The organism is Serratia odorifera (assembly GCF_041448735.1).
GTDB lineage: Bacteria > Pseudomonadota > Gammaproteobacteria > Enterobacterales > Enterobacteriaceae > Serratia_F > Serratia_F odorifera.
The window spans coordinates 573700-630185 of record NZ_JBGMUT010000001.1 but is presented as its reverse complement, the minus strand read 5'-3'; the positions used below and the strand labels follow the sequence as shown (position 1 = coordinate 630185).

At 56.1% G+C, this 56486-nt stretch carries 59 protein-coding genes (2 of these 59 only partly in view); 21 read left to right on the top strand and 38 right to left on the bottom strand.

From position 1 onward, the window contains the following. Positions 1-125: the 3' end of a spermidine/putrescine ABC transporter substrate-binding protein PotD gene (gene potD / locus ACCC84_RS02915; protein ID WP_198772687.1), read on the top strand. Its footprint begins 922 nt before the window's first position; the window shows 125 of its 1047 coding nt (coding positions 923-1047); its start codon lies beyond the left edge, outside the window; its stop codon occupies positions 123-125. A gap of 59 nt (positions 126-184) precedes the next feature. On the opposite strand, the gene ACCC84_RS02910 is transcribed toward potD, so the two are convergent. The 6 genes from ACCC84_RS02910 to lolC form a co-directional block, all read right to left on the bottom strand. Then, positions 185-1411, bottom strand: coding sequence for a cytochrome P450 (locus ACCC84_RS02910; RefSeq protein WP_371901513.1), 1227 nt, complete (start codon positions 1409-1411; stop codon positions 185-187). A 149-nt stretch (positions 1412-1560) separates the two neighbouring features. After that, positions 1561-2397 carry a Sir2 family NAD+-dependent deacetylase gene (gene cobB, locus ACCC84_RS02905; RefSeq protein WP_039992200.1) on the bottom strand — a complete coding sequence of 279 codons (837 nt, stop codon included), beginning with the start codon at positions 2395-2397 and terminating at the stop codon, positions 1561-1563. 9 nt (positions 2398-2406) lie between these two features. After that, on the bottom strand, positions 2407-3327 hold the full coding sequence (nagK, locus tag ACCC84_RS02900; RefSeq protein ID WP_088499666.1) for an N-acetylglucosamine kinase: 921 nt from the start codon (positions 3325-3327) through the stop codon (positions 2407-2409). Positions 3328-3384: 57 nt separating this feature from the next. Further along, complete coding sequence (lolE, locus tag ACCC84_RS02895) at positions 3385-4632, bottom strand: lipoprotein-releasing ABC transporter permease subunit LolE (RefSeq protein ID WP_004964210.1); 1248 nt, start codon at positions 4630-4632, stop codon at positions 3385-3387. Next, complete coding sequence (lolD, locus tag ACCC84_RS02890; RefSeq protein WP_004964212.1) at positions 4632-5336, bottom strand: lipoprotein-releasing ABC transporter ATP-binding protein LolD; 705 nt, start codon at positions 5334-5336, stop codon at positions 4632-4634. Before lolD ends, lolE begins: the two co-directional genes overlap by 1 nt. Then, entirely contained in the window at positions 5329-6531 is a 1203-nt protein-coding gene (gene lolC, locus ACCC84_RS02885) for a lipoprotein-releasing ABC transporter permease subunit LolC (RefSeq protein WP_004964217.1), read from the bottom strand. Before lolC ends, lolD begins: the two co-directional genes overlap by 8 nt. 237 nt (positions 6532-6768) lie before the next feature. Between lolC and mfd the strand changes: the two genes are divergently transcribed. Then, positions 6769-10248: a transcription-repair coupling factor gene (gene mfd / locus ACCC84_RS02880; protein ID WP_371901512.1), complete on the top strand. Its 3480-nt coding sequence runs from the start codon at positions 6769-6771 to the stop codon at positions 10246-10248. 207 nt (positions 10249-10455) lie between these two features. Here mfd and ACCC84_RS02875 read toward each other — a convergent pair whose 3' ends face one another. The 9 genes from ACCC84_RS02875 to ACCC84_RS02835 all read right to left on the bottom strand — a co-directional run bounded on the left by ACCC84_RS02875 (position 10456) and on the right by ACCC84_RS02835 (position 17465). After that, positions 10456-11010, bottom strand: coding sequence for a glycine zipper 2TM domain-containing protein (locus ACCC84_RS02875; RefSeq protein WP_167535636.1), 555 nt, complete (start codon positions 11008-11010; stop codon positions 10456-10458). A 358-nt stretch (positions 11011-11368) separates the two neighbouring features. Then, positions 11369-12673: an NAD(P)/FAD-dependent oxidoreductase gene (locus ACCC84_RS02870; RefSeq protein WP_039992201.1), complete on the bottom strand. Its 1305-nt coding sequence runs from the start codon at positions 12671-12673 to the stop codon at positions 11369-11371. Positions 12674-13004: 331 nt separating this feature from the next. After that, complete coding sequence (ycfP, locus tag ACCC84_RS02865; RefSeq protein ID WP_004964230.1) at positions 13005-13547, bottom strand: alpha/beta hydrolase YcfP; 543 nt, start codon at positions 13545-13547, stop codon at positions 13005-13007. Positions 13548-13614: 67 nt separating this feature from the next. Next, on the bottom strand, positions 13615-14640 hold the full coding sequence (gene nagZ / locus ACCC84_RS02860; RefSeq protein ID WP_371901511.1) for a beta-N-acetylhexosaminidase: 1026 nt from the start codon (positions 14638-14640) through the stop codon (positions 13615-13617). Between the two features lie 32 nt (positions 14641-14672). Beyond that, positions 14673-15542, bottom strand: coding sequence for a phosphotransferase (locus ACCC84_RS02855; protein ID WP_004964234.1), 870 nt, complete (start codon positions 15540-15542; stop codon positions 14673-14675). Continuing rightward, positions 15523-16110, bottom strand: coding sequence for a penicillin-binding protein activator LpoB (gene lpoB / locus ACCC84_RS02850; protein ID WP_088499664.1), 588 nt, complete (start codon positions 16108-16110; stop codon positions 15523-15525). Before lpoB ends, ACCC84_RS02855 begins: the two co-directional genes overlap by 20 nt. A gap of 30 nt (positions 16111-16140) precedes the next feature. Further along, positions 16141-16530, bottom strand: coding sequence for a YcfL family putative periplasmic lipoprotein (locus ACCC84_RS02845; RefSeq protein ID WP_039992202.1), 390 nt, complete (start codon positions 16528-16530; stop codon positions 16141-16143). A gap of 17 nt (positions 16531-16547) precedes the next feature. Beyond that, positions 16548-16898, bottom strand: a complete 351-nt coding sequence (gene hinT, locus ACCC84_RS02840; protein ID WP_004964244.1) for a purine nucleoside phosphoramidase — start codon at positions 16896-16898, stop codon at positions 16548-16550. 183 nt (positions 16899-17081) lie between these two features. Beyond that, positions 17082-17465, bottom strand: a complete 384-nt coding sequence (locus ACCC84_RS02835; protein WP_088499663.1) for a winged helix-turn-helix transcriptional regulator — start codon at positions 17463-17465, stop codon at positions 17082-17084. 102 nt (positions 17466-17567) lie between these two features. Here ACCC84_RS02835 and ACCC84_RS02830 point away from each other — a divergent pair, with 102 nt between their 5' ends. Then, positions 17568-18314, top strand: coding sequence for an SDR family oxidoreductase (locus tag ACCC84_RS02830; RefSeq protein WP_004964248.1), 747 nt, complete (start codon positions 17568-17570; stop codon positions 18312-18314). 67 nt (positions 18315-18381) lie between these two features. Here ACCC84_RS02830 and ptsG read toward each other — a convergent pair whose 3' ends face one another. The 14 genes from ptsG to yceD all read right to left on the bottom strand — a co-directional run bounded on the left by ptsG (position 18382) and on the right by yceD (position 30656). Next, on the bottom strand, positions 18382-19815 hold the full coding sequence (gene ptsG, locus ACCC84_RS02825) for a PTS glucose transporter subunit IIBC (RefSeq protein ID WP_004964251.1): 1434 nt from the start codon (positions 19813-19815) through the stop codon (positions 18382-18384). A gap of 340 nt (positions 19816-20155) precedes the next feature. Further along, positions 20156-20932, bottom strand: coding sequence for a metal-dependent hydrolase (locus ACCC84_RS02820; RefSeq protein ID WP_004964254.1), 777 nt, complete (start codon positions 20930-20932; stop codon positions 20156-20158). 14 nt (positions 20933-20946) lie between these two features. Then, complete coding sequence (gene holB / locus ACCC84_RS02815; protein WP_004964256.1) at positions 20947-21954, bottom strand: DNA polymerase III subunit delta'; 1008 nt, start codon at positions 21952-21954, stop codon at positions 20947-20949. Continuing rightward, positions 21954-22592, bottom strand: coding sequence for a dTMP kinase (gene tmk, locus ACCC84_RS02810; RefSeq protein WP_004964258.1), 639 nt, complete (start codon positions 22590-22592; stop codon positions 21954-21956). Before tmk ends, holB begins: the two co-directional genes overlap by 1 nt. After that, positions 22582-23607: an endolytic transglycosylase MltG gene (gene mltG, locus ACCC84_RS02805; RefSeq protein ID WP_004964261.1), complete on the bottom strand. Its 1026-nt coding sequence runs from the start codon at positions 23605-23607 to the stop codon at positions 22582-22584. Before mltG ends, tmk begins: the two co-directional genes overlap by 11 nt. Positions 23608-23620: 13 nt before the next feature. Next, positions 23621-24418, bottom strand: coding sequence for an aminodeoxychorismate lyase (gene pabC, locus ACCC84_RS02800; RefSeq protein ID WP_004964264.1), 798 nt, complete (start codon positions 24416-24418; stop codon positions 23621-23623). Between the two features lie 121 nt (positions 24419-24539). Next, positions 24540-25781, bottom strand: a complete 1242-nt coding sequence (gene fabF, locus ACCC84_RS02795) for a beta-ketoacyl-ACP synthase II (protein ID WP_039992203.1) — start codon at positions 25779-25781, stop codon at positions 24540-24542. Positions 25782-25862: 81 nt separating this feature from the next. Beyond that, positions 25863-26099, bottom strand: a complete 237-nt coding sequence (acpP, locus tag ACCC84_RS02790; protein ID WP_004964267.1) for an acyl carrier protein — start codon at positions 26097-26099, stop codon at positions 25863-25865. 154 nt (positions 26100-26253) lie between these two features. Continuing rightward, positions 26254-26988, bottom strand: coding sequence for a 3-oxoacyl-ACP reductase FabG (fabG, locus tag ACCC84_RS02785; protein ID WP_004964268.1), 735 nt, complete (start codon positions 26986-26988; stop codon positions 26254-26256). A gap of 11 nt (positions 26989-26999) precedes the next feature. Continuing rightward, the gene (gene fabD / locus ACCC84_RS02780) at positions 27000-27929 is read right to left on the bottom strand and encodes an ACP S-malonyltransferase (protein WP_004964269.1); all 930 of its coding nucleotides are present in this window, start codon (positions 27927-27929) and stop codon (positions 27000-27002) included. 16 nt (positions 27930-27945) lie between these two features. Then, positions 27946-28899 carry a beta-ketoacyl-ACP synthase III gene (locus ACCC84_RS02775; RefSeq protein WP_004964271.1) on the bottom strand — a complete coding sequence of 318 codons (954 nt, stop codon included), beginning with the start codon at positions 28897-28899 and terminating at the stop codon, positions 27946-27948. A 6-nt stretch (positions 28900-28905) separates the two neighbouring features. Next, positions 28906-29940: a phosphate acyltransferase PlsX gene (gene plsX, locus ACCC84_RS02770; protein ID WP_071586682.1), complete on the bottom strand. Its 1035-nt coding sequence runs from the start codon at positions 29938-29940 to the stop codon at positions 28906-28908. A gap of 11 nt (positions 29941-29951) precedes the next feature. After that, complete coding sequence (gene rpmF, locus ACCC84_RS02765) at positions 29952-30119, bottom strand: 50S ribosomal protein L32 (protein WP_004927778.1); 168 nt, start codon at positions 30117-30119, stop codon at positions 29952-29954. A 12-nt stretch (positions 30120-30131) separates the two neighbouring features. After that, entirely contained in the window at positions 30132-30656 is a 525-nt protein-coding gene (gene yceD / locus ACCC84_RS02760) for a 23S rRNA accumulation protein YceD (RefSeq protein WP_004964276.1), read from the bottom strand. 141 nt (positions 30657-30797) lie between these two features. On the opposite strand from yceD, the gene ACCC84_RS02755 reads away from it, so the two are divergent. Beyond that, positions 30798-31379 carry a Maf family protein gene (locus ACCC84_RS02755; protein ID WP_050763131.1) on the top strand — a complete coding sequence of 194 codons (582 nt, stop codon included), beginning with the start codon at positions 30798-30800 and terminating at the stop codon, positions 31377-31379. 8 nt (positions 31380-31387) lie between these two features. Here ACCC84_RS02755 and rluC read toward each other — a convergent pair whose 3' ends face one another. Then, the gene (gene rluC / locus ACCC84_RS02750; protein WP_004964280.1) at positions 31388-32347 is read right to left on the bottom strand and encodes a 23S rRNA pseudouridine(955/2504/2580) synthase RluC; all 960 of its coding nucleotides are present in this window, start codon (positions 32345-32347) and stop codon (positions 31388-31390) included. A 678-nt stretch (positions 32348-33025) separates the two neighbouring features. On the opposite strand from rluC, the gene rne reads away from it, so the two are divergent. Next, a complete protein-coding gene (gene rne / locus ACCC84_RS02745) occupies positions 33026-36475 on the top strand; it encodes a ribonuclease E (protein ID WP_371901510.1) in 3450 nt (1149 codons plus the stop codon). Between the two features lie 62 nt (positions 36476-36537). Here the strand turns inward: rne and ACCC84_RS02740 are convergent, their stop codons facing one another. Further along, the gene (locus ACCC84_RS02740) at positions 36538-36825 is read right to left on the bottom strand and encodes a putative quinol monooxygenase (RefSeq protein ID WP_039992778.1); all 288 of its coding nucleotides are present in this window, start codon (positions 36823-36825) and stop codon (positions 36538-36540) included. Positions 36826-37048: 223 nt separating this feature from the next. On the opposite strand from ACCC84_RS02740, the gene pyrC reads away from it, so the two are divergent. From pyrC to ACCC84_RS02710, 6 genes are all read left to right on the top strand, one after another. After that, positions 37049-38098, top strand: coding sequence for a dihydroorotase (pyrC, locus tag ACCC84_RS02735; RefSeq protein ID WP_004964286.1), 1050 nt, complete (start codon positions 37049-37051; stop codon positions 38096-38098). Positions 38099-38173: 75 nt separating this feature from the next. Further along, positions 38174-38413 (top strand): DNA damage-inducible protein I, encoded by a 240-nt coding sequence (gene dinI, locus ACCC84_RS02730; RefSeq protein WP_039992209.1) that lies wholly within the window; start codon positions 38174-38176, stop codon positions 38411-38413. Positions 38414-38561: 148 nt separating this feature from the next. Then, entirely contained in the window at positions 38562-38846 is a 285-nt protein-coding gene (locus ACCC84_RS02725; RefSeq protein ID WP_004964291.1) for a hypothetical protein, read from the top strand. Positions 38847-39063: 217 nt separating this feature from the next. Beyond that, positions 39064-39318, top strand: a complete 255-nt coding sequence (gene bssS, locus ACCC84_RS02720; RefSeq protein WP_004964293.1) for a biofilm formation regulator BssS — start codon at positions 39064-39066, stop codon at positions 39316-39318. A gap of 142 nt (positions 39319-39460) precedes the next feature. After that, positions 39461-40582, top strand: coding sequence for an N-methyl-L-tryptophan oxidase (solA, locus tag ACCC84_RS02715; protein ID WP_198772696.1), 1122 nt, complete (start codon positions 39461-39463; stop codon positions 40580-40582). Between the two features lie 209 nt (positions 40583-40791). Beyond that, positions 40792-41415, top strand: a complete 624-nt coding sequence (locus tag ACCC84_RS02710) for a LuxR C-terminal-related transcriptional regulator (RefSeq protein WP_273867682.1) — start codon at positions 40792-40794, stop codon at positions 41413-41415. A 21-nt stretch (positions 41416-41436) separates the two neighbouring features. Here ACCC84_RS02710 and ACCC84_RS02705 read toward each other — a convergent pair whose 3' ends face one another. Continuing rightward, the gene (locus ACCC84_RS02705) at positions 41437-42498 is read right to left on the bottom strand and encodes an AI-2E family transporter (protein WP_039992779.1); all 1062 of its coding nucleotides are present in this window, start codon (positions 42496-42498) and stop codon (positions 41437-41439) included. A gap of 437 nt (positions 42499-42935) precedes the next feature. Between ACCC84_RS02705 and ACCC84_RS02700 the strand changes: the two genes are divergently transcribed. Both ACCC84_RS02700 and ACCC84_RS02695 read left to right on the top strand, forming a co-directional pair. Beyond that, positions 42936-43490, top strand: a complete 555-nt coding sequence (locus tag ACCC84_RS02700) for a cytochrome b (protein WP_004964301.1) — start codon at positions 42936-42938, stop codon at positions 43488-43490. A 24-nt stretch (positions 43491-43514) separates the two neighbouring features. Beyond that, positions 43515-44090 carry a YceI family protein gene (locus ACCC84_RS02695; protein WP_371901509.1) on the top strand — a complete coding sequence of 192 codons (576 nt, stop codon included), beginning with the start codon at positions 43515-43517 and terminating at the stop codon, positions 44088-44090. 53 nt (positions 44091-44143) lie between these two features. Here ACCC84_RS02695 and trhO read toward each other — a convergent pair whose 3' ends face one another. Next, positions 44144-45199: an oxygen-dependent tRNA uridine(34) hydroxylase TrhO gene (trhO, locus tag ACCC84_RS02690; RefSeq protein ID WP_039992216.1), complete on the bottom strand. Its 1056-nt coding sequence runs from the start codon at positions 45197-45199 to the stop codon at positions 44144-44146. 207 nt (positions 45200-45406) lie between these two features. On the opposite strand from trhO, the gene ACCC84_RS02685 reads away from it, so the two are divergent. Beyond that, positions 45407-46504: an NADH:flavin oxidoreductase/NADH oxidase gene (locus tag ACCC84_RS02685; protein WP_004964308.1), complete on the top strand. Its 1098-nt coding sequence runs from the start codon at positions 45407-45409 to the stop codon at positions 46502-46504. Between the two features lie 19 nt (positions 46505-46523). Here ACCC84_RS02685 and ACCC84_RS02680 read toward each other — a convergent pair whose 3' ends face one another. Beyond that, on the bottom strand, positions 46524-46649 hold the full coding sequence (locus ACCC84_RS02680; protein ID WP_371901508.1) for a histidine kinase: 126 nt from the start codon (positions 46647-46649) through the stop codon (positions 46524-46526). A 318-nt stretch (positions 46650-46967) separates the two neighbouring features. On the opposite strand from ACCC84_RS02680, the gene ACCC84_RS02675 reads away from it, so the two are divergent. The 4 genes from ACCC84_RS02675 (at position 46968) to ACCC84_RS02660 (ending at position 51726) form a co-directional block, all read left to right on the top strand. Beyond that, a complete protein-coding gene (locus ACCC84_RS02675; protein WP_039992217.1) occupies positions 46968-47888 on the top strand; it encodes a Kdo(2)-lipid IV(A) acyltransferase in 921 nt (306 codons plus the stop codon). Positions 47889-47989: 101 nt separating this feature from the next. Next, the gene (locus tag ACCC84_RS02670) at positions 47990-48274 is read left to right on the top strand and encodes a YciI family protein (protein WP_004964316.1); all 285 of its coding nucleotides are present in this window, start codon (positions 47990-47992) and stop codon (positions 48272-48274) included. Positions 48275-48464: 190 nt separating this feature from the next. Then, positions 48465-49706, top strand: a complete 1242-nt coding sequence (mdtG, locus tag ACCC84_RS02665; protein ID WP_198772697.1) for a multidrug efflux MFS transporter MdtG — start codon at positions 48465-48467, stop codon at positions 49704-49706. A 469-nt stretch (positions 49707-50175) separates the two neighbouring features. Next, positions 50176-51726: a peptide MFS transporter gene (locus ACCC84_RS02660; RefSeq protein WP_004964323.1), complete on the top strand. Its 1551-nt coding sequence runs from the start codon at positions 50176-50178 to the stop codon at positions 51724-51726. A gap of 46 nt (positions 51727-51772) precedes the next feature. Here ACCC84_RS02660 and ACCC84_RS02655 read toward each other — a convergent pair whose 3' ends face one another. Then, entirely contained in the window at positions 51773-52171 is a 399-nt protein-coding gene (locus tag ACCC84_RS02655; RefSeq protein WP_004964326.1) for a VOC family protein, read from the bottom strand. Between the two features lie 174 nt (positions 52172-52345). Between ACCC84_RS02655 and ACCC84_RS02650 the strand changes: the two genes are divergently transcribed. Further along, on the top strand, positions 52346-53146 hold the full coding sequence (locus ACCC84_RS02650) for an AraC family transcriptional regulator (RefSeq protein ID WP_004964329.1): 801 nt from the start codon (positions 52346-52348) through the stop codon (positions 53144-53146). Here ACCC84_RS02650 and leuA read toward each other — a convergent pair. Further along, entirely contained in the window at positions 53097-54785 is a 1689-nt protein-coding gene (gene leuA / locus ACCC84_RS02645; protein ID WP_371901658.1) for a 2-isopropylmalate synthase, read from the bottom strand. The genes ACCC84_RS02650 and leuA overlap by 50 nt on opposite strands. 210 nt (positions 54786-54995) lie before the next feature. Between leuA and ACCC84_RS02640 the strand changes: the two genes are divergently transcribed. Continuing rightward, positions 54996-55373: a MysB family protein gene (locus ACCC84_RS02640; RefSeq protein WP_004964334.1), complete on the top strand. Its 378-nt coding sequence runs from the start codon at positions 54996-54998 to the stop codon at positions 55371-55373. 84 nt (positions 55374-55457) lie between these two features. Then, the gene (locus ACCC84_RS02635; protein ID WP_004964335.1) at positions 55458-56006 is read left to right on the top strand and encodes a GNAT family N-acetyltransferase; all 549 of its coding nucleotides are present in this window, start codon (positions 55458-55460) and stop codon (positions 56004-56006) included. A 4-nt stretch (positions 56007-56010) separates the two neighbouring features. Here ACCC84_RS02635 and ACCC84_RS02630 read toward each other — a convergent pair whose 3' ends face one another. Beyond that, a complete protein-coding gene (locus ACCC84_RS02630) occupies positions 56011-56256 on the bottom strand; it encodes a YceK/YidQ family lipoprotein (protein WP_004964336.1) in 246 nt (81 codons plus the stop codon). A 150-nt stretch (positions 56257-56406) separates the two neighbouring features. Next, positions 56407-56486, bottom strand: partial view of a glucans biosynthesis glucosyltransferase MdoH gene (mdoH, locus tag ACCC84_RS02625; protein WP_004964338.1) — the 3' end only. It continues 2482 nt past the right edge of the window; 80 of the gene's 2562 nt are visible here — the last part of the coding sequence; its start codon lies off the right edge, out of view; the stop codon is at positions 56407-56409.

Here is a 56486-nt window from a genome sequence, read left to right as displayed (position 1 = left end):
TCGCCAATGACAAGTCACTGTACCCTGACGAGGCGGTGATCAAAAACGGCGAATGGCAAAATGACGTTGGCGACGCCAGCACGTTGTATGAAACCTACTTCCAGAAGCTGAAAGCCGGTCGTTGATCGTCTGGCCGGCATCAGCCAAGCGATGCCGGCCATAACCATCGCACAACACCACCGAGTTATTGCAGCGCCAGCGGCAACGCCCGCAACGATCGCAGGATCAGACTTTCACTTTGCCAGTCGGCGCTGCCGAGCAGCCGTAAGCGTGGAAAACGCTCAAGCAGGCTTCCACACACCGTTTCAGCCTGAAACTGCGCCAACAGCTGCCCGGCGCACAGATGGGCACCAAAGCCAAAGCCTAAATGCCGCTGGCTGTTCGAACGATGCAGTTCAAACTGATGTGCCGTCTGGAACTGCGTTTCGTCGCGATTGGCCGCCCCCAGACAAAGTAACACGTTATCCTGCTCACGCAGGGTGCGACCATGTATCTGCCAAGGTTGCATCACCGTGCGGCGCGCCATTTGCAACGGTGATTCATAACGCAGCGTCTCCTGTACCGCCAGACGAATCAACGACGGATGCTGTCGCAGTTGCTGGGTTACGCCCGGGTTTTGCAGCACGGCCAGCATCAGATTGCCGATCAACGCTTCGGTCGTTTCACTGCCGCCAATCAGTACCGTTACACAGTCGGTGCTGAAATAACGCTGCATTAATGCCCGATGCTCCGCATAGCCTGCTGATAATGCATTAAAAAATAACGAGGGATGCCCCTGTCGGCACTGCTGATAACATTGGCTAAACAGCAAGTCCAATTGCCGTAACGCCGCCATCAATTTCTGCAACCCGGCGGCATCTATAGCGCTGGGGTCAAGCAACAGTCGAATGCTTTCCTTTTGTTGCTCAACCACCTGCTGCTGTTGCGCTGACAGGTTCAACCAGCCCGCAAATACCCGCGGCCATAATGGCCTGGCCAACTGACCGATCAAATCGGCCTGCTCTGCGGCCTGCAGCTCGTTAATCAGGTGATTGATTTCCCTGGCCGCCAGCTGCTTCAGCGTCGCCAGCGGTTCACGGCCGAACAGCGCCATCAGCGGTTTGCGATGCGTTCGATGGTGTTCACCATCCTGAAACAGCAGGATGTCCCGTACCAGCGCCGCCAGTTCCGGGCTCAGCTCAGATTGCAAGCGGGCAAACTGCGCCATTAAATGTCGTGGAATACCGCTGCTGCCGAGTTGCGGACTGCGCAGCGCCGTACTGACGTCCTGATAGCGCGTCAGCACCCAGGTTCTGCCAATGCGCAATAGCGGCTGATGCTGGCGCATACGCTGATAAACTTGATAGATTTGCTGGTTGAACGACGGTGAGGCAGGATTGAAGCGCAGAGTCTTATCATTAGGTATATTCATGAATATGAAACCTCGACATGACAATAATGTGCTCTGCCAGCGACAGAGCTACATTTTAGTAAAGCAAAACTTCACAATCATGCACGAATTTCACAGCAATTATTTGTGACGCCCACCGCTGCGATCGGCGGGCGCAACGTCAGACCCTATCAAGGCCGATCGGCACGTTCGACTTTTCCTACCAGGAATTTATGCACAAACCGCGGCACCACTTCACTAGCTGGGCCGTAATGTTTTTCATCAAACTGGCTTTCCACCTGGCTCGGTTCAAGATTAAGCTCCATGGTATGCGCCCCGCTCAGACGCGCTTCGTGCACGAAGCCTGCCGCCGGATAAACGTGGCCGGAGGTGCCGATGGCGACGAAGAAATCTGCCTTGGCCAGCGCCTGATAGATTTCATCCATGCCCAGCGGCATCTCGCCAAACCACACCACATGTGGCCGCAACGGCGCTGGGAACTGACAACAATGGCAGCGGTCGTCAACGCTGAGATCGCCTGGCCAGGCAAATACCTGACCAGAACTGGTGCAGCGCACCTTCAGCAGCTCTCCGTGCATATGCAGCACCCGCTGGCTGCCAGCCCGTTCATGCAGGTTGTCGATGTTCTGCGTCACCAGCAGGAAGTTATCGCCCAGCCACTCCTCCAGACTGGCCAGGGCGCGGTGCGCCGCGTTGGGCACAATGTCCTCTTGTTGCAGCTGACGGCGACGCTGATTGTAAAACGCCTGCACCAACGCCGGATCGCGCTGATAACCTTCCGGCGTTGCGACGTCTTCCACCTTGTGTTCTTCCCACAGCCCATCAGCCGCACGGAAGGTGCGGATACCGGACTCGGCAGAGATGCCGGCACCGGTCAGCACCACCACAAATGGTTTCTTCAATTCTGCCGCCGCCATGGTATCGCGGTGAAAAATCCGCGAACGGAAGCGTTGATGCAACACATGTTTGCTTTTGCGAAACTGGCATAATCGATGACGCGTGTGCATACCCTCTCCTTATCTAATAACATCCACCACATTGAGGAACGCAGCCCCACGAACGCCGCCGGCATCGCCGTAGCGCGCCTTTTCGATGCGTGGCAACCTGGCCACCCGCAGCAGGCTTTTCGGCAGGCGTTGTGGCAACGCCTGATAGATCGCGTCGAAATTCGACAATCCACCGCCAATCACCAATAAATGCGGATCGATAATGGTCAGTAAATTACCCAGGCAAATCGCCAATACGTCCAGGAAACGCGCAACATGCTCCACAGCCTGCGGCTCGCCTGCCTGATAATGCGCAATGATCTGCGTAGCCGGCAACTGCCGTTGATAAAAGTGGGCATACATCCACTCGAATCCGCGACCCGATATGTAATTCTCGATGCAACCATGATGGCCGCAGCCACAGGCAACGCGAGGTATATCACGCCCCAACACCTCGAGCGCGTCCACCGGCAGGCGAAAATGCCCAAACTCGCCGGCGATGTAATTGCGCCCCGAGACCACCTTACCATCAACGATTAAGCCGCCGCCAACCCCAGTGCCCAGGATCAGCCCCAGCACCACCGGATAACGACGGAACTCATCGTCCCACGCCTCGGACAAGGCAAAGCAGTTGGCGTCGTTGTCGATCCGTACCTCACGGCCAATCAAGGCCGCCAAATCCTGCGGCAGCGGTTTACCCATCGCCGCTGGCACATTGGCGGTAAACAGCGTACCGTCGTCGGCGTTAGGCAAACCCGGAATACCAATGCCCACCGTTCCCTGACCGCCGCAAAACGCATCGGCTTCCAGGGTCAAATCGCGCAGCGTAGTCAGCAGTTGCCGATAATCATCGCGCGGCGTGGTTACCCTTTTTTGCCAAATGCGTTGCAGTTTATCGTCGAACACGCCCAGTTCAATCTTGGTGCCGCCCATGTCGAAACCGTAATACATTTACCTACCTCATGCTAAAAAAATGGGGCTGCATCGCTGCGCCCCAATTTTTATCAATCATTGCCCGCTAAGTACCCGTGCCGGATCGATACGACTGGCACGGCGTGCCGGATACCAGCTGGCGAGCAGGCTGAGTACGATGGCGGTCGCCAAAACGATCAGCACATCCAGCCAGTGCAGCTCCGATGGCAGGAAATCGATGAAATAGATGTCGCCGGACAGGAAAGAATGACCGATCAGCTTTTCTATCCCCTTGATGATATTGGTCAGCTGGTATGAGGCGAAGACCCCCACTACCACACCGCTGACGCTGCCCACCAGCCCGGCCAGCAGCCCATACCAGACGAAAATGGCGCGAATGAAGCCGTCTTTGGCTCCCAGCGTGCGCAGCACCGCAATGTCGCCACTTTTATCCTTCACCGCCATCACCAGCGTGGAGACGATATTGAAGCAGGCCACGCCGATCACCAACACCATTGCCAGGTACATAATGGCGCGAATCATCTGGATATCGCGGTACATATAGCCGTACTTGCCAATCCAGCTTTTGATATACACGTAGGAATTGGTCACCTCGCCGGCGTCACGCACCAGCTTATTGGCGGCAAACACGTCGTTGACCTTGATGGCGATACCAGTGACACTGTCACCCATATCGAGATATTGCTGAGCATCGGCCAACGGCACCATCGCCAGACTGTGATCCAGCTGACCGCTGAGCTGTAAAATGCCGCTAACGTGCAGACGAATACGTTTCGGCTGCAGCAGTTTCATTTGCGGGTCGCTGTTGGGGATCATCACCGTCACAAACGAACCCTGTTTTACCCCCAACGCATCGGCAACGCCTTTACCCAGGATCACTTGCTGCTCGCCGCTGTGGAAGTTGGCCCAGGCGTCGCCCTGAACGTATTTCGGCAATGCGCTGAGTTGGTTTTCCTGCTGCGGATCCACGCCTTTCAGCTGTACCGCGCGCAGTTGGGCACCATTTTCCATCAGGCCGGTAAAGTTGATATACGGCGCCGCCGCCAGAATGCCCGGTACTTTTTCGACCCGTTGCAAAATTTGCGGCCAGCCGTTGAACGGCTGATTGACCGGTTCGATTTCACCGTGTGGCACAACAGCCAGCACGCGGTTTTGCAGTTCGCGTTCAAAGCCGTTCATCGCGCTGAGGCCGACAATCAATACCGCCACGCCGAGCGCAATACCAATGGTGGAAATCACCGAAATCAATGAAACCATGCCGCCGCGCCGCCGGCCGCGGCTAAAGCGTAGCGCCATCAGTAATGACAGAGGCGAAGCGCTCATTACTCGGCCCCCAGCAACGTCAATTGCGCCTGTAAATGTCCGTCACGCATCTCTAATTGACGATTCAGACGCTTTGCCAATTGCAGATCGTGCGTCACGACCAGGAACGCCGTGCCCTGTCGTACGTTCAATTCGCCAAGCAGATCAAAAATGCTGTCGGCAGTGCGCTGATCCAGGTTGCCGGTAGGCTCGTCCGCCAGCACCAGCGACGGGTTGTTGACCAGCGCTCGGGCAATCGCCACCCGTTGGCGCTCTCCGCCGGACAGCTCTGACGGGCGGTGTTTGCTGCGTTTTTCCAGCCCGACCGCTGTCAGCATCTCCAGCGCTTTTTCCTGCGCCTGCGCCGGTTTCATACCGCCGATCAGCAATGGCATCGCGGCGTTTTCCAGCGCGGTGAAATCCGGCAGCAAATGGTGAAACTGATAGATAAAACCCAGCTCGCGGTTACGCAGTTCGGCCTTGGCGGCAGAGCTCATGCCATTCATCGCCTGCCCTTTGAACACCACGCTGCCGGTGGTCGGCGAATCCAGACCGCCCAACAGATGCAGCAAAGTACTTTTACCGGACCCCGAACTGCCGACAATCGCCATCATTTCGCCCGGCTGCATGGCAAAACTGACATTGCGCAGCACGTCGGTATGCAGATTGCCTTCCTGATAGGTCTTGCACAGGTTGTCACACTGCAACAAAAGATGGTTACTCATAACGTAAAGCCTCAGCGGGTTGTACGGCGGCAGCGCGCCATGAAGGATAAAGCGTGGACAACAGCGAAACGGCCATTGCCGCAATGGCAATCATCGTCACCTGCAGCGGATCGACCGCCACCGGCAGCGACGCGCCGTCAATCAAGGCGCCAAGCACCGGCATCAGGTTGTTCAGATTGAGCGCCAGCAACACGCCAAGCAAGGTGCCGAGCAGCGAACCGATAATGCCGGCGCTGGCGCCCTGGGTCATAAATACCGCCATGATCTGCCGACGGGTCAGCCCCTGAGTTTGCAATATCGCCACTTCGCCCTGCTTTTCCATTACCAGCAGGCCGAGGGAAGTAATGATATTGAACGCCGCCACCGCCACGATCAGGCTCAGCAACAGCCCCATCATGTTTTTCTCCATGCGCACCGCCTGGAACAGCTCGCCCTTGCGCTCGCGCCAGTCTTTCCACGTGCTGCCCTGCGGCAGCGTTTGCTGACTGAGGGTGTCCACCGCCAGCGGCTGTTGCAGGAACAGTCGCCAGCCGGTGATATTGCCCGCCGGGTAACGCATCAGTCGTGAGGCATCCTGCTGATTGACCAGCAGTTGATATTCATCGACGTCGCTGTTGGCATGGAAGGTGCCGACAATGGTGAACACGCGCTGGCTCGGGATACGCCCCATTGGCGTAAACTGGCTGGCACTCGGCACCATCAGGCGCAGTTTATCGCCGCGCTTGACGCCCAGTTTCCCCGCCATTACCTCGCCGAGAATAATGTTGTATGCCCCCGGCTGTAGCTGCCGTTGCTTCACGTTGACCAGAAACGGCGTCAGCGGATCGGCTTCGTCGGGATTGACGCCAAGCATCACGCCGACCGCGACGCTGCGCGCGCTTTGCAGCACCACGTCGCCGGTGGTGAGCGGCGCGACGCGGTTAACGCCTTGCAGCCCCTGAACCGCGCTAGCCGGGAGTTGTTGAGGATTGATCGACCCTTGCGGACTGGTGATCAGCGCCTGCGGCATCAGACCCAGAATGTTGTTTTCCAGATCCTTTTCAAAGCCGTTCATCACCGACAATACGGTGACCAGCGCCATCACACCCAGCGTAATGCCGATGGTGGAAAGCCAGGAAACAAACCGACCGAAGCGGTCTGAAGCCCGCCCGCGCATGTAGCGCAGGCCAATGAATAACGCGACAGGTTGATACATGAAATCCGTTTTGTTGCCTTAGCTTAAGCAAAGTAACCATGGATAATAAAGGCTCTACCCTGATTAGGGAACCACCCGGCGCGTTTTATTCGCCGCGCGCGCGCTCAGGCTGAGCATTTAACCGCCATCGCGCCTTTTGCCTATGTCAGTTTGCCACCCGCTGGGCTAGTATAAGAGCAAAGAAAGGCACCTGTGACCACGCCTGACCACTTTCAATTTAAGATCAAAGATACCTGAATGAGCAATTCTGATAATCGTAGCCGTTCCGCGTCCGACTCTTCCCGTTACACCCTGCCCGAGCGTGCGGGCGATCTGCGCCAACTGGGGCAGTTGACCGGCTCGGCCTGTGCGGTCGAATGTGCGGAAATTATCGAGCGCCATAATGGTCCGGTAATGCTGATCGCGCCGGATATGCAAAATGCCCTGCGTCTGCGCGACGAAATTCAGCAGTTCACCGACCAGATGGTCAGTACGCTGTCGGATTGGGAAACGCTGCCGTACGACAGCTTCTCGCCGCATCAGGAAATTATCTCGGCGCGCCTGTCCAGCCTGTATCATCTGCCTACCATGGCGCGCGGCGTGATCATTCTCCCGGTAAATACGCTGATGCAGCGCGTCTGTCCGCATGAGTTTCTGCACGGCCATGCGCTGGTGATGCAAAAAGGCCAGCGCCTGTCGCGCGACAAATTACGCGCGCAGTTGGAACAGGCCGGCTATCGCAGCGTCGATCAGGTAATGGAACACGGGGAATTCGCCACGCGCGGCGCTCTGCTGGATTTATACCCGATGGGCAGCGAAGAACCTTACCGCATTGATTTCTTCGATGACGAAATCGACAGCCTGCGCATCTTCGACGTTGACAGCCAACGCACGCTGAGCGAGGTTGAGGCGATCAATCTGCTGCCGGCTCACGAATTCCCCACCGACAAAAACGCCATCGAACTGTTCCGCAGCCAATGGCGCGAACAGTTCGAGGTGCGCCGCGACGCCGAACACATCTACCAGCAGGTCAGCAAAGGCACCTGGCCGGCCGGCATCGAATATTGGCAGCCGCTGTTCTTCAGCCAGCCACTGCCGTCGTTGTTCAGTTACCTGCCGGACAACACCCTGATCGTCAACACCGGCAATCTGGAAAGCGCCGCCGAGCGTTTCTGGCAGGACGTCAATCAGCGTTATGACAGCCGGCGCGTTGACCCAATGCGCCCGCTGGTGGCGCCGGAAAACCTGTGGCTGCGGGTCGACAGCCTGTTTGCCGAACTGAAGGCCTGGCCGCGCATCGCGCTGAAAACCGAAGCGTTGCCCAAAAAAGCCGGCAATACCAATCTGGGCTATCAGACGTTGCCGGATCTGGCGATTCAAGCGCAGCAAAAGGCGCCGCTGGACAATCTGCGGCGCTTTATCGAAGGCTTCGACGGCAGCGTGATTTTTTCGGTGGAAAGCGAGGGTCGGCGCGAAACGCTGCAAGACCTGCTCGGCCGCATCAAGCTCAACGCCAGCCTGATACAGCGGCTCGAACAGGCTGAACCGGCAGGCCGCTATATGATGGTCGGCGCGTCCGAACGCGGGTTCCTTGATGGCCTGCGCCAGCGGGCGCTGATCTGTGAGAGCGATTTGCTCGGCGAACGCGTCAACCGACGTCGTCAGGACAATCGCCGCACCATCAATACCGATACGCTGATCCGTAACCTGGCAGAACTGCACCCAGGGCAGCCGGTGGTGCATCTGGAACACGGCGTCGGGCGCTACGTCGGCCTGACAACGCTGGAAGCCGGCGGCATCAAGGCCGAATACCTTATTCTCTCCTACGCCGGCGACGACAAGCTGTACGTGCCGGTATCATCGCTACATCTGATCAGTCGCTATGCCGGCGGTGCCGATGAAAGCGCGCCACTGCATAAACTGGGGGGCGATGCCTGGACCCGTGCACGACAGAAAGCGGCGGAAAAAGTGCGCGACGTGGCCGCCGAGCTGCTGGATATTTATGCCCAGCGTGCGGCGAAGAGCGGCTATGCCTTCAAGCATGACCGCGAACAGTATCAGCTGTTCTGCCAAACCTTCCCGTTCGAAACCACCCCGGACCAGGAGCAGGCGATCAATGCCGTATTGAGCGACATGTGCCAGCCGCTGGCCATGGACCGTCTGGTGTGTGGCGACGTGGGTTTCGGCAAGACCGAAGTGGCGATGCGCGCCGCCTTCCTGGCGGTAGAAAACGGCAAACAGGTGGCGGTATTGGTGCCAACCACGCTGCTGGCGCAGCAGCACTTCGATAACTTCCGCGATCGCTTCGCCACCTGGCCAGTCCGCATTGAAATGATGTCGCGTTTCCGCAGCGCCAAAGAGCAGCAGCAGGTGCTGGACGATGCCGCAGACGGTAAGGTCGATATCGTCATCGGCACTCATAAACTGTTGCAGAGCGATTTGCGCTGGAAAGATCTCGGTCTGTTGATCGTTGACGAAGAACACCGCTTTGGCGTGCGCCATAAAGAGCGCATCAAGGCCATGCGTGCCGACGTCGATATCCTGACGCTGACCGCCACGCCAATCCCACGCACCCTGAACATGGCGATGAGCGGCATGCGCGATCTGTCGATCATCGCAACGCCGCCGGCGCGCCGTCTGGCGGTGAAAACCTTCGTGCGCGAATACGATAGCCTGGTGGTACGCGAGGCGATTTTGCGTGAAGTGCTGCGTGGCGGACAGGTTTATTATCTGTACAACGACGTAGAGAACATTGACAAGGCCGCGCAACGACTGGCAGAGCTGGTGCCGGAAGCGCGTATTGCCATTGGCCATGGTCAGATGCGCGAACGCGATCTGGAACGGGTGATGAACGATTTCCACCACCAGCGTTTCAACGTGCTGGTCTGTACTACCATTATTGAAACCGGTATCGATATTCCCAGCGCCAATACCATCATCATCGAGCGTGCCGACCGTTTCGGGCTGGCGCAATTGCATCAGCTTCGTGGCCGCGTTGGCCGCTCGCATCACCAGGCCTACGCCTACCTGCTGACACCGAATCCGAAGGCGATGAGCGCTGACGCACACAAACGACTGGAAGCGATCGCCACCTTGGAGGATCTCGGTGCCGGCTTTGCGCTGGCGACCCACGATCTGGAAATTCGCGGTGCCGGCGAGCTGCTGGGCGAAGACCAGAGTGGCCAGATGACCACTATCGGCTTCTCGTTGTATATGGAACTGCTGGAAAGCGCGGTGGACGCGCTAAAACACGGCCGCGAACCGTCACTGGAAGATTTGACCAGCAGCCAGACCGAAGTGGAACTGCGCATGCCAGCGTTGTTGCCGGATGATTTCATTCCTGACGTAAATACTCGCCTGTCATTCTATAAGCGTGTTGCCAGTGCGAAAAACGAAGGGGAGCTGGAAGAGCTGAAAGTCGAGCTGATCGACCGTTTCGGCAAGTTGCCGGACGCGGCGCGCAATCTGTTGCACAGCGCGGCGTTGCGCCAGCGTGCACAAACCCTGGGTATCAAGCGCATCGAAGGTAACGAGCGCGGTGGATTTATCGAGTTTGGCGACAAAAATCGCGTCGACCCCGGCTATCTGATTGGCCTGTTGCAAAGCAAACCGCAGGTTTACCGTCTGGATGGTCCCGCCAAGCTGAAGTTTATGCTCGACCTGAGCGATCGCAGCAAGCGGTTGACGTTTATCGACGAGTTACTGACGGCGTTCCGCGAGCATACGCTAGCGGCATGATAGCGCACGTTGAGCGTCGTTCTGCCGAGACTATCGGCAGGACGCAGCTTTTTAACGGTGCGGCTCAATCATCACGACTCGCTCAATGGCGCAGCCGTGCGGCGAGCAAAATGGTGGGCAAATAGAAACCCGCGTCAATGTTAATGCCACTCGCTCAACGTATTGAGCGATCAGAACTAACACTGGCCGCGGGTTTAATTCTTGTCGTTACGCCTGGGTCGTGGTTGGCTTGTTCAACACCAGCTGGCCACTTTTATCCAATGGGATTTGCGTACCCGGATCGTGATCCATACGGATCTTGCCCTGCTGGTCACCGATCTTGTAGGTCACATCGTAACCCAGCGTTTTCTGTGATTTGTCATACACCGTTTTACAGCGCTGCTGTGTGCTGGTGGTGGTGTCATTGTTCTGCATCGAGCCCTGGATCTGGTTACCGGCATAGCCGCCGCCCAGCGCACCGACCACGGTGGCAACGTCACGGCCGCGTCCGCCGCCGAACTGATGACCAATCACCCCACCGGCAACCGCCCCCAACACCGAACCGGCAATGCGGTTTTCATCCTGCACCGGCGCACGGTGTGTCACCGTGACGTTGCGGCATTCACGGCGCGGCGTCTTGATGGTTTCCTTGATCGGTGTTGCATTGAGCACCTGTGCGTACTGTGGGGCGGAAGAGAAAACGTTCATACCACCGGCGACGGCAGCAATGCCCAGCGCCGCTGCTACGCCAATTCCTACACCCGCTAACATTGACTTGTTCACAGGAAATCCTCCTGAAAGTGTTACCACGCATTTTGCACCGGGGAATTCTACCAACGTTGCACCGCGCTTATTATTTTGCGCATCGGCGGCACGCGATCTCCCGGTTTACGGCGTGCGCGCTGCGCCGTCTGTAAACACCATAAAGTCTGCACAAGGATTGTTGTTGCTGCAATAAGACGATGTGACCAAAGATGCGGGAAATCATGCAATCCGGCGTTGTTTAGGAAGAATCTTAACTATCCGCACGAAAATAATAACATTTTATCCTGCCAATCCGCTTGTCGTCGTCCCAATCTGACGGCGTAGTTAAAAAAAAACCACGCCATCGCGGCGTGGTTTTTGACTGGCATGAAAACGCTTAGTGCATCTTCAAACGCGGGCGAATCACGCGGTTAATACCGCCCACCAGCATCATCAGACCGGTTTTGACGTAACCGTGCAATGCCACCTGGTGCATACGGTACAGCGAGATATAAACCACGCGGGCAATCCGCCCTTCCACCATCATCGAGCCGCGCATCAGGTTGCCCATCAGGCTGCCGACGGTGCTGAAACGCGAAAGCGATACCAGCGAGCCGTGGTCTTTATACACATACGGCTTCAGCGTTTGGCCGTTGATCAGCGCCAGAATGTTGCTGAAGCAGCGTGAGGCCATCTGGTGCGCCGATTGCGCGCGCGGTGGCACAAAACCACCGCCTTCTTTCGGGCAGGATGCACAGTCGCCGATGGCGAATATGTTCGGGTCGCGGGTGGTTTGCAGCGTCGGCTCAACCATCAGCTGGTTGATACGGTTGGTTTCCAGGCCACCGATGTCCTTCATAAAGTCCGGTGCCTTGATGCCTGCCGCCCAGACCATCAGATCGGCGTCGATGAATTCGCCGCCTTTGGTGTTCAGGCCATGTTCATCGGCGCTGGTCACCATGGTGTTGGTCAACACTCGCACGCCCAGTTTATTCAGTTCCTGATGCGCCGCAGCGGATATACGCGGCGGTAACGCCGGCAAGATGCGCTCACCCGCCTCAACCAGCGTTACGTTCAGCGCGCTGTTGTCCAACCCTTCAAAACCGTAGCTGTGCAGTTGCTTCACCGCGTTATGCAGTTCGGCAGACAGTTCAACCCCGGTGGCACCACCGCCAACGATGGCGATGTTCACCCGCTCTTTGTCGCCCGGCTGCGCCGAGAACTTGAGGAACAGGTTCAGCATTTCATTATGGAAACGTCGTGCCTGATGCGGGTTATCCAGGAAGATGCAGTGATCTTTCACCCCTGGCGTACCGAAGTCGTTCGAGGTGCTGCCCAACGCCATGACCAGAATGTCATAGGTCAGTTCGCGAGCCGGCACCAATTCTTCACCCTGCTCATCGCAGATCTGCGCCAGCTGCAGCGTTTTTGCGTCACGATCGATGTTGGTCAGCGAACCGAGCTGGAAGCTGAAGTGATGATTGCGGGCATGCGCCAGGTAGCTCAGCGCATCCACACCGTCATCCAGAGAGCCGGTTGCCACTTCATGCAGCAGCGGCTTCCACAGGTGGCTGTGGTTGCGGTCTACCAGCGTGATCTCGGCCTTGTTCTTGCGACCAAGTTTGTGGCCCAGGCTGGTAGCCAGTTCCAGGCCGCCGGCGCCGCCACCCACAATGACGATTTTCTTGATTGGCATTGTCAAAATAACCCTCTAAATGTGAACCAATTGTTACCTAAGGGTAAAGAAATAATATCCTTAGAATACATAGGGTTCGCTTAAAATAAACCTGCTGTCTGAGCTCAGAATAGCATGGGAGGTTATTTGGTCATACCAAAATTGATATAGGTCAATTTCTTTTGGTTAAAGGCTGGACGTGCGGGGATTTTGACGATTGTGATTCAAATAGTTAGCACCAGATCACATTTTTGTCTTTAGCATGCGGCTGTCAATTTATTTGCTTTTATAGCAACAACAACCGCCAATTATCGACATCATGACAATAATGGCGGCCATCTGACAGGTTATAAAACTGTTACGCCAACGTCTTGAACGCCTTGATACGTTGCAGATGCGGTGAGATATCTTTGAATTTATGCGTCTGCCGTTCATCCCAGACGATTTCATAATATTTATGCAACAGTGACGCGCTGCGCTGGTTGTCCAACACGTCGTCCTGTCGCGACAACAATACCAGACAGCGATCGCGGTTTTTTTCGCGAAAATCCTCGACGCACTTGGTGGCGATATCGCGATATTCTTCCGGACGATCGATCTTGCCGTGCATGTGCTCTTCCGGGAACAGGTTCGGGTTGATCGCCACTTGGCGGATACCGCACAGGAAACCGATACGCTCGGCCCAGAAGCCCCCCAGGCCAACGCCGCAAATCAGCGCCTGCTGTCCACCAGACTGCTGTAATGCCTTGTCCACCTCTTTCAACAGATGCTGCATGTCATGGCGCGGATGCAAGGTGCTGTAACTGATAAAACGCACGTCCGGATCGATAAACTGCAACTGCAGCACTTTTTCATGATTGCCGGGACTGGTGGAATCAAAACCGTGCAAATAGATAATCATAAGGATCCTCGCAACAAGCCGAGGGCCGCAGCGCAACCCTCATCATTTAACGCCGCAATACGACGCGCTACGGCTTCACCACGCCGCGCTGTTTGTGCTCTTCCCAACGTTCGCTGAGCGCAGTCAACTGCTGATGCGCCAGCTTCCAGCGTGCGGAATCACGCAGTTCCTGGCGGGTAAACCGGCCTTGATGATACAACCGCTGCAATTTCTCTGTTTTGACCGGGGACAGGTTATCCAGCACGCTGACGGCACCGGCCCGGTTGTTGCACACCAGGATCATGTCACAGCCGGCATCCAACGCGGCCTGTCCTCGTTCGGCATAGCTGCCCATGATCGCCGCGCCTTCCATCGATAGATCGTCGGAGAAAATGATACCGTCAAAGCCCAGCTCTTCACGCAGGATCTGCTTGAGCCAGTACGGTGAACCGCTGGCCGGACGTGAATCTGCTTCAGTATAGATGACGTGTGCCGGCATCACCGCGTCCAGCAGTTGGCGGTTGATCAGCTCGCGGAAGATCCACATATCATGCTCGCGGATCTGCGCCAGCGGTCGTGGGTCACGCGGGGTTTCCTTGTGCGAATCGGCGCTGACCGCCCCGTGTCCCGGGAAGTGCTTGCCGGTGGTTTTCATTCCGGCGCCGTGCATCCCCTGGATAAAGCGTTCCGCCATCGCCAATGCCTGTGCCGGTTCGCTGTGGAATGAACGTTCGCCAATCGCCGCGCTGGCATGGCCGATATCCAGCACCGGCGCAAAGCTGATGTCGATATCCTGTGCAATCATTTCTGCCGCCATCAGCCAGCCGGCCTCCTGCGCCAGGCGACCGGCTTCATGCGCCTCATGCAGCGCAGCAAACGACTGCGCCCCCGGCAGGCGGGTAAACCCCTGATGGAAACGCTGAACCCGCCCGCCTTCCTGATCGACCGCCACCACCAGCCGGTGATGCGAGGCGGCGCGAATTTGCCGCACCAGTTCGCCTAACTGTGCCACATCATGGAAATTGCGGGTAAACAGGATCAACCCGCCGACCAGCGGGTGCTGCAAAATTTCACGCTCTTCGGCATCCAGCTCATAGCTGGCGACATCTAACATTACTGGGCCCACGGCCACCTCACTTCATTGATTCATTCGGAACGGGGTAATGATAAACAAAAGCGCTGGCGCAACGCTGCGGCCCAGCGCAAAAACTCACTCTCGCCGCTTTGTTGCCAGCGGACTTCGAACCACATCAGCATCAGATAATCCACCCACGGCAACCAGTGTGATATCTGCGATGTCAGCCGGCGCGCATCGTGGTAACCATACTGCACATACTGTTCAATAAACTGCTGGCACTGCTCGCCGGACCAGGCGTTGAATCTAAACATCGCCGCCAGTTCAAGCGCGACGTCACCGTCGGCGGCGTACTCCCAGTCAATCAAGCGCACGCGCTGCGGCTGGGCAATCATGTTGTCTGGGTGGATATCCATATGCAACGGTGCCAGCTTGAGCGGCTGCGGCGCAGCCGCATGCAGAAAACGTTGCTGTAATCGCAGCCAGGCCGGGGTTATGCGCCGCCGGTCGAGATGTTGCCAATAATGCTGGTACCGACGCGGCAGGTCCAGCCGATAGCCGCTGAGCGGCCGTTGATGCAGACCCGCCGTCAAACGTGCCAGCCCGCCGTTTTGCCGCAGCTGGTCGAATACCGCCTCAGTGACAACGTCACCTTCAAGCCACTCGACGATAATCCAGCGCGCATTCTGGGCAACCACCGTCGGACCAAGCGTAACCGCGCTGCGACGCAATAGCCGCGCCTCTCGCTGACGGCTGACGCCCAGCACCGACTTGTCTGGCGTTTGCTGACGCGCCAGCAGACAGATGCCCTCACCCTCGATGCGCCAGCTTTCCCCCGTCAGCCCCTGTACCGGGCTAAAACGACAACCGGCGGTTTTCACCGCCGGCAGCCTGGTTTGCAACAGTGTTCGCAGTTCGGCGTTAGCGTTTGACGTCGCCATTGCCTGACCAGACAATTTCACCGCTTTGCGCCAACATCAGCTGCATGTCCATTTGCGGTGATTTTACGTCACCGCTGACGTCGCTGTACAAGACATACTGCGCGCCGACGATACGAGCCAGACCGATGGCCTTGCTGCGCGAGCCCAGGCTGTCGTCCGCCGACAGGCCGAGCGTTTGCTTGGCGCTGGCCAGTTGGGTTTCCGGCACCACGCGGAAGGTCTGATTCGAGGCCAACGCCTTATGCAGCGCCGCGGTCGCTTTGCCGGTTTGCAGCGAACCGTTGGTGTTGTTTTTTACGCTATCCAGCAGCAGCACGCTGCCCGGCGTCACGCCATCGGCTTGCAGCATCTGGCTGACCAGCGGTTGTACGCTGCCCAGCCAATTGAAGCTCTGGATTTTCGGCGGCTGCGGCACCGGCTCGGAGACTGGCGGCTCCGGCTGCTGAGGCACTTCAGGCGTCGGGGTTACCGGTTCAATGGTCACCGGCGGTTGTGGTTGTTCCGGCGGGCGTTGCAGACAGCCGGTCAACACCAGCGCAGCCAAAGCCACAAATAGATACTTTTTCATTATTCTCTCCAACGGGGCCAAGCGCATGGCTTATAAAAAGATGTACAGACGCGCACGCCTGGCTTCCAGATTGCCATTAATGGAATAGACCTGGGCATCTGAATTCGGCGCAACGGTAATTTCACGCGGTTTTTCGAACGGCCGGATATCCAGCCCCTGATCGTCATACCAGAAGAAACGGTAATGCACGGTGACCGGGGTCGGCTGGGTGTTGCTGAGCACCGAGGTGGCGATCATCCGCCCCGAGGCGTCGTTGACCACCGGGCGATTGGCCAGAATGCCGGCGGTCAGCACCGGCGAATCCATCACCACCGTTTGACGTTCATTCACCGCAATACCTTCCGGGCTGCTACAGCCCATCAGCAGCGCTGCGGGTAACACCAGCGCCATCAAGCAACGCAGCGGTTTGGTATAGCGCATGGTATCCCTCGCAATAATCAGTAAGACAGCATCGGGCCGAGCGAACAACCGCCAACCAGATGCATATGAATATGATAGACCTCTTGGCCGCCATGGCGATTGCAGTTGATGATCAGCCGATAACCGTCTTCAGCAATGCCCTCCTGGGCGGCAATCTTCGCCGCGACGGTCACCATACGCCCCAATGCGGCTTCATGCTCGCGGGTAACGTCATTCGCCGTCGGGATCAGCACGTTGGGCACAATCAGAATATGCGTAGGCGCTTTCGGCGAGATATCGCGGAAGGCGGTGACCAGTTCGTCCTGATAAACCACATCAGCGGGAATTTCTTTGCGAATAATTTTACTGAAAATAGTTTCTTCGGCCATCTGGAATTCCTTGTTAGCTAAAAAGAAGGTTTACGCAGTATGAGTGACAAATTCTACTGCTTTCAACCTGATTGCGCACTTTCTGCGTCGAGTGGTGCAGAATCAGCCAGCCTCGCTGGTGATAGCGGCGTTTGGATGCCGGTCACGCCTGCGGGTTCGGCAGCGAACGCCCACCGTTGGGCATCAACGGTCAGCGCCGATCAACTGCGGCGCGTGGCGATGCATCCAGTCGGCCAGGCTGTCCAGCGTTGGCCGCAGCGTCTTGCCCAGTTCGGTAATCTGATATTCTACCCGTGGCGGCACTTGCGGATAAATATGCCGCGTTACCAACCCACGTTGTTCAAACTGGCGCAGCTGGCGCGTCAACTCTTTTTGCGCGATCGGTGCCACCGCGCGTTGCAGTTCACCAAATCGCACCGGCGCATCGATAATCATCAGCCGGTATAAGATCGGAATTGCCCACTTTCCCGACAGCAGATTGACAAAATCCACCATTGGACAGGGTTGCCCGGCGCTGGGCAAGCGGGTCAAATTTTTTTCTTGCGGGCATGCCGCGCTGTTGGTCATTTGTTTCCTCCCGCCCCTTTAGTATCCAAATGGTACCTACTATGCAAAGGATACTATAACGCAAATAATCAGGCTATCACCAGCCAAACCAGAGGAAAGAACATGTCACGATTGCAAAACAAATACGCCTTGATTACCGGCGGCACCAGCGGCATTGGGCTGGAAACCGCCCGTCGGTTTATCGCCGAAGGCGCCACGGTAGCGATTACCGGCCGCAGCCGCAGTGGACTGGAAGCGGCAAAACGTCAATTGGGCGAGGTGGTTACGCTACTGAGCGATGCCGGTGACGTGGCACAACAACGCCAACTGGCACAGCAGTTGGCACTGCACTGGCCACGCCTCGACGTGCTGTTTGTCAACGCCGGCGACGTTACTCACCATTCGCTGGAAGAATGGGACGAGGCAGAATATGAGCGCCTGATGAACACAAACCTCAAAGGGCCGTTTTTCCTGATTCAGGCGCTGCTGCCGATGCTGGCCAACCCGGCCTCTGTCATTCTGTGTGGTTCGGTCAGCGCGCATATCGGCCTGCCGCAAAGTAATGCCTACGCCGCCAGCAAGGCCGCTTTGCTTTCATTGGCACGCACGCTGTCGGGTGAACTGCATCCACGCGGTATTCGCGTCAATGGCCTCAGCCCTGGCCCGACGGAAACCCCGGCCTTCGGCAAGCTCGGATTGCAGGACAAGGATCAGGAGACGCTGAAACAGGAAATTCGCGCGCTGGTGCCGATTGGCCGCATGGGCCACGCACTGGAACTGGCGCACGCCGCGGTATTCCTGGCCTCGGACGAATCGGCGTTTATGGTCGGCGCTGAACTGCAAATGGACGGCGGCGTGGGCAATCTGTAGCCAGCGCGGCAGGCCCTGGCAATAAAAAAGGGAGGCTTTCGCCTCCCTCAAAACTCCCCTACCTGAATCAGTTGTTACGGATGTATTCATCCATATCGGTTTTCAGGTTATCGGACTTGGTACCGAAGATCGCCTGGACGCCAGAGCCGGCAACCACTACGCCCGCCGCACCCAGTTTCTTCAGACCAGCCTGGTCCACTTTCGACACGTCGGCCACGCTGACGCGCAGACGGGTGATGCAAGCATCCAGGTTGGTGATGTTTTCTTTACCGCCGAAGGCCTGAACCAGCGCTGCGGACATTTCTGAACCGCCCTGTGCGCTCTGTTCTGCAGCGTTATCTTCACGACCTGGCGTTTTCAGATCCAGTTTGGCGATCAGCACGCGGAAGATGGTGTAGTACACCAGACCGTAGATGATACCAACGATTGGGAACAGCCAGATTTTGCTGCTGTTGCCGCTCAGTACGATAAAGTCGATCAGACCGTGCGAGAAGCTGGTGCCATCACGCATGCCCAACAGAATACAGATTGGGAACGCCAGGCCAGCCAGGATTGCGTGGATCACATACAGGATCGGCGCAACGAACATGAAGGAGAATTCGATCGGTTCGGTGATACCCGTCAGGAACGAGGTCAACGCGGCGGAGATCATGATACCGCCCACTTTCGCGCGGTTCTCTGGTTTGGCCGAGTGCCAGATGGCAATCGCCGCTGCCGGCAGACCGTACATTTTGAACAGGAAGCCACCGGACAGTTTACCCGCGGTCGGATCGCCCGCCATATAGCGTGGGATATCGCCGTGGAACACCTGGCCTGCCGCATTGGTGAATTCACCAATTTGCATCTGGAAAGGTACGTTCCAGATATGGTGCAGACCGAACGGCACCAGAGAACGCTCAACCACGCCGTAGATGCCAAACGCCACTACCGGGTTCTGATAGGCAGCCCACTGTGAGAAAGTCTGGATGGCAGTACCGATAGGTGGCCAGATAAAGGACAGGATCACACCGAGGAAAATCGCCGCCAGGCCGGAAATAATCGGCACGAAACGCTTGCCGGCAAAGAAGCCGAGATATTCCGGCAACTGGATGCGGAAGAAGCGGTTAAACATGTAGGCAGCGATCGAGCCGGAGATAATCCCCCCCAGCACGCCGGTATCCGCCAGGTGTTTGGCTGCGATCTCTTCGGCAGGCAAATGCAATACCAAAGGCGCGACCACCGCCATGGTCTTCACCATGATGCCGTAGGCTACCACGGCGGCCAACGCAGAGACGCCGTCGTTATTGGTGAAGCCGAGCGCCACACCGATAGCGAAAATCAACGGCATATTGGCGAATACCGACCCGCCCGCTTCCGCCATCACGTGAGAGACTACCGCCGGTAGCCAGCTAAAATTGGCGGAACCGACGCCCAGCAGAATACCTGCGATAGGCAGTACGGATACCGGCAGCATTAGCGATTTACCTACTTTTTGCAGGTTTGCAAATGCGTTCTTGAACATAGTTGAGTGTGCTCCTGAGTAATAGTGCTTTGCTACTTCTTCGCGCGAATTTTCGCGTTGCAAGGGGGGGAGAAAATCCCCTGCAATTCAGGGTGTCTGAGCACCCCTTGAATTTTTACGCAGAGTAAAATAAATAGCCTGCGTAATGTTTGATGACAGTCACGTTTCGCCCAATAAGACGCGGCATTTTTCTTAAAAGCGCATTTTTTTGTAAAAAAAGATGAAAAAATGCACATTTCCCGACCTAAAACGGCGATGAACATTACCCGTTTCAGTAATTAATTACGAGCTTAAAAAAAAAGATGCGATCGGTGACTGTCCCCTAAGCCTAGGCCAAGGATCAGAGTTCGAGGTGAAATAAGCGTGAAAAATTGGCGGTGGTGGTCTCTGCCAGCGTCTCAAGGCTTACGCCTTTCAAAACAGCCAGGTATTCAGCCACATCGCGCACATACGCGGGTTGGTTTTCTTTACCACGGTGTGGAACCGGCGCCAGGTAAGGTGAATCCGTTTCCACCAGCATACGATCCAGCGGCACATAACGCGCTGCGTCACGCAGTTGCTCGGCATTGCGGAAAGTGACAATACCGGAGAAGGAGATATAAAATCCGAGATCCAGCAGCGCTTGTGCCGTTGCCCGATCTTCGGTAAAGCAGTGCAGCACGCCGCCGCACTCTTGCGCTTGCTCTTCTCGCAGGATCCGCAGCGTATCTTCACGCGCATCACGCGTATGGACGATCACCGGTTTATTCAGATCGCGGCCAATACGGATGTGTTGACGGAAGGATTCCTGTTGCAGCGCCCAGTTGTCTTTTTGATAAAAATAATCCAGCCCGGTTTCTCCCAGCGCTACCACCTGCTCCGCCGCCGCCAGCTGACGCAGTTCGTCATAATCGTAGCCGTCGTCCAGATTCAGCGGGTGTACCCCACAGGAAAACGCCACATCGGCGCGCGGCCCGATCAGATCGGTCATTGCCCGATACCCCGGCAAGGTGGTGGCCACCGCCAGGAAAAAGCCAACGTCACGCGCTTTGGCCTTTGCCAGTGCGTCGTCCACATTTTGGTGCAGCGTTTGGTAGTCCAGGCTGTCAAGATGGCAATGAGAATCTACTAACAACATAATATTTAACTCTTTTACAGCGAATGAGGGTGAGAATAGCCGGCAGAGGCAAACATCTGCTCCCAGCTAAGTAACTGTTCGGTCAGCAGCAGTTCGCGGTTAACGCCAACCACGCTGAGCAATTGATGTCGACAGTGCAACCATTGTTGAACGATGTGTTGCAATGACGCAGCGCTGAGCCGCGTGGCCAGTTGCTGTACCAACGGCAACCGGTCCTGGTTGAGCACAAAGCCCGCCGCGCCCTGCTGCCACTTCATGGCATCGATCAGAAGACTACACAGCCAGTGTAGACGCTCTGCCACGTTGTCGTGATTCAACACCGGCAACAGTGCCAGCATATCCTGGCCCAGTAGCGCATCATGCAGCACGCCGCACAGCGCGCTGCGTTGTTGCCAACGTTCCGGTTGCAGCAATTGCTCGGCGGCAATAGGCGCGCCGTCGTGCAGTCGCAGCGCCGTCAGGCAATCGGTCGGATTGCCCACCGCCTGCCGATTCAACCATTGCAGGCTGAGCTGTTCGTCGGGACTGTTGAGATGCCAGTAAAAACAGCGGCTGCGCAGCGTGGCCAGCAGGCGCGAAGGCTCTCGGCAACCCAGCAGGAAATAGGTATTGGCTGGCGGTTCTTCCAGGGTTTTCAACAGCGCATTGGCCGCCGCTTCGGTCAGCGCTTCGGCCTGCGCCAGCCAGACAACCTTGGCGCCCCCCTGCTGCGCATGCGAATATAGCGTTTCAATAACCTGGCGAATTGGCTCGATCCCCAGGCTGCTTTTGCCCTTTTCCGGCGCCAGTACATGATAATCCGGGTGATTACCCGCCAGCATCAACCGACAGGAATGACAGGTACCGCAGCTTTTTTCGCCGTTGCGTTGCTGGCAAATCAGCCAGCGGCTAATGCCATAGACCAGCGCGTCATCACCATTGCCGGCCGCCGCATGCAGCAGCAGCGCGTGATGCCCGCGCCCGCCGGCATATTGTGCGATCAGTTGACGGTAGGGCGCATTCAGCCACGGATACCAATTCATCAGGCGTGTTCCTGTTGTTGCAGCCACGCAGCAACGCAACGGCCTATATCACCCGTCACCTGCTCCAGCGGTTGTGCCGCATCAATGGTGATTATCGTTGCATCCGCTGCCGCCAGTTGCTGATAGCGAGCGCGAGTACGTTCAAAGAATGGCAAGGCTTCCTGTTCGATACGATCCAGCGCACCGCGCGCCTGTGCCCGCTGTAGCCCGACCAGCGGCGGTAAATCAAGATAGAGCGTTAAATCGGGGCGAAAATCACCCAATACGGTATCGCGCAACGATGCCATCAGGCGCTGATCCACGCCGCGGCCACCGCCCTGGTAAGCCTGTGATGACAGATCGTGCCGATCGCCGACCACCCAGGCGCCACGTGCCAACGCCGGCTTGATCACCGTTTCCACCAGTTGTACGCGCGCGGCGTACAGCATCAGCACTTCAGCCTTGATGGTCGGCAGCTCACCTTGGTAACCGCGCTTGAACAGATCGCGCAGCTTTTCCGCCAACGGCGTACCGCCCGGTTCGCGGGTGAAAACGATGTCGTTGATACCATGCTGGCGCAATACATCGACCACGGTGTCGCGTGCAGTGGTTTTGCCCGCGCCTTCCAGCCCTTCAATAACCACGAATTTACTGTTCATTCTTTTCCTTCAACGCCTGACGGTAAAGGCGCACCGCCTTATTGTGGCTCGCCAGGTTAGTGGTAAAGGTATGGCCGCCCTTGCCGTCGGCAACAAAATACAGATAAGGGGTTTTAGCCGGGTGCGCGGCGGCCTCCAGCGACGCCTGGCTCGGCATGGCGATCGGCGTTGGCGGCAATCCATTGATCACATAAGTATTATAAGGTGTCGGCGTTTCCAGATCCTTGCGGCTGATATTGCCATTATACCCTGCGCCCATACCATAAATGACCGTCGGATCGGTTTGCAGCCGCATGCCGATACGCATACGGTTGACGAACACCGAGGCGACTTTGGTGCGCTCTTCTGGCACGGCGGTTTCTTTTTCAACGATCGATGCCATGGTCAGCAGCTGTTCTGGTGTTTTATAAGGCAACGACGTATCGCGCCCCTGCCATGCATCTTCCAGAGACTTTACCATGCGCAAATGTGCACGCTTGAGCAAGGCAATATCGGTCATACCGGCGGTATAGGCATAGGTATCGGGATATAAACGCCCTTCAGGCTTAACGTCTGCCGGCAGGCCGAGCGCCTCGGCGATTTGCGCCTCACTCTTGCCGGCTAGCGTGTGTTTCAGATATGGGGATTGCTGCAACACTTGCAGCCAGTCACTCAGACGGGAGCCCTCGATAAAACGGGCGCTGAATTGCGCTTCCTTGCCGCTGGCCAACAGTTCCAGCATCTGGCGCACCGTCATGCCCGGCGTGAAGCGATAAGTACCGGCCTTGAATTCAGCCAGCTCAGGTTCAAGCTTCAACAACCAGGGGAACCATTTTCCGGAACGAATCAATTTGTCACGTACCAGCAGACCTTCCAGCGCCACGCGGCCGGTGCCGGCAGGCAGTTTGAAGATCGCTTCCTGCTGAATCGCCAACGGCGTATCGGCAAAGCGCTCAACCTTCTGGTAACCCCAAAACAGCAGGGCCAACGCCAGAACAATCACTAACGAAACAATCTTCAGTTTTTTTCTCTTCATCAATCAGCCATGGTCAACAGTGTGGGCTTAAAAAATCGTATAACCGGCGCGAGTGATAATGCCACTGATGCGCCATATTAACCGGCAGCAAAGGCATCAGTGCATTGCTCACCAACACCTCGTCGGCATCGGCCAGGGTAGTCAGCGGCTCGCTGACGCAATACAGCGCATATTCGCTGCCCGCCAGCAGCGCCATCACCCGACGGCGCATCAGGCCAGCTACTCCCGCCTGGCCAAGATCCGGCGTGTAAACCGCCTTTCCCTTACGCCAGAACAAATTAGCCGCACAGCATTCCACCAGCAACCCGGCAGTGTCAAGCACCAGCGCCTCGTCGGCGTCAGTCTGGTCAAGATGCGCGCGAATCAGCACCTGCTCCAGACGGTTAAGGTGTTTCAGGCCGGCCAACAGCGGGCTGCGCGCCAATGGCACCGGGCTGAGCGCCAAACGGATCCCCCGTTCACGCAAACGCAGATAATGCTGTGGATAGGCGCTGCGCGACACAATGCGCGTCGCATGACTGCACCCTTGCGGGCTGTAACCACGGCCGCCGCTGCCGCGTGTCAGTATCGCTTTGACCACGCCTAGCGGGATAGATTCTGCCGCGTGACGCATTTCCAGCTCCAGGGCCGGCCAATCGGTATGCGGCAACATCAATCGCTGCGCCGCCTGCTGCATCCGCTCGATATGCCACGGCAACAGGTCGATTTGTCCGTCAACCACCCGCGCGGTAGTGAAACAGCCGTCACCGAACTGCAGCCCGCGATCGCTTGGCGCCAGCGCATCGTGTTGTTGCCCATTAATCCAGTACATCTCTCCCCCTGCGAGTTTCGGCTTTGATGACAGAATAACAGGCACAGCTGCCAGTTGGCCTGGCGTGGCATAAAAAAAGCCCGGTGCAAGACCGGGCTTCCAGAGACAGACCAAACGACGTTTAAACGCGACGGAAAATCAGCGAGCCGTTGGTGCCGCCAAAACCGAAGGAGTTACACAGGGTGTATTCCAAATCGGTTACCTGACGCGCCTCGTGCGGTACAAAGTCCAGCTCGCAACCTTCATCCGGGTTATCCAGGTTGATGGTCGGTGGAACCGCCCGATCGCGCAGCGCCAGCACGGTGAAGATCGATTCAATCGCACCTGCAGCACCCAACAGGTGGCCGGTCATCGATTTGGTCGAGCTGACCATCACCCGTGCCGCATCGGCACCAAACACCGATTTGACCGCTTGCGCTTCCGCTTTGTCACCGGCTGGCGTTGAGGTACCGTGCGCATTGATATAACCAACTTGTGACGTTGTCACACCGGCGTCTTTCAACGCGTGCTCCATTGCCAATGCCGCACCAGCGCCGTTTTCCGGTGGTGAGGTCATGTGGTAGGCATCGCTGCTCATACCAAAGCCGACAACTTCTGCGTAAATTTTTGCACCGCGTTTTTTGGCGTGTTCGTACTCTTCGAGCACCATCATGCCTGCGCCGTCGCCCAGTACGAAACCGTCACGGTCTTTGTCCCATGGACGGCTTGCCGCCTGCGGGTTGTCGTTGCGGGTGGACAGCGCGCGCGCTGCACCGAAACCGCCGACGCCCAATGGGGTACTGGCTTTTTCTGCCCCACCGGCCAGCATAACGTCGGCATCATTGTAAGCAATGATACGCGCGGCATGGCCAATGTTATGCACGCCTGAGGTACAGGCCGTGGCGATCGAAATGCTCGGACCACGCATGCCATACATGATGGTCAGGTGACCGGCAATCATGTTGACGATGGTGGACGGCACAAAGAACGGGCTTATTTTACGCGGGCCGCCGTTGACCAGAGAACTGTGGTTTTCTTCAATCAGACCCAGGCCGCCAATGCCGGAGCCAATAGCGGCGCCAATACGGCCGGCGTTGGCCTCGGTGATATCCAACCCGGCGTCCTGCATGGCCTGCATGCCGGCGGCGATGCCGTACTGAATGAAGAGGTCCATCTTGCGCGCATCTTTGCGAGAGATGAAATCCTCAACGTTAAAATTCTTTACCAAGCCAGCAAAACGCGTTGCATAGGCAGTAGTATCGAAATGTTCGATCAGGCTGATGCCACTCTGACCGGCAAGAAGAGCGTTCCATGTGGACTCTACCGTATTGCCGACAGGAGACAACATGCCCAGTCCGGTCACAACTACTCGACGCTTAGACACGTTTGTCCTCCAAGGAGGGAAAATATGACACTAGAGATAGAAAAAACTTAGGCGGTCGAGTGACCGCCTAGATATGTTCGCTTACTGCTGGTTGTTGTTGATGAAATCAATAGCTGCCTGAACAGTAGTGATTTTCTCAGCTTCTTCGTCTGGAATTTCGGTATCGAATTCTTCTTCCAGCGCCATTACCAGCTCAACAGTGTCAAGAGAATCAGCACCCAGATCTTCAACGAAAGAAGCAGTGTTTACCACTTCCTCCTGTTTAACACCCAGTTGCTCAACAATGATTTTCTTAACGCGTTCTTCGATAGTGCTCATACTCTTAAATTTCCTATCAAAACTCGCTTTCGCGATGGTTTTCGTAGTGTATAAAATGTTGAAAAAGATGCAACTAAATCCCGGCTGGTCAAACCACGATTTTACGCTATTTTGCGGTTTTTACCCCAAATAACGCAAATAGTTTTCGCATTTTTTAAATCATGTACATGCCGCCATTGACATGCAATGTTTCACCGGTGATATAGCCAGCCTCATCAGAGGCTAAAAATGCAACAGCGCTGGCGATTTCTTTAGCATCACCCAGCCGATTGGCTGGAACCGATGTCAAAATGCCTGCACGTTGATCTTCTGTCAACGCCCGTGTCATGTCCGTCTCAATAAAGCCAGGAGCCACGACGTTGACCGTAATGCCACGAGAAGCAACTTCACGTGCCAAAGATTTGCTAAAACCAATCAAGCCGGCTTTAGCCGCCGCGTAGTTAGCCTGCCCTGCGTTGCCCATGGTTCCGACAACGGAACCGATGGTGATGATCCGGCCAAACCGCTTTTTCATCATAGCTCGCATTACCGCTTTTGACAGACGGAATACGGAAGTCAGATTAGTATCAAGAATATCCTGCCACTCATCGTCTTTCATACGCATCAGCAGGTTATCACGCGTAATGCCGGCATTATTCACTAAAATGTCGATTTCGCCAAATTCCGCACGAATCGATGCCAGCACGCTGTCGATTGATTGAGCATCAACAACGTTTAACATAACCCCTTTGCCGTTTGCGCCCAGATAGTCGCTGATGGCTTCCGCGCCCTTTTCACTGGTCGCGGTACCGATAACTTTTGCGCCACGCGCAACAAACGATTCTGCAATAGCCCGGCCAATACCGCGGCTTGCGCCGGTGACCAGAACAATTTTTCCTTCGAAGCTCATTGTTTTCCTCTTTATTGTTCAAGCGCCGCTGACAGGCTGGCTGGGTCGTTAACCGCCGCTGCCGTCAGGGTGTCGACAATGCGTTTGGTCAGGCCGGTGAGCACTTTGCCCGGACCGACCTCCAGCAGCGAGTCGACGCCCTGCGCCGCAATGAATTCTACGCTTTCGGTCCAGCGCACCGGGCTGAACAACTGGCGAACCAGCGCGCTGCGGATCGCTTGCGGATCGGTTTCGCTGCGCACGTCGACGTTGTTGATCACCGGGATCTGCGGTGCGTTGAAGGTGACGTCTTTCAACGCCTCGGCCAGCTTGTCTGCCGCCGGTTTCATTAACGCACAATGCGAAGGTACGCTAACCGGTAACGGCAGCGCACGCTTGGCACCAGCGGCTTTACAGGCAGCACCGGCACGCTCTACCGCGTCCTTGTTGCCGGCAATCACCACCTGGCCGGGTGAGTTGAAATTCACCGGTGCAACCACCTCGCCCTGGGCCGATTCTTCGCACGCCTTGGCGATAGCGTCGTTATCCAGGCCAATAATGGCATACATGGCGCCGGTGCCGACTGGCACCGCTTCCTGCATCAGTTTTCCGCGCAGCTCGACCAGACGGATTGCCGCCTTAAAATCCAGTACGCCCGCACATACCAGCGCGGAATATTCACCAAGGCTATGGCCAGCCATCAACGCCGGCATTTTCCCGCCCTGTTGCTGCCAAACGCGGAAAATGGCGACCGACGCCGCCAGCAACGCAGGCTGCGTCTGCCAGGTTTTATTCAGTTCTTCGGCCGGCCCCTGCTGCACCCGTTGCCACAGGTCGTAACCCAGGGCATCAGACGCCTCGGCGAAGGTCTGTTCAACTACAGGATACTGGGTGGCCAACTCGGCCAGCATGCCAACGGTCTGTGACCCCTGGCCAGGAAATACCATTGCAAATTGCGTCATTTTTTCTTCCTGTTAATCAGAAACGAACCAGCGCCGAGCCCCAGGTAAAGCCGCCGCCAAATGCTTCAAGCAATACCAGTTGACCGCGTTGGATCCGCCCGTCGCGCACCGCTTCATCCAGCGCTGCTGGTACCGAGGCGGCAGAGGTATTACCGTGACGATCGAGCGTCACGACCACCTTGTCCATCCCCATACCCAGTTTTCTTGCCGTCGCGCTGATAATGCGCAGGTTGGCCTGATGCGGCACCAACCAGTCCAGCTCGCTGCGATCCAGATTGTTGGCTGCCAGCGTTTCATCTACGATGTGCGCCAGTTCCGTAACCGCAACCTTAAAGACTTCATTGCCCGCCATGGTGACGTAGGCCGGTTTCTCCTGCTGCTGGCGATCTTTATACGGCAGCGTCAGCAACCCGCCGTAACTGCCATCGGCATGCAGGTGAGTAGACAAAATGCCCGGCTGCTCGGAAGCGCCCAGCAAGACCGCCCCGGCACCATCGCCAAACAGGATGATGGTGCCGCGGTCGTCAGGGTCGAGGGTGCGAGACAGCACGTCGGCGCCGATCACCAGCGCATGCTTCACCGCACCGTTCTTGATGTATTGATCGGCCACGCTCAGCGCATAGGTAAAACCGGCGCAGGCCGCAGCCAAATCGAAGGCCGCACAGTCCTTGACGCCCAGCATTTGCTGAATCTGGCAGGCTGAACTTGGGAAAGCATGGCTCGAGGTCGTGGTCGCAACAATGATCAGACCAAGATCTTCTTTCGCCACGCCGGCCATTTCCAGCGCATGTTTTGCTGCCTCGAAGCCCATGGTCGCAACCGTTTCGTCTGCGGCTGCGATACGGCGTTCACGGATACCGGTACGCGTGACGATCCACTCGTCAGAGGTATCCACCATTTTTTCCAAATCAGCATTGGTGCGCACTTGTACGGGTAAATAACTCCCCGTACCGAGAATCTTTGTATACATGTACGATCAGTCACTCTTGGGTAATACAGCCTCAAGGCGCGCCGCAATCCTGTCAGGGACTTGCCGCTGCACCGCCTGCACAGCCTGTTCGATGGCGACCGCGAACGCGCGTTGGTTCGCCGCGCCGTGGCTCTTGATTACGGTGCCCCGCAATCCTAACAGACATGCACCATTATACTGGTCGGGGTTCAAGTGACCGAAACGCCTGGCCACTCTTTTTTGTAACCAACGGCCCAACAATTTTAACCACCACGCCTGCTTACCACCGTCGCCGGAGGATTTCAGCAAAGATAAAAACAGCCTTATCACACCCTCCATGGTCTTCAGCGTGACGTTGCCAACAAAGCCGTCGCAGACCATGACATCGGTTTTACCGGTGAGCAGATCGTTTCCTTCCAGATAACCAATATAGTTGATTGTCGGAGTTTTTCTTAAAACAGCGGCCGCTTCGCGGATATTATCCAGACCTTTGGTCTCTTCTTCGCCGATGTTCAGCAGCGCCACGCGCGGTTGCGCAATGCCCACCACCTCTTCCGCCATAACGGCGCCCATCACGGCGAACTGCACCAGCATGGTGCTGTCGCACTCCACGTTGGCGCCCAGATCCAGCACCACCGTCTTGCTGCGCTGCTGGTTGGGAATCACCGTCATCAACGCCGGCCGCTCGATGCCGTCCAGCGGCTTGATCAACATCTTGGCCAACCCCATCAGCGCCCCGGTATTGCCCGCACTAACGCATGCCTGCGCCTCGCCCTGCTTAATCAGCTCCAGCGCGATACGCATGGAGGTGCCGCGGCTGGCGCGTATTGCTTGTGAAGGCTTGGCGTCACCGGCAATGACTGACTCGGCGGGCACGACTTGCAGACGCTCCAAAAGAATCGGATCGGCTTTGGCAAGTAAGGGGGAGATGGCGTCGGGATCGCCGACCAGCAGGAGATGAAGCTGTAAATTAGAGGCCAGTGCCTGCAATGAAGCAGGCACTGTGACGCAGGGACCGAAGTCCCCGCCCATTGCATCTAACGCCAGGGTTAGACGAGTCAAGGTACCGCTACTTAGCCGATAACCTTGCGACCGCGGTAGAAACCGTCGGCAGTGATGTGGTGACGACGGTGAGTTTCACCGGATACTTTGTCTACAGACAAAGTAGTCGTGGTCAGCGCATCGTGTGAACGACGCATGCCACGCTTGGAACGGGTTGGTTTGTTCTGTTGTACGGCCATGGACCTTACTCCTCAATTACTTTTCTTTAAACTGGCTAATACGGCAAACGGATTCGGTTTCTCCGCCTCTGCAGGCAGTTTGCCAAATACCATGTCCGCTTCGGACACTTCACAGTGTTCAGATTCATGTACCGGAACGACTGGCAGCGAAAGAATAATTTCATCTTCAATCATTGCCAACAGATCGACTTCGCCAAATTCGTCAACTTCGATCGGTTCGTACGCTTCCGGTAATGCCTCAGCCTGCTCATCATTGACGACCGGGCTAAAACAATATGTTGTGTGAACGTGATGTTCAAACGGGACTCCACAGCGCTGGCACATCAGCGTTACCGCGACGTCCGCTTGCCCTGTAATCACCGCCAGGCGTTGGTTGTCAATATCAAACGACAACGACACCTGAACATCGCCATCCACACTGACCACGGAGTCGGCAACACGTGTAACCTGCTCAGGCGCATAGACACCAACATAGTCCAGGCGTTTCTGAGCGGTACGTACCGCATCAATGGTCAAGGGTAATTTTACCTTTTGCATAGGGCGCGCATATTAACTTTGTAACGACGTAGAGTCAAAGAAAAAGGCCGTAAAACGGCACCTTTCACCAATATTCGCTTCCACAGCGGCCGACAGTTTAAGATGCTGCTACCAAATACGCTACGGTTTACGAAAAAATTTATGCAGAGATTACTGTTAGCCTCGACGTCCCCCTACCGCAAACTGCTGCTGGAGAAGCTGCAACTGCCCTTTATCTGCGCTGCGCCGCAGGTTGATGAAAGCCCGCTGGCCGGCGAAAGCCCCGACGCACTGGTGCTGCGCCTGGCTGCCGCCAAGGCGCAGGCGTTATCGTCGGCCTACCCGGACCATCTGATCATCGGCTCCGATCAGGTATGCGTGCTGGATGGCCGCATTAGCGGCAAGCCACATAGCGAAGACAATGCCCGTGCGCAATTGCGTCAGGCCAGCGGCAAACGCGTCACCTTTTATACCGGCCTGGCGCTGTACAACAGCCGCAGTGGGCATCTGCAGGCGTTATGCGAACCGTTTCACGTCCATTTCCGCCCCCTCACCGAGGCGGAAATCGCCGCTTACGTGCAACGTGAGCAGCCGCTCAATTGCGCCGGCAGCTTTAAAAGCGAAGGATTGGGCATTGCCCTGTTTGACCGATTGGAAGGCCGCGACCCGAACACGCTGGTCGGACTGCCGCTGATCGCACTGCTGGAGATGCTGCGGGCCGAAGGACTCGACCCGCTGGGATAAACCTGATGTTACTTCTGCGCCTGCTTGCGCAGCACTTGCAGGCAATGACGCAGTTCGTCGTCCATCGGCGCTTCGATACGCAGCGTTTCGCCGGTGCCCGGGTGCTCAAAACGCAACGCCGCCGCATGCAGGAATAGCCGCTTGAGGCCGGTGCCGGCCAACTGACGATCGAACTCGCGATCGCCATAGCGATCGTCAAAGGCAATGGGATGCCCGGCATGTAGAGTATGGACGCGGATCTGATGGGTGCGGCCGGTAATCGGGCTGGCCTTCACCAAGGTGGCATGTTCAAACCGCTCTTCCACCTTAAAGCGGGTTTCCGACGGTTTACCTTCGCTGCTGACGCGCACGATGCGCTCACCGCTTTGCAGAATGTTCTTCAGCAACGGCGCCTGCACCGCTTTGCAATGCGATTGCCACTGACCGCGCACCAGCGCCAGGTAATCCTTTTGCATCCCCTTCAGTCGCAGTTGCTCATGCAGCGAACGCAGCGCCGAGCGCTTCTTCGCCACCAGCAATACGCCGGAGGTATCGCGATCCAGCCGATGCACCAGCTCCAGGAAGCGCGCTTCCGGTCGCAGCGCGCGCAACCCTTCGATGACGCCAAAGCTCAAGCCGCTGCCACCGTGCACGGCGGTGCCGGAGGGTTTGTTCAGCAGTAACAGGTGGTCATCTTCGTACAGGATGCAATTGGCCAACGCCGCCACTTTATCCAGTTTGGCGGACACCGGCGCTTCTTCACGCTCGGCTACCCGCACCGGCGGCACGCGAACCACGTCGCCGGCGGCCAGCTTGTATTCGGCCTTGATGCGGCCTTTGTTCACCCGCACCTCGCCCTTGCGCACGATGCGGTAAATCATACTCTTCGGCACGCCTTTCAGGCGGGCAAGGAGAAAATTGTCGATTCGCTGACCCGCTTCATCGTCAGAAATCGTGATCAGTTGTACTGCGGGATTGTTCGTTTTCATGGGGCGAGATTCTAAATACAGCGCGTAAATAGCGCCACCTCTTTTTATGTGCTTAACTGTCACTCTGACGGTGGAATTGATCACGGCGAACAATAAGGCAGCAAGCCGGTTTGATCGTTTGCGATTTCTTCCGCAGTTAAGAAAAAGTCACCTTGCTATAACGGTATCAGCAGTGGAATAATGAGGTCACTTTCCGCCTTGATTCTCGTTAAAACAAGGGAAATTGCGGAATTATAAAGTTTGTCTGGTAGCACAAAAACGCAGCAATGGCGTAAGACGTAATGTGAAATCAAACAATTAGCGGGCTGCGGGTTGCAGCTTGGCCGGTAAAATGGAATCAGATCTGTCGACGTAAATCAGAGACTATTCCCTGACTCAAAAGCGCTGCATTCACAAAGAAACGCAGGCTTACCGAGATAATGCGCCCCTATGCAGGCGACAACCGTGAGGTTGACGGCTTTGCGAGAAGACACGGGGCTTTCGGTTTAACCCGGCCATGAGGTTATACCCTTAATAAATCAGGTTGCATAAAGACGGCAACTGAACGAGTCTCCAGGCGCATCGACACCGGTGCGACGGGGGTGAGAAAGCGCCGTCAATGCAGAAACTGCCTGAAGTATGACGGATATTTTTGCCCGCAGCTCTGTCGATAATGTAAAAAATAACGAGTAAGTTAAGATGAAAAGAATGTTGATTAACGCAACTCAGCAGGAAGAGTTGCGTGTTGCCCTAGTAGATGGACAGCGGCTGTATGATTTGGACATTGAAAGCCCGGGTCATGAACAGAAAAAGGCGAATATTTACAAAGGCAAAATCACCCGCATTGAACCAAGTCTTGAAGCTGCATTCGTAGATTACGGCGCAGAACGACATGGTTTCCTCCCCCTTAAAGAAATCGCCCGCGAATACTTCCCTAGCAATTATTCTTCCCATGGCCGCCCTAACATCAAAGATGTGCTGCGCGAAGGCCAGGAAGTCATCGTACAGGTTGATAAAGAAGAACGTGGCAACAAAGGCGCCGCCTTGACCACCTTCATCAGCCTGGCAGGCAGTTACCTGGTGTTGATGCCGAACAACCCGCGTGCCGGCGGTATTTCTCGCCGTATCGAAGGTGACGACCGCACCGAACTGAAAGAAGCGTTATCCTCGCTGCAATTACCCGACGGCATGGGCCTGATTGTCCGCACCGCGGGCGTCGGCAAATCTGCCGAAGCGCTGCAATGGGATCTGTCATTCCGTCTCAAGCACTGGGATGCCATCAAGAAAGCCGCCGAAGGCCGTCCTGCACCCTTCCTGATCCATCAGGAAAGCAACGTTATCGTGCGTGCATTCCGCGATTATCTGCGCCCGGACATTGGCGAAATCCTGATCGACAACCCGAAAATTCTCGACCTGGCGAAAGAGCACATTGCCGCGCTGGGCCGTCCAGATTTCAGCAGCAAAATCAAACTGTACAGTGGTGAAATTCCGCTGTTCAGCCATTACCAGATCGAATCGCAAATTGAGTCGGCCTTCCAGCGCGAAGTGCGTCTGCCTTCCGGCGGTTCGATTGTTATCGATACCACCGAAGCTCTGACCGCCATTGATATCAACTCCGCGCGTGCAACCCGCGGTGGCGATATTGAAGAAACCGCGTTCAATACCAACCTGGAAGCGGCTGATGAAATCGCTCGCCAGTTGCGCTTGCGTGACCTCGGCGGCCTGATCGTCATCGACTTCATTGACATGACGCCGGTACGCCACCAGCGCGAAGTGGAAAACCGTCTGCGCGATGCCGTCCGTCAGGACCGTGCACGTATCCAGATTGGCCGCATTTCCCGCTTTGGCCTGCTTGAGATGTCCCGTCAACGCCTCAGCCCGTCGCTTGGCGAATCCAGCCATCACGTCTGCCCGCGCTGTAACGGCACCGGTACCGTGCGTGACAACGAGTCGTTGGCACTGTCCATTCTGCGCCTGATCGAAGAAGAAGCGCTGAAGGAAAACACCAAAGAAGTTCACGCTATCGTGCCGGTTCAGGTGGCATCTTACCTGCTGAACGAAAAACGTGAATCCGTCAGCGCCATTGAAAAGCGTCAGGGCGGCGTTAAAGCCATCATCGTGCCAAACGATCAGATGCAAACGCCACATTATTCGGTATTGCGCGTGCGCAAAGGCGAAGAAACCCCAACCCTGAGCTACCTGCTGCCGAAACTGCACGAAGAAGAGATGGCTCAGCCGCTGGAAGATGCGCCAATGGAGCGCAAACGTCCCGAACAACCGGCGCTGGCCTCCTTCTCTCTGGCTGCCGATGCCCCACCGCCGGCGCAAGAAACCGTCGCAGTGGCCAAACCTGCCGCGGTCGCCAAGCAAACGGCGCCAGCTGCTGTCAAACCCGGCCTGCTGGGTCGTCTGTTCAGTGGTCTGAAAGCACTGTTCGCCGCGGATGAACAACCGGCGGTAGAAGAAAAACCGGCTGAAACGCCGAAAGCTGAAAACAGCGAAAACCGTCGTCAGGATCGTCGTGGCCAACGCCGTCAAGGCGCCGGCCGCAAAGATCGCGGCGAACGCGGTGACCGTAACGAACGCGGTGACCGTAACGAGCGTGGTGACCGTAACGAGCGTGGTGACCGTAACGAGCGTGGTGAACGTCCAGAACGTGGCGAACGTAGAGAACGTGGCGAAGGCCGCGATAATCGCGAAGCGCGCGAACCTCGCGAGTCGCGTGACGAGCAGCGCCGTAACCGTCGCAACGCAGCGCAAAACGCGCCGGTTGCCGCCGAAGCTCAGTCGGAAGAAGCCGCCAAGGCGCAGCGCGAAGAACAGCAGCAACGCCGTGAACAGCGTGCCGAACGCCAACGTCGCCGTCAGGAAGAAAAACGTCAGGCTCAGCAGGAAGTGAAGGCGCTGGAAAGCGTTGAAGCGCCTGTGGCAGCAGCAACCGATGAAGATCAGGACGATCGTCATCAGCAGCCGGCGCAGCGCCGTCAACGTCGTCAGTTGACGCAGCGTGTCCGCATTCAGTCCGCAGAAGAAGAACTGCAGAGTGCAGCGGAAGAGCTGTTGGCACCAAAAACCGACGCAGTGAAGCCAACTTCGACAGCGGAAGACAGCGTGAAACTGTTGCCGGAAACCGTCGCAGCGTCGCCTGAAGATGAAGCACAGGGTGAAGCACGCAACGGTGAAAACGGTATGCCGCGTCGTTCACGCCGCTCACCGCGCCATCTGCGCGTCAGCGGTCAGCGTCGTCGCCGTTACCGTGATGAACGTTACCCTACCCAGTCGCCAATGCCTCTGGCAGGCGCTTTCGTGTCGCCTGAAATGGCCTCTGGCAAAGTATGGGTCAGTTACCCTGTCACGCAAGCGATTTCAGCGGTAGAAGAAGCCGAAGCCACTGCCGAAGCGACCAATATTGTTGCTGAAAACGTTATGACCAACGACGCGGTAGCGGCAGCCAGCGTTGCTGCGCCACGGGTGGCTGACGCCAGCGAAGTGGTTCAGGCAACCGCCGAGCAGCCAACCGTTGAAACCGAAACGGCGCCAGCAGCAACGCAGCAGATTACTGCCGAGCCGGCAACGGCCGAACCGGTAATCAATAGCCAACTGGCCGAGGACGTGGCGGAAACCGCTGAGACCCCGGTTAGCCAGGCAGCAACCAGCGCCGAAGATAGCGCCCCGGCCGCAGCGCCAGAGCCTATCGAATCGGTCGACGCTCAGCCTGCGCCAGCGGCTGACGCTGAATTGGCCCCGGCGGTTGAAACCGTAGCGGCGACGCCGGCAGAACACGCGGCGGATGAAACCGTTGCCGACACCGTGGTTGAAGCGCCGGTTGAGCCCGCGCCACAGCCGGTGACCGAACCGGTGGTTGCCCAAGCTGAGATGGTGGTCGATGAAGCGCCAGCGGTTGCTGAACCGGCTGTGGCCGTCGCCACGGCGGCGGTTAAGGAAACGCATGGCGCGACGCTGTACAAGCATATCGCCAGCGCACCGATGACCAAAGCGCCAGCGCCGGCTTATCAGCCGGAAGCGCCGAAGCAAAGCGACTGGCACCGCCCTGCCTTCAACTTCGAAGGTAAAGGCTCTGCCGGCGGGCATGCCGCAGCCACCACGGCAACGGCACCAGCCACCAAGCCGCAGCCGGTTAACGATTAAGTTAATCCAAGCAATAAAAACCCGCCAATCGGCGGGTTTTTTTATCGCTTGTGGCCAATATCTCAGGCAATTTTCGCTAGCCGCTTGATGTCCAGCACCTCGAGTTTGCCATCGATCTGAGCGACAAACTGCGTGAAGTGCGCAGTGGCATTGTGTTTTTCCAGTGCCTCGGCGTTAGCCCAGCGCTCAAAGAAGACAAACGCGCCCGGCTGGTCCAGATCCCGGTGCAGATCGTACTGCAAATTACCCTGCTCCTGGCGGCTGGCCTCGACGATCTGATGCACCGCATCATTTACCGCATCAAAAAATTCAGCCTTGGCTTGCAAGGTAGCAATCACACGAACTTCCATTTCAACCTCCCATTGATACTTAATAACTTGATAGCCAACCATACCGTTGGCAAAACAGTCGGATCCTCATCACTATGCGCCCGTTGGCCGATTGTTTTCAACTTGCGATTAACAAACAGATGCATCGCAATCGCTTTCCGCTTATCCTTACACCCCGGCGTGAATAACATCCCCATTATTCGCTTTTACTTTGACGTATTTCTGACCGCCGGAGTTTTGCAACATGACCGCACAGCCTCAAGCCCTGAAAATTCGCCGCCCTGACGACTGGCATATCCACCTGCGTGACGATGACATGCTGAAAACGGTTCTGCCCTATACCAGTCAAGTATTCGGCCGGGCGATTGTGATGCCGAATCTGGCGCCGCCGATTACCACAATTGAAGCCGCGCAACGCTACCGTGAGCGTATTTTGGCTGCCGTGCCGCAGGGCCATAATTTTACCCCACTGATGACCTGTTACCTGACCGATTCACTGAACGCCGCGGTGCTGGTCGATGGGTTTGCCCAGGGCGTATTCACCGCCGCCAAGCTGTATCCGGCCAACGCCACCACCAACTCCAACCATGGCGTCAGCGACGTGAGAGGCATCTACCCGCTGCTGGAGCAAATGCAGAAGATTGGCATGCCGCTGTTGATTCACGGTGAAGTGACCGATGCTGGCGTCGATATTTTTGACCGTGAGGCACGCTTCATTGACAGCGTCATGGAACCAATTCGCCACAACTTCCCGGAACTGAAAATTGTCTTCGAACATATCACCACCAAAGAAGCCGCTCAGTACGTGCAACAAGGCAATCGTTTTCTTGCTGCGACCATCACCCCGCAACACCTGATGTTCAACCGTAACCATATGCTGGTAGGCGGCATTCGTCCCCACCTGTTCTGTCTGCCGATCCTGAAACGCAACATTCATCAGGAAGCGCTGCGCAATGCCGTAGCCAGCGGCTGTGAGCAATTCTTCCTGGGTACCGATTCCGCGCCGCATGCCAAACACCGGAAAGAGTCGAGCTGCGGCTGTGCCGGCGTGTTCAACGCCCCAAGCGCCATGCCGGCCTATGCCACGGTATTCGATCAACTTGGCGCGCTGCAGCACCTGGAAGCCTTCTGCTCACTGAACGGCCCACGCTTCTATGGTTTGCCGGTCAACGAAGATTTTATCGAACTACAGCGTGTGCCGGTAACCCAGCCGGCAGAGATTGCCCTCGGCAACGAATCCATCGTGCCGTTCCTCGCCGGAGAAAGCGTTAACTGGTCAGTCACCGCCTGCTGATTTTTTTATCGTGCCCTCTTGCTCCCGCAGGTCATTGACTGTATAAATACACAGTAAATGACTTCGGGGGCAATGATGCGTGTTGAAGTAACCATAGATAAAACCAGACCGCTGCCGCCAGGGGCGATTGAAGCCTTGAGCGGTGAATTGGGCAAACGGCTAAATCGACAGTTCCCAGACGCAGTGGTACAGGTGAGATATGCTGGCGCCAACGGGCTTTCGGTGCTCGGGGGCGTCAAAACGGACAAGGATCTGATCGCCGAAATTCTACAGGAAACCTGGGAAAGCGCGGACGATTGGTTCACCGCAGAATAACACTGCAATGCTGTTTTTGCCGGGGGTCGCTCTCCGGCTTTTTTGTCTCTGCGCCACGCCGCAAATCCCGCCAGTCAGCTGGAATAAACCTGATATCTGGTCTGTAATTAACCATGGTATCTGGCGACGTTTGACAGGAGTGTGTTGCATGGCCCCGGACAAAGAAAAACCCGAAGAAGCGATGACCTTCGGTGAACTGTTGGCGTTGATCGCCGATCAAAAACGTCGATTGAGCGTGCTGGAAGTGGCATTCTCCTATCTGGCGTTTGGTCTGGACAGCAAAGCCAACCAGCTGTTGATTCATAGTTTAAAACTCGAATCACAAAATCAGAATCGGGATAGCGAAACGCAAAAACACTTTGCCCACCTGGCGGCCGAATTGGAAAAACACGTCCAGCCGCCGACTACCCTACCGCCACAAGAGGCTCCCTGAGCCTGGTTTCAGCCGGCCTTGGCCGTCAAGTCCCGTTAGGCCGCCCACAGCACTTTCGCCTGTTTTTTGCGCAAATGAGCATTTTTTTTACAAAAAAACGCAGGAAAAGCGACACCCTACAGAGGGTATGCGTATACTGTAAATGCTCCTCATGATGATGAGCCGCATCGATCCTCGTTAGTTACTCATGCTAGTTACTACTCAATAAGGGGTCTTTATGGACAGAAATGATGAAGTAATTCAGACGCACCCGCTTGTTGGTTGGGATATCAGTACTGTCGACGTCTATGACGCCATGATGATACGCCTTCATTACCTGTCTTCACTAGACCAAACGCCCGAAGAAGCCCAAGTAGACAGAACGCTTTGGTTAACCACCGATGTCGCCCGACAACTTATTAACATTCTAGAAGCCGGCATCGCCAAAATCGAATCAACGGATTACCAGGATCTTGATCGTAAAAAACACTAACGCTTCCATCACTCACCTCTAAAGCGCCGGCGCACACTCCTGGCGCTTTTTCTTTGGCTGTTACCGCAACAACGGATGCATTGATAAGACCAACCTTTTATTATGGAGCGATAAGCAACGCGCAACAGTGAGGAAGGGTGACGTGGAATATGACTTGATCGTGGTGGGCAGTGGTTCGGTAGGCGCCGCCGCGGGGTATTACGCAACGCAGGCCGGGTTAAAGGTGTTGATGATCGACAGCGCCATTCCGCCACACAGTAACGGCAGTCATCACGGTGATACGCGGATTATTCGCCATGCCTATGGCGAGGGTGAAAAGTACGTGCCGTTAGTGCTGCGCGCACAGGCGCTGTGGAATGGCCTGGCCTTGACCAGCGGTGAACAACTGTTCCACGCCTGCGGCGTGCTGAATATCGGCCCGCACGATGCCGAATTTATCACCAACGCGCGCCACAGCGCCCACGCTTTCCGCCTCAATAGCCAATTGCTGACCGCCGATGAAATCCAGCAACGCTGGCCAGAATTCAGCGTACCGTCAAACTACGTGGCGGTATTTGAACCTGATGCCGGTTTCTTGCGCGCCGAACTGGCGATAGCCCAATATATCAAACTTGCCAAAGATGCCGGCTGCAGCCAGCTGTTCAACTGTGCGGTAACATCGGTTGCGGCCATGGATGACGGGGTTGAAGTTACCACGCCGGAAGGCCGCTTCCAGGCACGCAAGGTGGTGGTTGCCGCAGGCACCTGGGTGAAGAAATTGCTGCCGCTGTTGCCGGTAACGCCATTGCGTAAAGTCTTCTCCTGGCATCAGGCAGATGGGCGTTATAGCGAAACCAACCGCTTCCCGGCGTTTACCGTGGAAGCGCAGGATGGCTGCCATTATTATGGTTTCCCGGCCGATAACGACGGTTTGAAAGTCGGCAAACATGACGGCGGCCAGCCGATCGACGATCCCGCCCAGCGCACGCCTTTTGGCAGCATTGCCAGCGACGGCAGCGAGGTATTCAACTTCCTGCGCCAGCATTTGGCGGGCGTTGGCGTCTGTCTGCATGGCAAAGCCTGTACCTACGACATGAGTCCCGATGAAGACTTTATTATCGATACCGTGCCCGATTGCGCGAATATGATGGTCATTAGCGGATTGAGTGGTCATGGTTTCAAGTTTGCCAGCGTGTTGGGCGAAATTGCCGCATTGTACGCCCAGGATAAAACCATTCCGTTCGACATATCGCCGTTTGCGCTGCGCCGTTTCAATCACGACTGATTAGGTTTGTCGTCGCCTGCGACCGCTCGGCGCAGGCTGATTCCACTTTCGTTGCTCACCCCTTGCGGCTCGCTATCCGCTCTACGTTCACTTTGCCACGGAAAAAGCTTGCACTGTAGTCTGGATTTCCGAGTTGTAGAGTGCTGGCATTCCCCCTATTTTACAGATGTAATGCCCGATGTTTTTTGCTTTATCACAAGGATGTCACCATGAAACTACTTGTCGTGGACGAATGCGGCTACACCTGCCTGGGAATTGCCGGCTATTTTACCCCCCATGCTTTCAGCAGTATAAAATGCGCTAGCAGCCTGGCATCTGCCCTGCCGCTGCTGACCGGTTTCAAACCCACCCACATCCTGCTGAACCTGACCAGCGTCTGTCGGCATAACCTCGTTGACGCCCAGTTACAGCGATTTATCGACGACAGTCATTACGCCACGCTGTTTATCTACCTGGATACCCCCTATCCCTACAGCGATAATCCAATACGCATCGCCGATAACGCGTTTCTGTTCAGCAAGTCGATCCTGTCCAAGGCGTTACGCATCTTGCGTGACGAACCGGTTATGCCGCAGGAAAATCGGGTCCATTCACTGTTCAGCCCGCAGGAACTGACCGTCATGCGGTTCTGGATGGCGGAAATGCCAAACTACCGCATCGCGCGCAAACTGCAGATCAGCTCACACACCGTTTATGTGCATAAACGCCATATCACTGAAAAGATCAACGTCCGCAACCGGCTGGAATTCTATTCGTTATATAACGTGCTGCGTTATTTTTACCCACCGGCTGCACCGCTCCATGGTGCCTATCTCACGCAACTGGCGGTATAGGCCTACTTTCCTTGCCTGTCGTCACTCGGGCGGCGTAGCCGGCTGCTGGCGTGGTTCCCGGCCATCGCCAAGGATCACCGCCAGTCGGTGGCCGCCATCGCTGGCTTCCAACGCTATACGCGCGATGATAGTCAGCGGCACCGACAGCAGCATTCCGACAGGCCCCATCAGCCAGCCCCAGAATATCAGCGACAGGAAGACAACCAGCGTCGACAGGCCCAACCCGCGCCCCATCACGCGCGGCTCGAGCATATTGCCAATCACCATATTGATCAGTACAAACCCGCCGGCCACCGCCACTGCATCGCCCACACCATTAAATAACAACGCCTGGATTAACGGCGGAATAGCGGCTATCACCGAACCAATATTGGGAATGTAGTTTAATAAAAACGCCAGCAATCCCCAGATAAAGGCAAAACGCACCTCCAGTAGCGCCAGGAATATCCAGACGATCACCCCGGTCGCCAGGCTGATAACCGTTTTAATCACCAGATAATGGGTGACGCCTTGCACCGCGCGCTGGATATTGGCAATGCCCTCATGCGGTTTATCCAACGCCTGTTGCAGTTTGTAAGGCAACAGCGGCACTTCAAACAGCATAAACACCACGGTCATCAACAGCAGGAAGATATTGCTCATCGCGCCGGAAAAGTGGCTCAGCAAGCGCGTCACCAGATTCATCGCGGCGGCGGGATCGATATAATGCGCAATAACCTCAAGGGAAATGGTGATATTGAAACGGTCGGCATAATACTGCAACTGACGCATTTTCTCCGCCATCATGCCGCGATATTGTGGCAACGAGCGGGCAAATTCGTTGAGTGAAGCCCCCAACATACCGATAAACAGCATCAGTAGCACCACCACCGCCGCCACCAGTAGCGCGATACCCAGCGCGCGTGGAATACGCCAGCGTTCGAGCACCACCACCAGCGGGTTAAGCACGATAGCAAAAAAAACCGCCAGCAAGAACGGCACGACAATGTCGGACGCGGCTTTGACGCCAGCCAGGATCACCACAATCATCGCCAGCAATAACGCCATGCGCAGCGTACGATCGGTCAAGATAGTTCGTCCCATTATGGTTTCCTTGATACCCTGAAGGCACATGGCCAGACCGGCCTGTGAAGCCCCCCATGTTAGCAAAATCCGTAGCTGGACAGCAGGATTACCCAGCGCCAATGCTGATGAATCATGGTGTCAAAAACGGTTCACATTTTTTTTTACCGTGCCATGGCAGTTGAAAACGGCTTTTTTGCTCAATTATGTCGATGATATTTACGTAAGATTACAAAAGCGGCGATCGTGAGATTAAAATTATATAATTCAACAAAAAATAATAAACCGACGCGCCAAAGACTAATACTATCAAACGATATCTTTGACCAATTTCGACAGCTTAAAACAAATTATTTGATTGAGATAAATAAGAAGTAACATAGATAAATTAATTATTGATTTTATGTTTTTTAATGTTTAATTATTGCAACCGAACATAGGGAAAGTAAGGAAGTCCGATGCTCTGGAAAAACACCGCTGACCGCTTTGGTCACATTTCGATTTTGCTTCATTGGCTGGTCGCGTTGGCCGTCTATGGCATGTTTGCTCTTGGGCTATGGATGGTCACCCTGGGCTATTATGACGTTTGGTATCACCAGGCGCCGGAAATTCACAAAAGCATCGGCGTGATACTGTTTTGCGTGATGGTGGTGCGGGTGATTTGGCGCTTCGTATCACCGCCGCCCAAGCCGCTGGCCAGCTACGGTCGTTTCACCCGCATCAGCGCAGTGTTGGCGCACCTGGCGCTGTACGTGGTTCTGTTTAGCATCCTGATCAGCGGTTACCTGATATCGACCGCAGACGGACAACCGATCAGCGTATTCGGCTGGTTCGACGTTCCGGCAACGGCAACCGGTATGGCCAGTCAGGCCGATACCGCCGGCACTGTTCATCTTTATCTGGCCTGGGCCGTGGTAGTACTGTCAGTACTGCACGCTCTGGCCGCGCTTAAACATCACTTTGTTGATGGTGATGTCACTTTGAAACGGATGCTGGGTCGCAGCGCCGATTAACCTCGTGGATTTATGGAGATTGCTATGTTGAAAAAGACCGTATTGGGCCTGACCGCCGGCGCACTGTTGCTGAGCGCCGGCTCCGCCTTGGCCGCCGACTATAAGATTGACAAACAGGGGCAGCATGCCTTTATCGAATTCCGCATTCAGCACCTGGGCTATAGCTGGCTGTACGGTAGCTTCAAAGACTTCGACGGTGGCTTCACCTTCGACGAGAAAGATCCTTCCAAGGACAAGGTGAACGTCACCATCAATACCGCCAGCGTTGATACCAATCACGCTGAACGTGACAAGCACTTGCGCAGCGCCGAATTCCTTAACGTCGAGAAAAACAAGCAGGCCACGTTTGTCTCCACCGAGGTGAAGAAAAACGGTGACGGCTATGCGGTGGTGGGCAACCTGACCCTGAACGGCGTGACCAAGCCGGTAACGCTGGACGCCAAACTGTTGGGGCAGGGCAAGGATCCGTGGGGGGGTTACCGCGCCGGCTTTGAAGCCAATGGCAAGATCAAGCTGAAAGACTTCGGCATTACCACCGATCTTGGCCCGGCGTCGCAGGATGTCGAGCTGATCATCTCGGTAGAAGGCGTGCGCGAGTAATACTCAATCGGGGCGGTCATCGCTGCCGCCCCTTTACCCCGCGGCCTGCCGCGTTACTTCTCTTCCGGTGCCGGAATATGCATCGTCGTCTGCAACAAACCTTTTGATTTATTAAAGATTTTGATGCCATTTTCGCGACCGGCGCGGCGTGCGCGCTGCTCTTCGCGCGGCAGTTTCAGCTCTTCGCGACAAATCTCACTGCAACAGCCTTCAAACTTGGCCGCACAGCTCGGGCACTGAATAAACAGCAAATGGCAGCCGTCATTCTTGCAGTTGGTGTGAGTATCACACGGCTCGCCGCACTGGTGACAGTGGGCAATCACGTCATCAGAAATGCGCTCCCCCATCCGCTCGTCGAACACAAAGTTCTTGCCGATAAACTTCAACGGCAGGCCCTGCTCTTTCGCCCGTCGGGCGTATTCGATAATGCCGCCTTCCACGTGATAAACGTTCTTGAAGCCATTGTGGCGCATGTAGGCGCTGGCCTTTTCACAGCGAATACCGCCGGTGCAGTACATGACGATCTTTTTGTCTTTATTGTCCTGCAACATGTCGACGGCCATTGGCAACTGATCGCGGAAGGTGTCGGAAGGCACTTCAATGGCGTTTTCGAAATGGCCCACTTCGTATTCGTAGTGGTTGCGCATATCGACAAACAACGTATCCGGATCGTCGATCATTTCGTTGACCCGATCGGCCTTCAGATATTCACCGACGTCGGCCGGATTGAAGCTGGCATCATCAATGCCGTCAGCCACGATGCGATCGCGCACCTTCAGGCGCAGCACCCAAAACGATTTACCGTCGTCTTCCAGCGCAATATTCAGACGTACCTGATTCAACGCCGGGTGGCTGGCAAATAACGTGGCCTTGAACGCCTCAAAGTTGCTCTGTGGCACGCTGATTTGCGCATTGATGCCCTCTTTCGCCACATAAATGCGGCCGAAGACCTTCAGTTTTTCGAACTGAAGATACAGGCTGTCGCGAAACGCCTTGGGATCGTCGAGCGTGAAGTATTTATAAAAAGAAACTGTGGTGCGCGGCTCGGTTTCGGCCAGCATGCGCGCCTTCAATTCCTCGTTAGAGATTCGGTTATGTAACACTGGCATGGTGTACGTTCCTGTCTTTCGGAGGTGACGGATTAACATGCGCGCCGGCCTAGCGCCCGCGCGCGGCGCACATGATACCCGAAAAAAGCACCTAACACAGCATTAACGGCATGGTGCCGTTCCCGGTCTAAAACTTGACGAGCATCACAAATCCGGATATGCCTGTGCTTAGCACGCGATTCATTAATAACGCACTACGAGGATATTATGAGCCAGCTATTCCAACCGATTACCCTCGGCAAACTGACCTTGCCCAACCGCATCATCATCGCACCGATGTGCCAATATTCCGCCGTACACGGCAGCGCCAGCGAATGGCACACCATGCACCTGGGGCATTTGGCAATGTCCGGCGCCGGACTGTTGATTGTTGAAGCGACCGCAGTGGCGGAGGAAGGGCGGATCTCACCGGACGATCTGGGTCTGTGGGACGACACAACCGAACAGGCACTGGCGGGAGTGATACAGGCGGTGAAAAAGCACGCCACCCTGCCGCTGGGCATCCAGCTTGGCCACGCCGGACGCAAAGCCTCCTGCGCGGTGCCCTGGGCCGGCGGCGCGCAAATCAGCCAGTCCAGCGGTGGTTGGCAAACCATTGCGCCTTCCGAGGTGCCATTCCATCCACATGACGAAGCGCCGCAAGCCATGAGTCTGGAGCGTATCGCCACGCTTAAACGGCAGTTTGTTGCAGCCGCAAAACGTGCCGACCGGCTGGGTTTCGAGTTGATTGAACTGCACGGCGCGCACGGCTACCTGCTGCATCAGTTTTTGTCGCCGCTGGCTAACCAGCGTACCGACCAGTATGGCGGCTCATTGCAAAACCGCATGCGTCTGCTGCTGGAGATTTTCAGTGAAGTCCGCGCGGTATTCCCGGCCAATAAAGCCGTCGGGGTTCGCATTTCCGCCAGTGACTGGGTGGAAGGCGGCTGGGACGAACAACAGTCGGTTATCTTGGCCAAAGAACTGAAGGAACTGGGGTGTGACTATATTCACGTTTCCAGCGGTGGTTTATCTGCGCAGCAGAAAATCCCGGTCGGGCCAGGCTATCAGGTGCCGTTCGCCGCAACCATCAAACGCGAAGTCGGCATGCCCACCATCGCCGTCGGCCTGATTACCGAACCGGAACAGGCAGAAACCATTATCGCCAGCGGGCAAGCCGATATGGTGGCCTTGGCGCGTGGTATACTTTATAACCCACGTTGGCCATGGCATGCGGCAGCCAAGTTGGGTGAGCGGGCCAGTGCGCCGCCACAGTACTGGCGTAGCGAACCACATGCGGTAAAAGGCCTGTTCAAAAACGATTAATCATCAAGGCGGGCGCCGTTCAGCGTCCGCCATGACGTTCGGTAAATCCGGCGCTCACCACGCCCGCCAACAGTACCACGCCAGCCGTCGCCAGCAGCGGGTTCGATTGCCAGTGGGCAGCCAGACTGCCTAACAGTACGCCCATTATTAATAATCCCGCGCTTAACCATGAAAACAACATAATTAACTCCTGAATATTTATGCTGCTATGATACTGGCAGCTAATGTTTCATCGCAGCCCTTTTTATCGCAACGCAACGCGCAACTGGCTATTGGCACGTTAAGATCGCGGCAGGGCAAATGATGATTTAATGCGGTCGGTTTTCCAGTTCTGCCGAAAAACTGTCACAATATATCGCTATAACCGGCAGAAAATGAAATGCGTGCCACAGGTCCCTTGGGCGAATGAACATGCTAATTATCTGTTTTTACTATTAAATGACTGCTTCTAAGCTGAGAACACATGACGCAAGTTCCCTCTTTTAATCGATCTTTATTGCATCCTCGTTACTGGCTGACCTGGTTTGGCATTGGCCTGTTATACCTGCTGGTTTTGCTACCTTATCCGGTAATTTATCAGTTAGGCACCACTTTGGGCCGCTTCTCCATGCGCTTTTTAAAACGTCGGGTAGAAATCGCCGATCGCAATCTGGCGTTATGTTTCCCCGACATGCCGAAAGCGGAACGCGAAGCTTTAGTGGTGAAAAATTTTGAGTCGGTAGGTATGGGGTTGTTTGAAACCGGCATGGCCTGGTTCTGGCCAAACTGGCGTATCGAACGCTGGTTTACCGTTAGCGGGCTGGAGCATATACAAAAAGCGCGCGATAACCAGCAAGGGGTGTTGCTGATCGGATTGCATTTTCTGACGCTGGAGCTGGGTGCTCGTATCTTTGGCATTCACAATCCGGGTATCGGCGTTTATCGTCCGCATGACAATAAACTAATGGATTGGCTACAGACCTGGGGCCGCATGCGCTCCAACAAATCCATGCTGGATCGTAAAGACGTCAAGGGCATGATCCGCGCGCTGAAACAGGGCGATATCATCTGGTACGCGCCAGATCATGACTACGGCCCGCGCAGCAGCGTGTTTGCTCCGCTGTTTGCCGTCGACAAGGCCGCCACCACCACCGGCAGTTATGTGCTGGTGCGCATGGGCAAGCCGGCGATCATTCCATTTACCCCTCGTCGCCTGCCGGATGGCAAAGGCTATGAGCTGATCATGCAACCGGCGGTGGAAAACTTCCCGTTGGACAACGAACTGGACGCTGCGGCCTTTATGAACAAAGTGGTCGAAAAAGAGATCCTGATGGCGCCGGATCAGTATATGTGGCTGCACCGCCGCTTCAAAACCCGCCCGGAAGGCGAACCATCGCTGTATTGATTGCAAACCCGCCACTGGCGGGTTTTTTTATCGCAATCTCTTGATCGTACATCACAACGGTGTGATGTTACCTGCTCACTTTTTGCGTTTTCGGAGCCGTTATGTTCATTGTCAGCCTGACCTACCACCGCCCTATCGAAGAGGTCGACAGCCTGCTCGACGGGCACATCATCTGGTTGAAAAAGTACTTCGCCCAAGGTGATTTCATCGCCGCTGGCCGCAAGAATCCCCGCACCGGCGGCGTGATCCTGGTCAAGAGCATGGCGCGTAGCCAGTTAGACCACATTCTGGCGCAAGATCCCTTCACCGCCGTAGCAGACTATGATGTTACCGAGATGGCGGTCACCACCACCAGCAGCGGTTTTGACGCGTTAAACGGCATATAGTCGCCCCTTCCCGCGTTGCCTACGCGGGAAATCATTGCCGCTGAGAATTTTAAAACTTCTTTTCATTTTGCTGCATATATTGCCATCGCTGATTTGCCGCACACCGCTTTAGAGCGCATACTTACCCCGCTAACTTTCTGCTTTGCCACGGCACCACGGCAAAACCTGACACCTTCTTTCGCGGTATTGTATGGCTCCGGCATCTGCACCCATAAACTGGAAACGCAATCTGTTCGTCACCTGGCTCGGCTGCTTTCTGACTGGCGCCGCGTTCAGCCTGATCATGCCGTTCCTGCCGTTATACGTGGAAACCCTCGGCGTAACCGGCCACCAGGCGTTGAATATGTGGTCAGGACTGGTATTCAGTATCACCTTTTTGTTTTCTGCCATTGCCTCACCGTTCTGGGGCGGCCTCGCCGATCGGCGCGGTCGCAAGCTGATGCTGCTGCGTTCGGCGCTGGGCATGGCCATCGTGATGGTCCTGATGGGCATGGCACAAAATATCTGGCAATTTTTGGCGTTGCGCGCGCTACTGGGGTTATTGGGAGGATTCATCCCAAACGCCAATGCGCTGATCGCCACCCAGGTACCGCGTAACCGCAGCGGCTGGGCGCTGGGCACCCTGTCGACCGGCGGCGTCAGCGGCGCACTGATCGGGCCGCTGATCGGTGGTTTGCTGGCAGACAGCTATGGCTTGCGGCCGGTATTTTACATTACCGCGGCGGTGCTGTTGGTGTGCTTTATCCTGACGCTGTTTTTCGTTAAAGAGCGGTTCACGCCGGTGCAAAAGAAAGACATGCTAGATGCACGGCAAGTTTTTTCCTCACTGAAAAACCCCAGGTTGATTCTGGCGCTGTTCGTGACCACGATGATTATTCAGGTCGCCAGCGGCTCGATAGCACCGATCCTCACGTTGTATGTCCGCGATCTGGCCGGAGATATTGCTAATCTGGCATTTGTCAGCGGCTTGATCGCCTCCGTTCCGGGCGTTGCCGCGCTGCTCAGCGCGCCAAGACTGGGTAAGTTGGGCGACAGAATCGGCCCAGAACGCATTTTGGTGTGCATGCTGATATTTTCGGTACTGTTGCTGATCCCGATGGCGCTGGTACAGACGCCGTGGCAACTCGGCGTGTTGCGCTTTTTGCTGGGGGCTGCGGACGGTGCCCTACTTCCGGCAGTGCAAACCCTGCTGATCTATAACTGCACCAATCAGGTCGCCGGCAGAATTTTCAGCTATAACCAATCCTTTCGAGACGTTGGTAACGTCACCGGTCCCTTGCTCGGTGCGGCAGTTTCCGCCAGTTACGGCTTTAGGGCGGTATTCTGCGTAACCGCCGTCGTGGTGTTGTTCAATGCGGTTTACTCGTGGTGGTGCCTGCAGCGCCGCCGCCCGAAACACCACGAGGACGATAGCTTGCAGCAAGAACCTTAACGCCAATTATCACCGCCGCTGGCGAATTTTCAGCCATAAGCGCCATTTTCCAACTTTTCTCCTGAGCCTACCTGCGACGTCGCCTGCGCCACAAAACAGCAACATAAAGTACATAACAATTTGTTTTATAAAAAATTAATAAAAAAAACCCTCGTATTCAGCTGTCAATAGCATTTCCGCCAAAGCCAACATAAAAACCAAAAAACTAGACGTTTGTCGACTTTTCATCTTATAAATGACTGTCAGGGGCTAGACAAAACCAGCATCAGGTTATCAAATGGTTAAATAATATCACGCCGATGCGCAGCATTTGGCCAAGTGAAGAAATGACCGCCTTGCTTTCCACGGCTATCAGGCACTGCGGCTGGAGTTTTGTCGAGTAATCCACGTTATGCGGATTACTTTCCTTAAAACACATATATCACAAGTATAAGCCGTGTCATCGCGGCACTTTTTATTGGGAATAGTTATGCAATCCTCTAACAATACTGAAAGCCGCACCTTTTTCGGCCATCCCTATCCACTCGGTTCGCTGTTCTTTACCGAAATGTGGGAGCGGTTCTCGTTCTATGGCATTCGTCCGTTACTGATTCTGTTTATGGCCGCCACGGTGTATGACGGCGGTATGGGTCTGGCGCGCGAAAACGCATCGGCGATCGTCGGCATTTTTGCCGGTAGCATGTACCTGGCGGCGCTGCCCGGCGGTTGGCTGGCGGATAACTGGCTCGGCCAGCAAAAAGCGGTGTGGTACGGGTCAATCCTGATTGCCCTTGGTCACCTGTCGATCGCCCTGTCGGCGATCATGGGCAACAACCTGTTCTTTATCGGCCTGATGTTTATCGTACTGGGTTCCGGGCTGTTCAAGACCTGCATTTCGGTGATGGTCGGTACGCTGTACAAGAAAGGCGATGCCCGCCGCGACGGCGGTTTTTCGCTGTTCTACATGGGCATCAATATGGGCTCATTTATTGCGCCGTTGATTTCCGGCTGGCTGATCCGTTCCCATGGTTGGCATTGGGGTTTTGGCATCGGCGGTATCGGTATGCTGGTGGCCCTGGTTATCTTCCGTACCTTCGCGGTACCGGCCATGAAACGCTATGACAGTGAAGTAGGCCTGGACTCGACCTGGAATAGCCCGGTAACCAAGAAAAAAGGCGTTGGCGCCTGGTTGATGGTGATTGCCGTGGCGATTGTCGCCGTCGTCGCGCTGATTGCCTACGGCATTGTGGTGGTGAACCCGGTCGCCGTGGCCAGCGCGCTGGTTTACGTTATCGCCGCCTCGGTAACGCTGTATTTCGTTTATCTGTTCATGTTCGCCGGCCTGAACCGCAAAGAACGCGCTCGGTTACTGGTCTGCTTTATCCTGCTGATCTCGGCGGCCTTCTTCTGGTCGGCGTTTGAACAGAAACCGACCTCGTTCAACCTGTTCGCCAACGATTACACTAACCGTACCATCGGCAGTTTTGAAATCCCGGCGGTCTGGTTCCAGTCTATCAACGCCCTGTTTATCATCCTGCTGGCACCGCTGTTCAGCTGGCTCTGGCCGGCGCTGGCACGCAACAAGGTGCGTCTGAGCAGCATCACCAAATTCGTGATCGGCATTCTGTTTGCCGCTGCGGGCTTCGGCCTGATGATGATGGCCGCACAGCACGTACTGAACAACGACGGTGCCGGCGTTTCCCCCCTGTGGCTGGTGGGCAGCATTCTGATGCTGACGCTGGGTGAGCTGTGTCTGAGCCCGATCGGTCTGGCGACCATGACATTGCTGGCGCCGGAGAGAATGCGTGGCCAAATGATGGGGCTGTGGTTCTGCGCCAGCGCCCTGGGCAACCTGGCTGCCGGCCTGATCGGTGGCCACGTTAAGGCCGATCAGTTGGAGATGCTGCCTAACCTGTTCGCCCGCTGCTCCATCGCCTTGCTGATTTGCGCAGCGGTACTGATTCTGTTGATCGTACCTATTCGCCGTATGCTGGAAAATACCCAAGGCAAAAAACCGCAGACCTTGGCGACCGATAACTGATCGCCAATACACCTCACAACCAGCCGACGCTCCACGCGTCGGCTTTTTATTCCTGCCACGCCCGTTGTTGCAGCACTACGCGATAACCATCAAAATCCTCAAAGGTGACGCCATTGACTTGCCAGTAGGGATTGTACGCGGCGACTTGACGAAAGCCGGCGGCCAGCATCTGCTGACAGCGCTCGCGCCACCGCGTCTCGTCAGGCAGATAGAACACCAGCAAATTGTCCTGCGTCGGCGCTCGCCCCACCCGTACACCGTGATGATGGGTAAACTCAAGGTGATAGGCATGGTGCGGATGGCCGACCATAATGCCGTCAAAACCCTGATGATCGTAAAACTCACCCAGCCGGCGGAATCCCAATCCCTGGCAATACAGGCTGGCGATAGCCTCAAGCTGGTCGGTTGGCCGCGCAATGCGCAGCACGGCATCACGTGTGGTCACATTATTCTCCCATATCGCTCAGTGTCGGCTAGCGTGACGTGACCAGCCATCGCCAGCTAACATAGCCGTTATCCCGAGTCTACCCTTGCCAAGAAATGCGTTTCAGCACTGGCATGAAAATGGGCTGCATGGCATGCTGCCGGATACTCTCCTGCCACCGAACCGGGCGTAACAATGCTTTATCACCATGATTACCTGCCGGAAAATCAATCCATTGTGCCATTCGCCAAGGATTATCAGCACGGTGACATCGAACCCGATCACCACCATAACTGCGCACAGCTGATCCACTGCCTAAGCGGCGTGGTACAGATCAATACCCGACTCGGCAGTTGGGTAGTGCCGCCTGGCCGCGGGGTATGGTTGCCGGCACGGGTCGAACACAACCTGCGCTTTACCGGCAAGGTGGCGGTCAGAACGCTGTTCGTCGATCCGCTGGCTCGCGCCGATCTGCCCGCCCAGTGTCAGGTAGTGCAGATCTCGCCGCTGCTGCGTGAACTGATCGTCAGCGCGTTGGACATTCCCGCAAACTATGCGTCTGGCGGTCGTGAAGAGCGCATTATGGAGTTGATTCTCGATGAGTTGCGCATGATGCCCATGTTGCCGCTGCATCTCCCCGAACCTCGCGACCGGGCCTTGCTGGCACTGTGCCAGCATATTCAAGGCTCGCTGGCGCAACCCTGGACGTTGGAGCAGGCCGCACGGCATATCAACGTCAGCGGCCGTACCCTGGCGCGTCGTTTTCAGCGCGAAACCGGTCTGCGCTACGGCGATTGGCTGCGTCGCGCACGCCTGTTGGCCGCCCTCAACGCGTTGGCCAGCGGGCACTCGGTGCTGTCGGTAGCGCTGGATCTTGGCTATGACAGCCCGAGCGCTTTTAGCGCGATGTTCCGTCGCCAACTGGGCGTCGCGCCCAGCGTTTATTTCAGCCAGCCGCAACCGGTGGTGGCGTCAGATAGCGCCCCGCCACGTTGAACAGCGCCTGTAACGACGCGCGGGCAGAATCGGCATCAATACCGACACCGTATGCCGCATCGCTGCCTGGCGCCGTACAGCGAATATAGGCCACCGCCCGGCTGTGGCTTTGATGCCCCAGCGTGTGCTCATGATAATCGGCAATCGCCAGCTGAATGCCGAACCGCTGGCGTAACGCATCGACGGCACTGGACAACAGGCCATTGCCTACACCGGTAAGCGGCTGAGGTTCACCGTCAACCATCACGCTGGCCTGGAAGCTGTAGGCGTGGTCGCCACGACTTTCGGTCTGATAGCTCACCAGTTGCAAACGCGGTTGCTCTACCAGGCCATACTGATTGCGGAACAGCCGCCACAGCTCGGCGCTGGTCATTTCCTTGCCGCTGCCATCCGTTTGCTGCTGCACCACCTGGCTAAAATCAATCTGCAACCCGCGCGGCAACGACAAACCGTGATTCTGTTCCAGCAACCATGCGGCACCGCTTTTACCCGACTGACTGTTGACCCGGATCACCGCTTCGTAACTGCAACCGACGTCGGCCGGATCGAGCGGCAGGTAAGGCACCTGCCAGCGTCCATCCTGCCTTTCGGCCTGGGCGGCAAAGCCTTTTTTGATCGCGTCCTGATGGGAGCCGGAAAAGGCGGTAAACACCAGTTCACCGGCATAGGGATGGCGCGGATGTACCGGCAGCTGATTGCACTGCTCTACCACTTCCACCACCTGTTGCAGACGGCTGAAGTCCAACCCCGGAGCGATCCCCTGGGTGTACAGATTCAGCGCCAGCGTCACCAGATCGACATTGCCGGTACGTTCGCCGTTGCCAAACAGACAGCCTTCAACGCGATCGGCCCCCGCCAACATCGCCAGCTCCGCGCAGGCTACGCCGGTACCGCGATCGTTATGCGGATGCACGCTGATGGTCACCCGCTCGCGTTGGCTGAAATGACGACAGAACCATTCGATCTGGTCGGCATAGACATTCGGCGTACTGACTTCCACCGTTGTAGGCAGATTGACGATCATCGGCCGTTGCGCGCTCGGCTGCCACACCTCGGCCACCGCTTCACAAATCTCCAGGGCAAACGGCAATTCGGTAAAACAAAAGGTTTCCGGTGAGTATTCAAACGTCCATTCGGTCTCCGGCTGTCGTTCGCAAAGCTGCCGAATACGCCGGGCGCCATTAACCGCCAGCGCGATGGTGGCGGCCTTGTCTTGTCGGAATACGATGTCACGAAACAGCGGCGCGGTGGCGTTATACAGATGCACAATCGCGCGAGGCACGCCTTGCAGCGCCTCAAAGGTGCGGTCGATCAGATCGTCGCGCGACTGGGTCAGAACCTGAATGGTCACGCCGTCCGGGATCTGTCGTTCGTCGATCAAGTAACGAACAAAATCAAAGTCGGTCTGCGACGCCGAGGGAAACGCCACTTCGATTTCACTAAAACCGCATTGCAGCAACAGCTGATAAAACAACTGCTTGCGCTCCCTGTCCATCGGCTCCGCCAACGCCTGATTACCGTCGCGTAAATCACTGGAACACCAGCGTGGCGCTCGTTGCTGCGTGCGCGCCGGCCACTGGCGATCCGGCAGCGCAACCGGTGGAAAGGGATGATATTTGGTTTGTGGATTAGGCAACATCATGGGCTCCTGAGCGTTGAACGATGATGTGCCATTATTCTTCGCCACTGGCACCGTTTCGCCGGCTTAAGCGACAACCCTCGTCGCAAAATGGACAACAAAAAAATTTGCATCCTGCGTGGCTGCGACAACAATTACTTTTGACGTTTGTCACGACGCTTCAGAAGTCCTGAAGTTTACTCATTAACCGCACTGTTACCGGAGACGATCATGAGCCTATATGCCACTTTGGAAGAAGCAATCGATGCAGCGCGCGAAGAGTTTATTGAGTCCGCCGAAGGCGGTAATGATGACGAACCGCCGGTGCCACAACAGTTCAATCTGCAAAAATACGTGATGCTGGACGGTGATATCATGTGGCAGGCTGAATTTTTTGAAGACGAAGGCGAGTCGGTTGAGTGCCTGACGCTGCGCAGCGGCGCGGCGGCTCAGGCGATATTCGACGGCGATTATGACGACGAGGAAATTCATGAAGAATGGTTGGGTGAAAATACCCTGTATGAATGGGAAGAAGGCGATTTCCAACTGAATCCACCGCTCGACACCGAAGAGGGCGAAACGGCCGCCGATGAATGGGATGAGCGTTAATCCCCCTCGGGCGGGCCTGGCTACGGCCCGCCCAACGGTCGAGAGCCGTGCTCTGCTGTCCGACGTTAATTTAAGGATCCGATAATGCTTATTCGCCAGGCGCGTGCCAGCGATTACCCCGCCATTTTGACGCTGCAACGGCTAAACACGCCAGAGAATCTCAGCGGCGCGCAGCTGCAACAAGGTTTTATCGTTTCAACCATGGATGAGGCACAGTTGGCCAGCCTCAACCAAGACCTCGGCATATTGGTGGCGGAGCACGACGGTCAACTGGCCGGCTTTGTCTGCCTGTCCCAGACGGACACACAGCCACGCCCACCGGTGGTCGACGCGCTGGTCGAGACCCTGTCCAGCCTGACGTTCAACGGCCGGCCGCTGGCCGAGCAGCGAGTGTTTTTATACGGCCCGGTATGCCTGGCGACGCAATGGCGAGGAAAAGGCGTGTTAAAACAGCTGTTCGCGGCGGTGAAAACCCACACCCACGAAAGATTTGATCTCGGCGCGCTGTTTATTGACCAGCACAACCCGCATTCGTTGGCTGCGCACGTTGACGGCCTGGGGATGCACGCATTGAGTACCTTTGACTGCCAGGGAAAACGCTATTGGCTATTGGCGTTCGCCACCAACGGCTAAACGATTACTCATACGGCCCGTGTCGCATATCAAACGGCAGCATAAAGGTGTCCACCACCATCGACAACGGCACGTCAATCACCGTTAGATAACGCCACGGCGTATCGCGTAAATCCCACTGCACGCCCGGATAATATTGATTGCCGTGCCCTGCACCCGGCACCGTACGGCTGATGATGCTGCCGCAGCCGGACAAGACGACTGTCCCGAGTGCCAGCAATGCCAGACGGAGATAAAAACGTATCTTCACCCAATAGACCTATCTGCATGGTTGTTTCGGTATAAACAACCTCCGCGCAAATTTTAACATAGTTCTTGCCGAGCCCAAGGTCAGCATTGCGTAAGTACCAACGAAAAAGGGATGCGCCATGCGCATCCCTGGGTAGCAAACGTTCAGCGATTAACGCTGACCGCGTGGGTGTGCCAGATCGTTGTGTGGCAGCCGTTGATAGTGTTCACGCCAGCTTTCGCCCTCCGGCT

Excerpts from the sequence above, each read along its gene's own strand:
- ACCC84_RS02650 (WP_004964329.1), top strand. The coding sequence starts at position 52,346 with ATGCTTTATCACCATGATTACCTGCCGGAAAATCAATCCATTGTGCCA.
- ACCC84_RS02855 (WP_004964234.1), bottom strand. The coding sequence starts at position 15,542 with ATGGCGACGTCAAACGCTAACGCCGAACTGCGAACACTGTTGCAAACC.
- ACCC84_RS02680 (WP_371901508.1), bottom strand. The coding sequence starts at position 46,649 with ATGGGCGTACTGTTAGGCAGTCTGGCTGCCCACTGGCAATCGAACCCG.
- holB (WP_004964256.1), bottom strand. The coding sequence starts at position 21,954 with ATGAATTGGTATCCGTGGCTGAATGCGCCCTACCGTCAACTGATCGCA.
- cobB (WP_039992200.1), bottom strand. The coding sequence starts at position 2,397 with ATGCACACGCGTCATCGATTATGCCAGTTTCGCAAAAGCAAACATGTG.
- lolD (WP_004964212.1), bottom strand. The coding sequence starts at position 5,336 with ATGAGTAACCATCTTTTGTTGCAGTGTGACAACCTGTGCAAGACCTAT.
- ACCC84_RS02675 (WP_039992217.1), top strand. The coding sequence starts at position 46,968 with ATGACGCAAGTTCCCTCTTTTAATCGATCTTTATTGCATCCTCGTTAC.
- dinI (WP_039992209.1), top strand. The coding sequence starts at position 38,174 with ATGCGTGTTGAAGTAACCATAGATAAAACCAGACCGCTGCCGCCAGGG.
- ACCC84_RS02725 (WP_004964291.1), top strand. The coding sequence starts at position 38,562 with ATGGCCCCGGACAAAGAAAAACCCGAAGAAGCGATGACCTTCGGTGAA.
- ACCC84_RS02705 (WP_039992779.1), bottom strand. The coding sequence starts at position 42,498 with ATGGGACGAACTATCTTGACCGATCGTACGCTGCGCATGGCGTTATTG.
- bssS (WP_004964293.1), top strand. The coding sequence starts at position 39,064 with ATGGACAGAAATGATGAAGTAATTCAGACGCACCCGCTTGTTGGTTGG.
- pyrC (WP_004964286.1), top strand. The coding sequence starts at position 37,049 with ATGACCGCACAGCCTCAAGCCCTGAAAATTCGCCGCCCTGACGACTGG.
- pabC (WP_004964264.1), bottom strand. The coding sequence starts at position 24,418 with ATGTACTGGATTAATGGGCAACAACACGATGCGCTGGCGCCAAGCGAT.
- ACCC84_RS02820 (WP_004964254.1), bottom strand. The coding sequence starts at position 20,932 with ATGTTGTTAGTAGATTCTCATTGCCATCTTGACAGCCTGGACTACCAA.
- ACCC84_RS02710 (WP_273867682.1), top strand. The coding sequence starts at position 40,792 with ATGAAACTACTTGTCGTGGACGAATGCGGCTACACCTGCCTGGGAATT.
- ACCC84_RS02670 (WP_004964316.1), top strand. The coding sequence starts at position 47,990 with ATGTTCATTGTCAGCCTGACCTACCACCGCCCTATCGAAGAGGTCGAC.
- ACCC84_RS02910 (WP_371901513.1), bottom strand. The coding sequence starts at position 1,411 with ATGAATATACCTAATGATAAGACTCTGCGCTTCAATCCTGCCTCACCG.
- lolC (WP_004964217.1), bottom strand. The coding sequence starts at position 6,531 with ATGTATCAACCTGTCGCGTTATTCATTGGCCTGCGCTACATGCGCGGG.
- nagK (WP_088499666.1), bottom strand. The coding sequence starts at position 3,327 with ATGTATTACGGTTTCGACATGGGCGGCACCAAGATTGAACTGGGCGTG.
- ACCC84_RS02640 (WP_004964334.1), top strand. The coding sequence starts at position 54,996 with ATGAGCCTATATGCCACTTTGGAAGAAGCAATCGATGCAGCGCGCGAA.
- leuA (WP_371901658.1), bottom strand. The coding sequence starts at position 54,785 with ATGTTGCCTAATCCACAAACCAAATATCATCCCTTTCCACCGGTTGCG.
- trhO (WP_039992216.1), bottom strand. The coding sequence starts at position 45,199 with ATGCCAGTGTTACATAACCGAATCTCTAACGAGGAATTGAAGGCGCGC.
- ACCC84_RS02685 (WP_004964308.1), top strand. The coding sequence starts at position 45,407 with ATGAGCCAGCTATTCCAACCGATTACCCTCGGCAAACTGACCTTGCCC.
- rluC (WP_004964280.1), bottom strand. The coding sequence starts at position 32,347 with ATGAAAACGAACAATCCCGCAGTACAACTGATCACGATTTCTGACGAT.
- mfd (WP_371901512.1), top strand. The coding sequence starts at position 6,769 with ATGAGCAATTCTGATAATCGTAGCCGTTCCGCGTCCGACTCTTCCCGT.
- ACCC84_RS02845 (WP_039992202.1), bottom strand. The coding sequence starts at position 16,530 with ATGCGCTATACCAAACCGCTGCGTTGCTTGATGGCGCTGGTGTTACCC.
- ACCC84_RS02740 (WP_039992778.1), bottom strand. The coding sequence starts at position 36,825 with ATGGAAGTTCGTGTGATTGCTACCTTGCAAGCCAAGGCTGAATTTTTT.
- ycfP (WP_004964230.1), bottom strand. The coding sequence starts at position 13,547 with ATGATTATCTATTTGCACGGTTTTGATTCCACCAGTCCCGGCAATCAT.
- hinT (WP_004964244.1), bottom strand. The coding sequence starts at position 16,898 with ATGGCCGAAGAAACTATTTTCAGTAAAATTATTCGCAAAGAAATTCCC.
- ACCC84_RS02830 (WP_004964248.1), top strand. The coding sequence starts at position 17,568 with ATGTCACGATTGCAAAACAAATACGCCTTGATTACCGGCGGCACCAGC.
- lpoB (WP_088499664.1), bottom strand. The coding sequence starts at position 16,110 with ATGAAAAAGTATCTATTTGTGGCTTTGGCTGCGCTGGTGTTGACCGGC.
- ACCC84_RS02835 (WP_088499663.1), bottom strand. The coding sequence starts at position 17,465 with ATGACCAACAGCGCGGCATGCCCGCAAGAAAAAAATTTGACCCGCTTG.
- nagZ (WP_371901511.1), bottom strand. The coding sequence starts at position 14,640 with ATGTTAGATGTCGCCAGCTATGAGCTGGATGCCGAAGAGCGTGAAATT.
- mltG (WP_004964261.1), bottom strand. The coding sequence starts at position 23,607 with ATGAAGAGAAAAAAACTGAAGATTGTTTCGTTAGTGATTGTTCTGGCG.
- acpP (WP_004964267.1), bottom strand. The coding sequence starts at position 26,099 with ATGAGCACTATCGAAGAACGCGTTAAGAAAATCATTGTTGAGCAACTG.
- yceD (WP_004964276.1), bottom strand. The coding sequence starts at position 30,656 with ATGCAAAAGGTAAAATTACCCTTGACCATTGATGCGGTACGTACCGCT.
- ACCC84_RS02695 (WP_371901509.1), top strand. The coding sequence starts at position 43,515 with ATGTTGAAAAAGACCGTATTGGGCCTGACCGCCGGCGCACTGTTGCTG.
- fabD (WP_004964269.1), bottom strand. The coding sequence starts at position 27,929 with ATGACGCAATTTGCAATGGTATTTCCTGGCCAGGGGTCACAGACCGTT.
- ACCC84_RS02635 (WP_004964335.1), top strand. The coding sequence starts at position 55,458 with ATGCTTATTCGCCAGGCGCGTGCCAGCGATTACCCCGCCATTTTGACG.
- tmk (WP_004964258.1), bottom strand. The coding sequence starts at position 22,592 with ATGAACAGTAAATTCGTGGTTATTGAAGGGCTGGAAGGCGCGGGCAAA.
- mdtG (WP_198772697.1), top strand. The coding sequence starts at position 48,465 with ATGGCTCCGGCATCTGCACCCATAAACTGGAAACGCAATCTGTTCGTC.
- ACCC84_RS02660 (WP_004964323.1), top strand. The coding sequence starts at position 50,176 with ATGCAATCCTCTAACAATACTGAAAGCCGCACCTTTTTCGGCCATCCC.
- rpmF (WP_004927778.1), bottom strand. The coding sequence starts at position 30,119 with ATGGCCGTACAACAGAACAAACCAACCCGTTCCAAGCGTGGCATGCGT.
- ACCC84_RS02755 (WP_050763131.1), top strand. The coding sequence starts at position 30,798 with ATGCAGAGATTACTGTTAGCCTCGACGTCCCCCTACCGCAAACTGCTG.
- ptsG (WP_004964251.1), bottom strand. The coding sequence starts at position 19,815 with ATGTTCAAGAACGCATTTGCAAACCTGCAAAAAGTAGGTAAATCGCTA.
- fabG (WP_004964268.1), bottom strand. The coding sequence starts at position 26,988 with ATGAGCTTCGAAGGAAAAATTGTTCTGGTCACCGGCGCAAGCCGCGGT.
- rne (WP_371901510.1), top strand. The coding sequence starts at position 33,026 with ATGAAAAGAATGTTGATTAACGCAACTCAGCAGGAAGAGTTGCGTGTT.
- ACCC84_RS02775 (WP_004964271.1), bottom strand. The coding sequence starts at position 28,899 with ATGTATACAAAGATTCTCGGTACGGGGAGTTATTTACCCGTACAAGTG.
- ACCC84_RS02700 (WP_004964301.1), top strand. The coding sequence starts at position 42,936 with ATGCTCTGGAAAAACACCGCTGACCGCTTTGGTCACATTTCGATTTTG.
- lolE (WP_004964210.1), bottom strand. The coding sequence starts at position 4,632 with ATGAGCGCTTCGCCTCTGTCATTACTGATGGCGCTACGCTTTAGCCGC.